Annotated in this window: 54 protein-coding genes (2 of these 54 running past the window's edge); 41 read left to right on the forward strand and 13 right to left on the reverse strand. The window is 46.6% G+C overall.

Annotated elements, in window-relative coordinates:
- The 6 genes from rlmD to queE all read left to right on the forward strand — a co-directional run.
- A protein-coding gene (gene rlmD, locus LH22_RS06755) for a 23S rRNA (uracil(1939)-C(5))-methyltransferase RlmD (protein WP_038645141.1) crosses the window boundary here: on the forward strand, window positions 1-792 show its 3' portion. It extends 525 nt beyond the left edge of the window; 792 of the gene's 1,317 nt are visible here — the last part of the coding sequence; its start codon lies beyond the left edge, outside the window; its stop codon occupies window positions 790-792.
- Between the two features lie 32 nt (window positions 793-824).
- Entirely contained in the window at window positions 825-3,059 is a 2,235-nt protein-coding gene (relA, locus tag LH22_RS06760; RefSeq protein WP_034823050.1) for a GTP diphosphokinase, read from the forward strand.
- Between the two features lie 176 nt (window positions 3,060-3,235).
- Entirely contained in the window at window positions 3,236-4,027 is a 792-nt protein-coding gene (mazG, locus tag LH22_RS06765; protein ID WP_038645144.1) for a nucleoside triphosphate pyrophosphohydrolase, read from the forward strand.
- 249 nt (window positions 4,028-4,276) lie between these two features.
- Window positions 4,277-5,914, forward strand: a complete 1,638-nt coding sequence (gene pyrG / locus LH22_RS06770; protein WP_034823046.1) for a glutamine hydrolyzing CTP synthase — start codon at window positions 4,277-4,279, stop codon at window positions 5,912-5,914.
- Window positions 5,915-5,991: 77 nt separating this feature from the next.
- On the forward strand, window positions 5,992-7,287 hold the full coding sequence (eno, locus tag LH22_RS06775) for a phosphopyruvate hydratase (protein WP_034823037.1): 1,296 nt from the start codon (window positions 5,992-5,994) through the stop codon (window positions 7,285-7,287).
- Window positions 7,288-7,436: 149 nt separating this feature from the next.
- The gene (gene queE, locus LH22_RS06780) at window positions 7,437-8,108 is read left to right on the forward strand and encodes a 7-carboxy-7-deazaguanine synthase QueE (protein WP_038645147.1); all 672 of its coding nucleotides are present in this window, start codon (window positions 7,437-7,439) and stop codon (window positions 8,106-8,108) included.
- A gap of 106 nt (window positions 8,109-8,214) precedes the next feature.
- On the opposite strand, the gene LH22_RS06785 is transcribed toward queE, so the two are convergent.
- Window positions 8,215-8,814: an inorganic diphosphatase gene (locus tag LH22_RS06785; protein WP_038645149.1), complete on the reverse strand. Its 600-nt coding sequence runs from the start codon at window positions 8,812-8,814 to the stop codon at window positions 8,215-8,217.
- A 130-nt stretch (window positions 8,815-8,944) separates the two neighbouring features.
- Window positions 8,945-9,307, reverse strand: a complete 363-nt coding sequence (queD, locus tag LH22_RS06790; protein ID WP_176505758.1) for a 6-carboxytetrahydropterin synthase QueD — start codon at window positions 9,305-9,307, stop codon at window positions 8,945-8,947.
- Between the two features lie 294 nt (window positions 9,308-9,601).
- On the opposite strand from queD, the gene cysJ reads away from it, so the two are divergent.
- The 3 genes from cysJ to LH22_RS06805 are packed head-to-tail and all read left to right on the forward strand — an operon-like array spanning window position 9,602 to window position 13,862.
- A complete protein-coding gene (cysJ, locus tag LH22_RS06795; RefSeq protein ID WP_038645151.1) occupies window positions 9,602-11,407 on the forward strand; it encodes an NADPH-dependent assimilatory sulfite reductase flavoprotein subunit in 1,806 nt (601 codons plus the stop codon).
- Window positions 11,407-13,131, forward strand: coding sequence for an assimilatory sulfite reductase (NADPH) hemoprotein subunit (gene cysI, locus LH22_RS06800; protein ID WP_034823019.1), 1,725 nt, complete (start codon window positions 11,407-11,409; stop codon window positions 13,129-13,131). Before cysJ ends, cysI begins: the two co-directional genes overlap by 1 nt.
- A complete protein-coding gene (locus LH22_RS06805) occupies window positions 13,128-13,862 on the forward strand; it encodes a phosphoadenylyl-sulfate reductase (protein WP_038645152.1) in 735 nt (244 codons plus the stop codon). Before cysI ends, LH22_RS06805 begins: the two co-directional genes overlap by 4 nt.
- A 99-nt stretch (window positions 13,863-13,961) precedes the next feature.
- On the opposite strand, the gene LH22_RS06810 is transcribed toward LH22_RS06805, so the two are convergent.
- A complete protein-coding gene (locus LH22_RS06810) occupies window positions 13,962-14,246 on the reverse strand; it encodes a YciI family protein (RefSeq protein ID WP_038645154.1) in 285 nt (94 codons plus the stop codon).
- A gap of 9 nt (window positions 14,247-14,255) precedes the next feature.
- Window positions 14,256-15,275 (reverse strand): aminopeptidase, encoded by a 1,020-nt coding sequence (locus LH22_RS06815; protein WP_038645156.1) that lies wholly within the window; start codon window positions 15,273-15,275, stop codon window positions 14,256-14,258.
- 248 nt (window positions 15,276-15,523) lie between these two features.
- On the opposite strand from LH22_RS06815, the gene cysG reads away from it, so the two are divergent.
- From cysG to rpoS, 13 genes are all read left to right on the forward strand, one after another.
- Window positions 15,524-16,939 carry a siroheme synthase CysG gene (gene cysG / locus LH22_RS06820; RefSeq protein ID WP_038645158.1) on the forward strand — a complete coding sequence of 472 codons (1,416 nt, stop codon included), beginning with the start codon at window positions 15,524-15,526 and terminating at the stop codon, window positions 16,937-16,939.
- A 9-nt stretch (window positions 16,940-16,948) separates the two neighbouring features.
- Complete coding sequence (cysD, locus tag LH22_RS06825) at window positions 16,949-17,857, forward strand: sulfate adenylyltransferase subunit CysD (RefSeq protein WP_034823008.1); 909 nt, start codon at window positions 16,949-16,951, stop codon at window positions 17,855-17,857.
- Window positions 17,858-17,867: 10 nt separating this feature from the next.
- Window positions 17,868-19,295: a sulfate adenylyltransferase subunit CysN gene (gene cysN / locus LH22_RS06830; protein ID WP_038645161.1), complete on the forward strand. Its 1,428-nt coding sequence runs from the start codon at window positions 17,868-17,870 to the stop codon at window positions 19,293-19,295.
- Window positions 19,295-19,900, forward strand: coding sequence for an adenylyl-sulfate kinase (gene cysC, locus LH22_RS06835; RefSeq protein ID WP_034823004.1), 606 nt, complete (start codon window positions 19,295-19,297; stop codon window positions 19,898-19,900). The genes cysN and cysC overlap by 1 nt, the downstream gene beginning before the upstream one ends.
- A 56-nt stretch (window positions 19,901-19,956) precedes the next feature.
- On the forward strand, window positions 19,957-20,277 hold the full coding sequence (locus LH22_RS06840) for a DUF3561 family protein (protein ID WP_038645163.1): 321 nt from the start codon (window positions 19,957-19,959) through the stop codon (window positions 20,275-20,277).
- A gap of 171 nt (window positions 20,278-20,448) precedes the next feature.
- Entirely contained in the window at window positions 20,449-20,766 is a 318-nt protein-coding gene (gene ftsB / locus LH22_RS06845; protein WP_007893240.1) for a cell division protein FtsB, read from the forward strand.
- Window positions 20,767-20,769: 3 nt separating this feature from the next.
- On the forward strand, window positions 20,770-21,486 hold the full coding sequence (ispD, locus tag LH22_RS06850; protein ID WP_038645166.1) for a 2-C-methyl-D-erythritol 4-phosphate cytidylyltransferase: 717 nt from the start codon (window positions 20,770-20,772) through the stop codon (window positions 21,484-21,486).
- Window positions 21,486-21,962, forward strand: a complete 477-nt coding sequence (ispF, locus tag LH22_RS06855; RefSeq protein ID WP_038649909.1) for a 2-C-methyl-D-erythritol 2,4-cyclodiphosphate synthase — start codon at window positions 21,486-21,488, stop codon at window positions 21,960-21,962. Before ispD ends, ispF begins: the two co-directional genes overlap by 1 nt.
- A gap of 2 nt (window positions 21,963-21,964) precedes the next feature.
- Window positions 21,965-23,008, forward strand: a complete 1,044-nt coding sequence (gene truD / locus LH22_RS06860; RefSeq protein ID WP_038645168.1) for a tRNA pseudouridine(13) synthase TruD — start codon at window positions 21,965-21,967, stop codon at window positions 23,006-23,008.
- 217 nt (window positions 23,009-23,225) lie between these two features.
- Window positions 23,226-23,987: a 5'/3'-nucleotidase SurE gene (gene surE / locus LH22_RS06865; RefSeq protein WP_038649911.1), complete on the forward strand. Its 762-nt coding sequence runs from the start codon at window positions 23,226-23,228 to the stop codon at window positions 23,985-23,987.
- Entirely contained in the window at window positions 23,981-24,607 is a 627-nt protein-coding gene (locus tag LH22_RS06870) for a protein-L-isoaspartate(D-aspartate) O-methyltransferase (protein WP_038645170.1), read from the forward strand. The genes surE and LH22_RS06870 overlap by 7 nt, the downstream gene beginning before the upstream one ends.
- Window positions 24,608-24,773: 166 nt before the next feature.
- Complete coding sequence (nlpD, locus tag LH22_RS06875; RefSeq protein WP_038645172.1) at window positions 24,774-25,913, forward strand: murein hydrolase activator NlpD; 1,140 nt, start codon at window positions 24,774-24,776, stop codon at window positions 25,911-25,913.
- 51 nt (window positions 25,914-25,964) lie between these two features.
- Entirely contained in the window at window positions 25,965-26,957 is a 993-nt protein-coding gene (rpoS, locus tag LH22_RS06880; RefSeq protein ID WP_034822992.1) for an RNA polymerase sigma factor RpoS, read from the forward strand.
- A gap of 112 nt (window positions 26,958-27,069) precedes the next feature.
- Here the strand turns inward: rpoS and mutS are convergent, their stop codons facing one another.
- Window positions 27,070-29,631: a DNA mismatch repair protein MutS gene (gene mutS / locus LH22_RS06885; protein ID WP_038645174.1), complete on the reverse strand. Its 2,562-nt coding sequence runs from the start codon at window positions 29,629-29,631 to the stop codon at window positions 27,070-27,072.
- Window positions 29,632-29,787: 156 nt separating this feature from the next.
- On the opposite strand from mutS, the gene LH22_RS06890 reads away from it, so the two are divergent.
- Together LH22_RS06890 and LH22_RS06895 are read left to right on the forward strand one after the other, a co-directional pair.
- Window positions 29,788-31,257: a tyrosine-type recombinase/integrase gene (locus LH22_RS06890; protein ID WP_038649913.1), complete on the forward strand. Its 1,470-nt coding sequence runs from the start codon at window positions 29,788-29,790 to the stop codon at window positions 31,255-31,257.
- On the forward strand, window positions 31,254-31,853 hold the full coding sequence (locus LH22_RS06895; protein ID WP_038645176.1) for a hypothetical protein: 600 nt from the start codon (window positions 31,254-31,256) through the stop codon (window positions 31,851-31,853). Before LH22_RS06890 ends, LH22_RS06895 begins: the two co-directional genes overlap by 4 nt.
- A gap of 108 nt (window positions 31,854-31,961) precedes the next feature.
- On the opposite strand, the gene LH22_RS06900 is transcribed toward LH22_RS06895, so the two are convergent.
- A complete protein-coding gene (locus LH22_RS06900; RefSeq protein WP_038645178.1) occupies window positions 31,962-32,702 on the reverse strand; it encodes a hypothetical protein in 741 nt (246 codons plus the stop codon).
- Window positions 32,703-33,177: 475 nt separating this feature from the next.
- On the opposite strand from LH22_RS06900, the gene LH22_RS06905 reads away from it, so the two are divergent.
- The 6 genes from LH22_RS06905 to LH22_RS06930 all read left to right on the forward strand — a co-directional run bounded on the left by LH22_RS06905 (window position 33,178) and on the right by LH22_RS06930 (window position 39,122).
- Window positions 33,178-34,380, forward strand: a complete 1,203-nt coding sequence (locus tag LH22_RS06905) for a tyrosine-type recombinase/integrase (protein ID WP_038645180.1) — start codon at window positions 33,178-33,180, stop codon at window positions 34,378-34,380.
- Complete coding sequence (locus tag LH22_RS06910; protein WP_052059373.1) at window positions 34,380-35,912, forward strand: site-specific integrase; 1,533 nt, start codon at window positions 34,380-34,382, stop codon at window positions 35,910-35,912. Before LH22_RS06905 ends, LH22_RS06910 begins: the two co-directional genes overlap by 1 nt.
- The gene (locus LH22_RS06915) at window positions 35,905-37,740 is read left to right on the forward strand and encodes a hypothetical protein (protein ID WP_038645182.1); all 1,836 of its coding nucleotides are present in this window, start codon (window positions 35,905-35,907) and stop codon (window positions 37,738-37,740) included. Before LH22_RS06910 ends, LH22_RS06915 begins: the two co-directional genes overlap by 8 nt.
- Complete coding sequence (locus LH22_RS06920) at window positions 37,721-38,143, forward strand: hypothetical protein (RefSeq protein WP_038645184.1); 423 nt, start codon at window positions 37,721-37,723, stop codon at window positions 38,141-38,143. Before LH22_RS06915 ends, LH22_RS06920 begins: the two co-directional genes overlap by 20 nt.
- A gap of 88 nt (window positions 38,144-38,231) precedes the next feature.
- Window positions 38,232-38,633, forward strand: a complete 402-nt coding sequence (locus LH22_RS06925; protein ID WP_038645186.1) for a hypothetical protein — start codon at window positions 38,232-38,234, stop codon at window positions 38,631-38,633.
- A gap of 165 nt (window positions 38,634-38,798) precedes the next feature.
- On the forward strand, window positions 38,799-39,122 hold the full coding sequence (locus LH22_RS06930) for a hypothetical protein (RefSeq protein WP_038645187.1): 324 nt from the start codon (window positions 38,799-38,801) through the stop codon (window positions 39,120-39,122).
- On the opposite strand, the gene LH22_RS06935 is transcribed toward LH22_RS06930, so the two are convergent.
- Window positions 39,119-39,937 carry a DUF4225 domain-containing protein gene (locus tag LH22_RS06935; RefSeq protein ID WP_038645189.1) on the reverse strand — a complete coding sequence of 273 codons (819 nt, stop codon included), beginning with the start codon at window positions 39,935-39,937 and terminating at the stop codon, window positions 39,119-39,121. The genes LH22_RS06930 and LH22_RS06935 overlap by 4 nt on opposite strands.
- Before the next feature lie 82 nt (window positions 39,938-40,019).
- On the opposite strand from LH22_RS06935, the gene LH22_RS06940 reads away from it, so the two are divergent.
- Window positions 40,020-40,502 carry an Hcp family type VI secretion system effector gene (locus LH22_RS06940; RefSeq protein ID WP_038645191.1) on the forward strand — a complete coding sequence of 161 codons (483 nt, stop codon included), beginning with the start codon at window positions 40,020-40,022 and terminating at the stop codon, window positions 40,500-40,502.
- A gap of 42 nt (window positions 40,503-40,544) precedes the next feature.
- Window positions 40,545-40,865 carry a hypothetical protein gene (locus tag LH22_RS06945; RefSeq protein WP_038645193.1) on the forward strand — a complete coding sequence of 107 codons (321 nt, stop codon included), beginning with the start codon at window positions 40,545-40,547 and terminating at the stop codon, window positions 40,863-40,865.
- A 312-nt stretch (window positions 40,866-41,177) separates the two neighbouring features.
- Here the strand turns inward: LH22_RS06945 and LH22_RS20425 are convergent, their stop codons facing one another.
- The 3 genes from LH22_RS20425 to LH22_RS06960 form a co-directional block, all read right to left on the reverse strand.
- Entirely contained in the window at window positions 41,178-41,792 is a 615-nt protein-coding gene (locus LH22_RS20425; protein WP_052059375.1) for a DUF4755 domain-containing protein, read from the reverse strand.
- A gap of 306 nt (window positions 41,793-42,098) precedes the next feature.
- On the reverse strand, window positions 42,099-43,229 hold the full coding sequence (locus LH22_RS06955; RefSeq protein WP_081946750.1) for a relaxase/mobilization nuclease domain-containing protein: 1,131 nt from the start codon (window positions 43,227-43,229) through the stop codon (window positions 42,099-42,101).
- 10 nt (window positions 43,230-43,239) lie between these two features.
- On the reverse strand, window positions 43,240-43,632 hold the full coding sequence (locus LH22_RS06960; RefSeq protein WP_038645195.1) for a hypothetical protein: 393 nt from the start codon (window positions 43,630-43,632) through the stop codon (window positions 43,240-43,242).
- 226 nt (window positions 43,633-43,858) lie between these two features.
- On the opposite strand from LH22_RS06960, the gene LH22_RS06965 reads away from it, so the two are divergent.
- The 7 genes from LH22_RS06965 to LH22_RS06990 all read left to right on the forward strand — a co-directional run bounded on the left by LH22_RS06965 (window position 43,859) and on the right by LH22_RS06990 (window position 51,914).
- Window positions 43,859-44,602 (forward strand): phosphoribosyltransferase, encoded by a 744-nt coding sequence (locus LH22_RS06965; protein ID WP_038645197.1) that lies wholly within the window; start codon window positions 43,859-43,861, stop codon window positions 44,600-44,602.
- Between the two features lie 1,303 nt (window positions 44,603-45,905).
- A complete protein-coding gene (gene hxsD / locus LH22_RS06970) occupies window positions 45,906-46,178 on the forward strand; it encodes a His-Xaa-Ser system protein HxsD (protein WP_038645199.1) in 273 nt (90 codons plus the stop codon).
- Window positions 46,175-47,569, forward strand: a complete 1,395-nt coding sequence (hxsB, locus tag LH22_RS06975) for a His-Xaa-Ser system radical SAM maturase HxsB (protein ID WP_038645201.1) — start codon at window positions 46,175-46,177, stop codon at window positions 47,567-47,569. Before hxsD ends, hxsB begins: the two co-directional genes overlap by 4 nt.
- Complete coding sequence (gene hxsC, locus LH22_RS06980; RefSeq protein ID WP_038645203.1) at window positions 47,562-48,674, forward strand: His-Xaa-Ser system radical SAM maturase HxsC; 1,113 nt, start codon at window positions 47,562-47,564, stop codon at window positions 48,672-48,674. The genes hxsB and hxsC overlap by 8 nt, the downstream gene beginning before the upstream one ends.
- Entirely contained in the window at window positions 48,671-49,309 is a 639-nt protein-coding gene (gene hxsA / locus LH22_RS20125; protein WP_071845598.1) for a His-Xaa-Ser repeat protein HxsA, read from the forward strand. Before hxsC ends, hxsA begins: the two co-directional genes overlap by 4 nt.
- Before the next feature lie 57 nt (window positions 49,310-49,366).
- Complete coding sequence (locus LH22_RS06985) at window positions 49,367-49,648, forward strand: hypothetical protein (protein ID WP_038645205.1); 282 nt, start codon at window positions 49,367-49,369, stop codon at window positions 49,646-49,648.
- 76 nt (window positions 49,649-49,724) lie between these two features.
- A complete protein-coding gene (locus LH22_RS06990; RefSeq protein WP_038645207.1) occupies window positions 49,725-51,914 on the forward strand; it encodes an AAA family ATPase in 2,190 nt (729 codons plus the stop codon).
- 321 nt (window positions 51,915-52,235) lie between these two features.
- Here the strand turns inward: LH22_RS06990 and LH22_RS06995 are convergent, their stop codons facing one another.
- The 3 genes from LH22_RS06995 to LH22_RS07005 are packed head-to-tail and all read right to left on the reverse strand — an operon-like array spanning window position 52,236 to window position 55,522.
- Window positions 52,236-53,108, reverse strand: a complete 873-nt coding sequence (locus tag LH22_RS06995) for a plasmid partitioning protein RepB C-terminal domain-containing protein (RefSeq protein WP_038645209.1) — start codon at window positions 53,106-53,108, stop codon at window positions 52,236-52,238.
- Window positions 53,109-53,116: 8 nt separating this feature from the next.
- Window positions 53,117-53,989 (reverse strand): ParB/RepB/Spo0J family partition protein, encoded by an 873-nt coding sequence (locus tag LH22_RS07000; protein ID WP_038645211.1) that lies wholly within the window; start codon window positions 53,987-53,989, stop codon window positions 53,117-53,119.
- Complete coding sequence (locus LH22_RS07005) at window positions 53,990-55,522, reverse strand: recombinase family protein (protein ID WP_038645213.1); 1,533 nt, start codon at window positions 55,520-55,522, stop codon at window positions 53,990-53,992.
- Window positions 55,523-56,247: 725 nt separating this feature from the next.
- Between LH22_RS07005 and mltB the strand changes: the two genes are divergently transcribed.
- Window positions 56,248-57,330, forward strand: a complete 1,083-nt coding sequence (gene mltB, locus LH22_RS07010) for a lytic murein transglycosylase B (protein ID WP_038645215.1) — start codon at window positions 56,248-56,250, stop codon at window positions 57,328-57,330.
- Window positions 57,331-57,416: 86 nt separating this feature from the next.
- Window positions 57,417-57,671: the 5' portion of a zinc ribbon domain-containing protein YjdM gene (locus LH22_RS07015; RefSeq protein ID WP_038645217.1), read on the forward strand. The gene runs 81 nt beyond the window's last position; only the first 255 of its 336 coding nucleotides appear in the window; its start codon is at window positions 57,417-57,419; the stop codon falls past the right edge of the window.

Consider the following 57,671-nt stretch of genomic DNA (forward strand, 5'->3'; position numbering starts at 1 on the left):
GAGGCGTTACTCCAGCCATTGCACCACTGCCTCAGCACCCTGCAGGCCGCACGGCGACTGGGCCATGTCGAGTTAGTGCTGGCGGACAATGGCCCGGTGATGGTGCTGCGTCATCTTGATGCATTGTCCGCGGGCGATCGTGCAAAACTGGAACGCTTTTCGCATGAGCATCAGCTGATGCTCTATCTGGCCGACGGCGGCGACACTTTGCAGCCGCTGGGGGATTATGCACCGTTCTACCAATCGTTTGATTTGAAACTGACTTTCAGCCCGCAGGATTTCATTCAGGTGAATGATGGCGTGAATCAGCAGATGGTGGCAAAAGCCATTGAATGGCTCGATTTACAGCCCGAAGATCGGGTGCTGGATCTGTTTTGCGGTATGGGTAATTTCACTTTGCCTGTAGGAAAGTTCGTACAAAATGCTGTGGGTGTGGAGGGTGTTGCAGCTTTAGTCCATCAGGCAGCGTATAATGCTGAGTTGAATAATCTTAAAAATGTCCGCTTTTTCCAGCACAACCTGGAAGAAGACGTTGCCCACCAGCCGTGGGCAGCGCAGGGATTTAACAAGGTGTTACTGGATCCAGCACGTGCTGGGGCCGCGGGTGTGATGTCGCATATCGTTAAACTTGCGCCACAACGCGTGGTCTATGTTTCCTGTAACCCAACAACACTTGCGCGCGACAGTCAGGCATTACTGTCGGCGGGCTACCATTTGGAAAGGGTCGCGATGCTGGATATGTTCCCTCATACCAGTCATCTCGAGTCCATGGTGCTGTTTAGCAAAGCATAAACGGCGTTTTCGTCGTTATGGCAGGAGAGGATATGGTTGCGGTTAGAAGTGCGCATTTGAATACGGAAGGGGAATTTGCCCTCGACCAGTGGATCGCCAGTTTAAATATCAATAATCCGCAATCCTGTCAGCGATTGGCGGATACCTGGCGCTACTGTGAAACCGAAACGCACAACCATCCAGATCAGGCTCTGCTGCTGTGGCGCGGTATTGAGATGGTGGAAATACTCACCATGCTCAGTATGGACAACGATAGCCTGCGTGCGGCCTTACTGTTCCCGCTGGCCAACGCGGATGTGGTCAGTGAAGAAGAGCTGGAAAAGTCGTTCGGCAAAGGCATTGTCTCGCTGGTACACGGCGTGCGCGATATGGACGCGATCCGCCAGCTGAAAGCCATCCACAATGATTCGATGGCCTCCGAGCAGGTGGATAACGTGCGCCGCATGCTGCTGGCGATGGTGGAAGATTTCCGCTGCGTGGTCATCAAGCTGGCCGAGCGTATCGCCCACCTGCGTGAAATGAAGGATGCACCTGAAGACGAACGTGTGCTCGCTGCCAAAGAGAGCACCAACATCTATGCGCCGTTAGCCAATCGTCTGGGTATCGGTCAGCTCAAATGGGAGCTGGAAGATTACTGCTTCCGCTATCTGCACCCCGATGAGTACAAACGCATCGCCAAACTGCTGCATGAGCGCCGTATTGACCGCGAAGGTTACATTGATAACTTCGTGAGTAACTTACGTGCAGAGATGCAGAAGGAGGGCGTGCGTGCTGAAGTCTATGGCCGCCCGAAACATATCTACAGCATCTGGCGCAAGATGCAGAAGAAGTCGCTGGCGTTTGATGAGCTGTTCGATGTGCGCGCGGTGCGCATCGTGGCGGAACGTTTGCAGGATTGCTATGGCGCCCTGGGCACCGTGCACACGCTGTATCGCCATCTTCCCAGCGAGTTCGACGACTACGTTGCCAATCCAAAACCCAACGGTTATCAATCCATTCACACGGTGGTGCTCGGTCCGCAGGGCAAGACGGTAGAGATCCAGATTCGTACTCGCCAGATGCATGAAGATGCGGAGTTGGGCGTGGCCGCGCACTGGAAGTACAAAGAAGGCCCGACTTCCAGCAACGCGCGCGGTGCGGCAGGGCACGAAGAACGCATTGCGTGGCTGCGTAAGCTGATTACCTGGCAGGAAGAGATGGCGGATTCCGGCGAGATGCTGGAAGAGGTGCGCAGCCAGGTCTTTGACGATCGGGTGTACGTGTTTACCCCGAAAGGCGATGTGGTCGATCTGCCATCCGGTTCAACACCGCTGGACTTCGCTTATCATATTCACAGTGATATCGGCCATCGCTGCATTGGTGCCAAGATCAGCGGCCGTATCGTGCCGTTCACCTATCAGTTGCAGATGGGCGATCAGATTGAGGTCATTACCCAGAAGCAGCCTAACCCGAGCCGCGACTGGCTGAACCCGAACCTCGGCTATATCACCACCAGCCGTGGCCGTTCGAAGATTCACGCCTGGTTCCGCAAACAGGATCGCGACAAGAACATTCTGGCCGGCCGCCAGATTCTTGAAAGCGAGTTGAGCCAGCTGGATATCAGTTTCCGCGATGCAGAAAAAATTCTGCTGCCGCGTTATAACGTCAGCTCGCAGGATGAGCTACTGGCGATGATTGGCGGCGGCGATATTCGCCTCAATCAGATGGTCAACTTCCTGCAGGCCAAGCTCAACAAGCCGAGTGCGGAAGAGGAAGATCGTGAAGCGCTGCGCCAGCTGACGCAAAAATCACATCAGCCTTCCTCTGCGCGCAGAGAGAGTGGGCGCGTGGTGGTGGAAGGTGTGGGCAATCTGCTGCACCACATTGCGCGCTGCTGCCAGCCGATTCCGGGTGACGATATTGTGGGCTTTATCACTCAGGGGCGCGGAATTTCCATTCACCGTGCCGACTGTGACCAGCTCAGCGAACTGATCTCCCATGCGCCTGAGCGTATTGTCGATGCGGTGTGGGGCGAAGATTACTCGAGCGGCTATTCGCTGGTGGTACGCGTCACCGCCAACGATCGCAGCGGGTTATTGCGCGATATCACCACCATTCTGGCGAATGAGAAGGTTAACGTGCTGGGTGTTTCCAGCCGCAGCGACACCAAAAAGCAGCTGGCAACCATTGATATGGATATCGAAATCTACAACCAGCAGGTGCTGGGTCGCGTGCTGGCGCGTCTTAACCAGGTGCCGGATATCATCGACGCACGCCGTCTGAACTGATGTGGCCAGGCCGCCATGAAAGGGCTGCCTGGCATTTACTGTACGCCCGAAATGGCACGTCTTCGTTGTTTTGGGTGCAGGGTATGGCCATCAATGACGTGTCGACCTGATTTCGGTGCGCCTCAGGGTCGCCATTTTGGCGACCTTTTCCATTTTTAACCCCTAAGGATTTCCCCATGACCGCCCTGAATCGTCTGCTCACCATCATGCAAACCTTGCGCGACCCGGAACGTGGCTGCCCGTGGGATCGTCAGCAGACCTTCGCCTCCATCGCCCCTTACACGCTGGAAGAGACCTACGAAGTGATCGACGCGATTCAGCGCGAGGACTTTGATGACCTGCGCGGTGAACTGGGCGACCTGCTGTTTCAGGTGGTGTTTTATGCGCAGATGGCCGATGAGCAGCACCGTTTCAATTTCGATGACATCTGCAACGCCATCAGCGACAAGCTGGAGCGCCGTCATCCGCATATTTTTGGTGATGTGCAGGCTGAAACCACACAGGAAGTGCTGAAAAACTGGGAAGCGATCAAACACAGCGAGCGCGCAGAGAAGTCACAGCATTCTGTGCTGGATGACATTCCAAAAGCCCTGCCTGCACTGATGCGTGCTCACAAAATCCAGAAGCGCTGTAGCACGGTGGGATTCGACTGGAACAACCTGGGGCCAGTGCTCGATAAAGTGCATGAAGAAATCGATGAAGTGATGCACGAAGCGCAGCAGGCGGTGGTCGACAATGACAAGCTGGAAGAGGAGATTGGCGATTTGCTGTTTGCCACCGTCAACCTTTCTCGTCATTTGGGCAGCAAGGCCGAAATCGCCTTACAAAAAGCCAATGATAAATTTGAGCGTCGCTTCCGTCAGGTTGAATCCATCATCAGCGGGCAGGGACTGGCGATGCAGGATGCGACCCTGGATCAAATGGAAGCCGCCTGGCAGCAGGTGAAATGCAGTGAGAACAAAGACTAAGCGGTTATTCTTTAAATCGTCGATTATTCCTGCATTGCGCATAAATTGTCCGCTTGAGCTTACTCGATTCAGCCAAGCGGCAACTTTGTGACGCACATCAACATTTCACCCTCGCCTATTCGCTATGTTATCGGCTGCAATGCGGGGGGGTGATGTGATTCATCAATTGTGGCTGAGGACGACTTCGGGTATACTATTTTCCCGTCTTGGTTATTCCACCGTCTTTAAACCTAAACTCTCAGGTTCAGCATGACAACGAATTATATTTTTGTGACCGGCGGGGTCGTATCCTCTCTGGGCAAAGGCATTGCCGCAGCCTCCCTCGCAGCCATCCTTGAAGCACGTGGTCTGAATGTGACCATCATGAAACTCGATCCGTACATTAACGTCGATCCGGGTACCATGAGCCCAACGCAGCACGGTGAAGTGTTTGTTACCGATGATGGGGCCGAAACCGATCTGGACTTGGGTCACTACGAGCGCTTCATCCGTACCAAAATGTCGCGCCGCAACAACTTTACGACCGGTCGTATCTACTCAGAAGTGCTGCGCAAAGAGCGTCGCGGTGACTATCTGGGTGCCACGATTCAGGTCATCCCACACATCACCAACGCCATCAAAGAACGCATTATTGAAGGCGGCGAAGGTCATGATGTCGTGCTGGTGGAAATCGGCGGTACCGTAGGCGATATCGAATCCCTGCCGTTCCTCGAAGCGATTCGCCAGATGGCCGTTGATGTGGGCCGTGAACACACCATGTATATGCACCTGACTTTGGTGCCGTATATGGCCGCTGCAGGCGAAGTGAAAACCAAGCCAACCCAGCATTCAGTGAAAGAGCTGCTGTCGATCGGTATCCAGCCTGATGTGCTGATCTGCCGTTCTGACCGTGCTGTGCCGGCCAACGAACGTGCGAAGATAGCCCTGTTCTGTAACGTGCCCGAGAAAGCGGTTATTTCCCTGAAAGATGTGGATTCCATCTACAAGATTCCTGGCCTGTTGAAATCACAGGGTCTGGATGACTATATCTGTAAGCGTTTCAATCTGAGCGCTCCGGAAGCGAACCTGGCCGAATGGGAACAGGTTATCTATGAAGAAGCCAATCCGGGCGGCGAAGTGACCATCGGTATGGTCGGCAAGTATGTCGAGCTGCCTGATGCTTACAAATCAGTGATTGAAGCACTGAAGCACGGTGGCCTGAAAAATCGTGTGACCGTGAACATTAAGTTGATCGACTCGCAGGATGTAGAATCACGCGGTGTCGAAATTCTGAAAGATCTGGATGCTATCCTGATCCCGGGTGGCTTCGGCTACCGTGGTGTGGAAGGCAAAATGCTCACTGCGCAATACGCGCGTGAGAACAACATCCCTTACCTCGGTATCTGCCTGGGTATGCAGGTTGCGCTGATGGAATTCGCACGCAACGTGGCCGGGATGGCAGACGCCAACTCAACGGAATTTGTGCCAGACTGTAAGTACCCAGTGGTCGCGCTGATCACTGAATGGCGTGATGAAGAAGGCAACGTTGAGCAACGTACTGAGCAGAGCGATCTGGGCGGCACCATGCGTCTGGGTAGCCAGCAGTGCCAGTTGACGCCGGAAAGTAAAGTGCGCCAGCTATACGGTTCTGACGTGATTACTGAACGTCACCGTCATCGTTATGAAGTGAACAATCTGCTGTTGAAGCCGATTGAAGCGGCGGGTCTGCATATTGCGGGCCGTTCCGGCGACGACCAGCTGGTGGAGATCATCGAACTCCCGAACCATCCGTGGTTTGTAGCTTGTCAGTTCCACCCGGAATTCACGTCGACCCCGCGTGATGGTCATCCGCTGTTCGCTGGCTTTGTTAAAGCCGCGCAGGAGCACCAGAAGCGGTTAGCGAAGTAAGAGTTTAACGAACAGCGCGCGAACTTTTCGCGCGTTGTTTGTCTTAGGATTGACTAACTTGTACTGAGGAAAATCGAATGTCCAAAATCGTAAAAGTCATCGGTCGCGAAATCATCGACTCCCGTGGCAACCCGACTGTAGAAGCAGAAGTGCATCTGGAAGGCGGTTTCGTTGGTCTGGCTGCTGCGCCATCAGGTGCTTCAACCGGTTCTCGCGAAGCACTGGAGCTGCGTGACGGTGACAAATCTCGTTTCCTGGGCAAAGGCGTGACCAAAGCGGTTGCCGCTGTTAACGGTCCTATCGCTGCTGCGGTAACCGGTAAAGATGCCAAAGACCAGGCGAACATCGATAAGATCATGATCGAGCTGGACGGTACTGAGAACAAATCCAACTTCGGCGCTAACGCCATTCTGGCGGTTTCGCTGGCTGCAGCTAAAGCGGCTGCGGCTTCTAAAGGCCTGCCACTGTACGCGCACATCGCTGAACTGAACGGCACCCCAGGCAAATTCTCTATGCCACTGCCTATGATGAACATCATCAACGGTGGTGAGCACGCGGATAACAACGTTGATATCCAGGAATTCATGATTCAGCCTGTTGGCGCGAAAAACGTGAAAGAAGCCATCCGTATGGGTTCTGAAGTTTTCCACAACCTGGCAAAAGTGCTGAAAGCTAAAGGCATGAGCACTGCGGTCGGTGACGAAGGTGGCTACGCGCCTAACCTGGGTTCTAACGCCGAAGCGCTGGCTGTTATCGCTGAAGCGGTAAAAGCAGCAGGCTACGAGTTGGGCAAAGACATCACCCTGGCGATGGACTGTGCAGCGTCTGAATTCTACAAAGACGGCAAATATGTGCTGGCTGGCGAAGGCAACAAAGCTTTCACCTCTGAAGAGTTCACTCACTTCCTGGAAGACCTGACCAAACAGTACCCAATCGTGTCTATCGAAGACGGTTTGGACGAGTCTGACTGGGCGGGCTTCGCTTACCAGACCAAAGTACTGGGCGACAAAATTCAGCTGGTAGGTGACGACCTGTTCGTGACCAACACCAAAATTCTGAAAGAAGGTATCGATAAAGGCATCGCTAACTCCATCCTGATCAAATTCAACCAGATCGGTTCTCTGACCGAAACGCTGGCTGCAATCAAGATGGCAAAAGATGCAGGTTACACCGCGGTGATTTCACACCGTTCAGGTGAAACTGAAGATGCGACCATCGCTGACCTGGCGGTCGGTACTGCAGCAGGCCAGATCAAAACCGGTTCTATGAGCCGTTCTGACCGTGTTGCTAAGTACAACCAACTGATTCGTATCGAAGAAGCGCTGGGCGACAAAGCCCCGTTCAACGGTCTGAAAGAAGTTAAAGGCCAGTAAGGGTCTGTTGATGTGGCTGGATTGGCCGCATCATCGCTGATAAAGCCCCGCCTCGTGCGGGGCTTTTGCTTTTTTGGCACGAAGCAGCTGTGAACCGGCGGTGAAAATCTGCCATAATCTGCGCCTCGAATTTTAGACGTGAGTAAAAAATGTTCTACCCGATTAACGAAATGTTCCAGACCCTGCAGGGCGAAGGATTTTACACCGGTGTTCCGGCGCTGTTCATCCGTTTACAGGGATGTCCGGTGGGCTGTAGCTGGTGTGATACCAAGCATACGTGGGAAAAACTGGCCGATCGGGAGACCTCGCTGGGCGATATTCTGGTGAAAACCGTGGAGAGTGATGCCTGGGGCAGTGCCGATGCGGCGATGCTGATTGAGACTATTCAACGTCAGGGCTGGACTGCACGCCATGTGGTGATCACCGGTGGCGAACCGGCTATTTTTGATTTGCGCCCGTTGACCGAGGCGTTGGAAGCAGCCGGTTTCGAGTGCCAGATTGAGACCAGTGGTACGCATGAAGTGCACTGTTCTGACAGCACCTGGGTGACGGTTTCACCGAAGGTGAATATGCGCGGTGGTTACGATGTGCTGCCACAGGCGTTGCAGCGTGCCGATGAAATTAAACATCCGGTGGCGCGTGAGCGTGATGTGGAAGCTTTAGATGGGCTGCTGGCAGGCTTGCACGATGACAAGAAGCGCATCGTGGCGCTACAACCGATCAGTCGTGGCGATGCCGCCACCAAACTGTGCATTGAGACCTGCATTGCGCGTAACTGGCGTCTTTCGATGCAGACACATAAGTATTTGAATATCGCCTGATGAATTCGGTGCGCTTCAATGCGCACCCGGCGAAATTTGCACCGATTCTGCAAGGTCGCCATTTGTGGCGACCTTGTTCAAGCCCATACCGGTGCAGCCGAACGTATTACTGCTTCGCTTTATACGCGTCGAACGCCTGTTTGATCTCAGCTTTGGCTTTCGCCGCATCCTCAAAGCCATTCAGCTCAACTTTTTTACGACCATCTGGCAACTGCTTATACACGCGGAAGAACGCCTGCAGACGCTCCTGCTCCATCTTCGGCAGGTCTTTCATCTCTTTGATGTCGTCATAGGTTGGGTCGATTTTGCTGGTTGGCACCGCAACAATCTTGTCGTCCACTTCGCCACCATCAATCATTTTCAGCACGCCAATCGGGCGCAGTTTGATCAGTGTGCCCGGTTGCAGTGGCGCGCGGGTGTAGAAGATCACGTCCAGCGGATCGCCATCACCGCCCAGCGACTGAGTCAATGAACCGTAGTTCGCCGGATAGGCAACCGGCATCGACTGGAAACGGTCAGCAACGATGAAACCGGTTTTCGCATCGGTTTCATATTTGATCATCCCGCCTGCAGGAATCTCAGTCACGGCATAGAACTCATCCGGGACTTTCTCTGGTTGCGGGAAATCCAGTACGTTTTGCGCCTGAACGGCAGCAGAGGCTGAAACAAGCAAAGCAATGACAGAAAGGCGTTTAACGAAGTTCATTGTTGATTCTCTTGATCTTTAATGAAGGAGACAACAACGTAGTGGGGGGAGATGACAGCGAGATGAAGTGAACGTAAAGAAGCGTATAGCAGGAAAGTCAGGCTGCACAGCGGCAGCCCGTTAACCGTGATTAACCTTTATAAGTACACCCAGCGGTACAGGTTTCTTTGATCATCACTGCACTCAGTTCTGGCAGGATCGGCTTCATCTGATCCCAAATCCATTTCGCCAGTACTTCACTGGTCGGATTTTCCAGGCCTGGAATATCATTCAGATAGTGATGATCGAGACGATCATAAATCGGCATAAACGCCGCTTTTAGTTCGGCAAAATCCATTACCCAACCGGTATGCGCATCCACTTCACCGGTGATTTCTAATCGCACCAGGAACGAATGGCCATGCAGACGCCCACATTTATGCCCTTCAGGCACATGCGGCAGGCGGTGGGCAGATTCGAACTGGAACTCTTTAAACAGCGTGGTAGACATAATGGCTCTCAGACTTAAAAACCGCCGAATTCTACCTGAATCACAGATTTTTCGCACCCGCTTACGATGAAAAGGGCATTTTGCGCACGCCCATGCCGCAACAAGTTGATTAACGTATTGAATAACCGCATCTTTATTTACCACTTTTGCCGATTAACATTACCCGAAAAACCACTTAGTCATTTTGGTTATTAATTATGTCGAAGGCGTATTTAATCGTTAATATACAGCCCGGTAACCTACCCACTCTTCCGCCATATATCGGTCCGGACTTCAGACACTGGAATTTTTAACGCGATGACGACTCAGGCACCAGGTTCAATGCTTCCGCTTAATCCGGAGCAACTCGCGCGCTTACAGGCAGCGACCACGGATTTTAACACCACTCAGATGGCCTGGCTTTCCGGCTACTTCTGGGGCATGGTCAACCAGACGCCGGGCGCCGTTGCCGCACCCGCGCCGGTGCAGGCCGAGGTGCCAACCATCACGCTGATCTCCGCATCGCAGACCGGTAACGCACGTCGCCTGGCTGAACAGCTGCGTGATGACCTGTTGGCCGCTAAGCTGAGCGTTAATCTGGTGAACGCCGGGGACTACAAGTTTAAGCAAATCGGTCAGGAGAAATTACTGGTTGTTGTCACTTCCACTCAAGGTGAAGGTGAGCCACCAGAAGAAGCCGTGGCGTTGCACAAATTCCTGCTGTCGAAAAAAGCGCCGAAATTTGCTGCTGGCGCCGCGTTTGCGGTGTTCGGCCTCGGCGATACCTCTTACGAATTCTTTAGCAAAGCCGGTAAAGATTTTGATGAGCGCCTGGCGGAACTGGGTGCAGAACGCCTGCTGGATCGTGTTGATGCCGATGTGGAATACAAAGAGCAAGCTGCGGCCTGGCGTCAACAGCTGACCGAGATTCTGAAAGCGCGCGTGCCAGGTGAGCCTTCAGTGGTGGCGGCCGTGACGGCTTCCGGTGCTGTGAATGACATTCACAGCAGCCCTTACACCAAAGAAGCGCCGCTGACCGCCAGTTTTGCCGCTAACCAAAAAATTACCGGTCGCGATTCGGATAAAGATGTTCGCCATATCGAAATCGATCTGGGCGATTCTGGTCTGCGCTATCAGCCGGGCGATGCGCTGGGCGTGTGGTTTGAGAATGACGCCGAACTGGTGCAGGAACTGCTGCAACTGGTGTGGCTGAAAGGCGACGAGCCGGTTGAGGTTAACGGTGAAAACCTGCCGCTGGCTGAAGCGCTGCAAAAGCATTATGAGTTGACGGTGAACACGCCGCAGATCGTTGAACAGTATGCTGCGCTGTCACGCAATGATGCGCTGCTGGCGCTGTCGGGTGATAAACCGAAATTACAGAGCTATGCGCAGAGCTTCCCGATTGTCGATATGGTGCGTCAGGCACCGACTGAACTCAATGCAGAACAGCTCACTGGTCTGTTGCGTCCTCTCACACCGCGCCTCTATTCGATTGCTTCATCGCAAGCGGAAACGGATACCGAAGTACATATTACTGTCGGTGCGGTGCGTTACGAGATTGATGGTCGTCAGCGCGGCGGCGGTGCTTCAACCTGGCTGGCAGATCGAATCGAAGAAGAGGGCGATATCCGCGTGTTCATCGAACACAACGACAACTTCCGCTTGCCGGCGAATCCGGAAACCCCGGTGATCATGGTCGGCCCTGGCACGGGCATCGCGCCGTTCCGTTCCTTTATGCAGCAGCGTGATAACGACGGCGCAGGCGGCAAAAACTGGCTGTTCTTTGGTAATCCGCACTTCACCGATGATTTCCTCTATCAGGTGGAATGGCAGAAGTACGTCAAAGACGGTTTGCTGACCCACATTGATTTAGCGTGGTCACGTGACCAGGCTGAGAAAATATACGTACAAGATAAAATCCGCGCCAAAGGGGCGGAAGTGTGGCGCTGGATTGAAGAAGGCGCGCACCTTTACGTCTGCGGCGACGCTAATCGCATGGCGAAAGACGTTGAGCAGGCATTACTGGATGTGGTGGTCGAACACGGCGGCATGGATCGTGAAACGGCTGACGAATTTTTAAGTGAGCTGCGCATTGAGCGCCGTTATCAGCGAGACGTTTACTAATGAGCGAAAAACATCCTGGACCGCTGGTCGTTGAAGGCAAGCTGACCGACGCAGAGCGTCTGAAAAAACAGAGTAACTACCTGCGCGGCACCATTCTCGAGGATCTCGATGATGGCCTGACCGGCGGCTTCAGTGGCGATAACTTCCTGTTGATCCGTTTCCACGGCATGTACCAGCAGGACGACCGCGATATTCGTGCGGAGCGTGCGGCGCAGAAACTTGAGCCGCGCCACGCGATGATGCTGCGTTGCCGCCTGCCGGGCGGGATTATCACGCCAACGCAATGGCTGGCGATTGATAAGTTCGCCACCGATAAAACCATTTATGGCAGCATCCGTCTGACTAACCGTCAGACCTTCCAGTTTCACGGCATTCTGAAAAAGAACGTGAAGCCAACGCACCAGATGCTGCACGAAGTTGGCCTCGATGCATTGGCAACGGCGAATGACGTCAACCGTAACGTGCTCTGTACCTCGAATCCGGTCGAGTCGGAACTGCACCAGGAAGCCTACGAGTGGGCGAAAAAGCTCTCTGAGCACCTGCTGCCGCAAACCCGCGCATACGCTGAGATTTGGTGGGATAAAGAAAAAGTTGCCACGACGGATAAAGAGCCGATTCTGGGCGAAACCTATCTGCCGCGTAAGTTCAAAACGACCGTGGTGGTGCCACCGCATAACGATGTCGATCTGCATGCGAATGACCTGAACTTCATCGCCATTGCTGAGAACGGCAAGCTGATTGGCTTTAACCTCTTGGTTGGCGGTGGGTTGTCGATCGATCACGGTAATAAAGCGACTTATGCGCGTACTGCGAGTGAGTTTGGCTTCCTGCCGGTAGAGAAGATCCTTGATGTGGCGGCTGCGGTAGTGACCACGCAGCGCGACTGGGGTAACCGTACCGATCGTAAAAATGCCAAAACCAAGTACACGTTGGAACGTGTCGGTGTCGAAACCTTCAAAGCGGAAGTTGAAAAGCGTGCTGGCCTGACGTTTGAACCGATTCGTCCTTACGCGTTTACCACGCGTGGCGACCGCGTTGGCTGGGTGAAAGGCATTGATAAGAAATGGCACCTGACGCTGTTTATTGAAAACGGTCGTCTGCTGGATTATCCAGGCCGTCCGCTGAAACGCGGCATCGCCGAAATTGCCAAAATTCACCAAGGCGATTTCCGCCTGACTGCTAACCAGAATCTGATTGTGGCCGGTGTGCCGGAGAAGCAAAAAGCGCAGATCGAAGCTATTGCCCGTGAACACGGTTTGATGGAAGCGGTGACGCCACAGCGTGAAAACTCAATGGCTTGTGTGGCTTTCCCAACCTGCCCATTAGCGATGGCCGAAGCCGAACGCTTCCTGCCTTCGTTTGTGACCAAGGTGGAAGAGATCATGCATAAGCATGGCGTCGGTGAAGAGCACATAGTGCTACGCGTTACCGGTTGCCCGAACGGCTGTGGCCGGGCTTTGCTGGCTGAGTTAGGTCTGGTGGGCAAAGCACCTGGCCGCTACAACTTACACATTGGCGGCAATCGCATGGGTACACGCATTCCACGCATGTACCGCGAGAACATCAACGAAGGCGAAATTCTGGCCAGCATCGACGAATTAGTGGCGCGCTGGGCAACCGAGCGTCAGGCCGATGAAGGCTTCGGTGACTTCGTGATTCGCGCTGGCATCATCAAAGCCGTGGTGGATCCCGCCCGTGATTTTTGGGACTCGGAGGCAGTATGACGGTACTTGATCTCGCAGCACTGAATAGTGGCAGCAAAGTCGATCGCATCATGGCATTGGCCGAAAGCAACGTGCAGCTGGAGAAACTCTCCGCTGAGCAGCGCGTGAGCTGGGCGCTGGAGAATATGCCGGGCGCGTTTGTGCTGTCCTCCAGCTTTGGTATTCAGGCGGCGGTTCTGCTGCATATGGTGACGCAGCAGAAACCGGATACGCCGGTGATCCTGACCGATACCGGCTATCTGTTCCCGGAAACTTACCGCTTTATTGATGAGTTGACTGAGAAGCTCAATCTCAATCTGCAAATCTTCCGTGCTGAGACTTCTCCAGCATGGCAGGAAGCGCGCTACGGCAAACTGTGGGAGCAGGGCGTCGAGGGGATTGAGCAGTACAACCAGATCAACAAGGTCGAACCGATGAATCGCGCGCTGGAAACGCTGGGTGCGCAGACCTGGTTTGCGGGTCTGCGCCGTGACCAGTCAGGCAGCCGCGCCAGTTTGCCGGTACTGGCGGTGCAGCGCGGTGTGTTCAAGATTCTGCCGATCATTGACTGGGATAACCGTCAGGTGCACCAGTACCTGAAACAACATGGCCTCAAGTATCATCCGCTGTGGGATGAAGGCTATTTGTCAGTGGGCGATACGCACACCACTAAGAAGTGGGAACCGGGCATGGCAGAAGAAGAAACTCGCTTCTTTGGCCTGAAGCGCGAGTGCGGATTGCACGAAGGTTGATGCATCAATAAAAGGGTAGCGGCGTGATTTATCGCGCCTCCCTGCAGCGCCTCTAACGCTGACAGGTACACGCTAAATCGTGCCGCTACTATGTCGTCCTTAAATCCCTTTTAACCCTTCAAACGCCTCCGCTGCACGCGTCACGTTTACTTTGGTCACGTCATAATGCGCCACCGCGACAAAAGGATCTTCCGCGAGGATAGTATCCAAACGGGCGCGATCCATCTCCTTCACCAGCACCATGCCGCCGGTGCGCGGATCTTTACGGCCTGCTGCAATAAAGTCACCGCTGTCAAAGTAACGATCCAGCCACTCAATGTGTGGCGCCAGCAGTGCATCGGCTTCTTCTGCCGGACGGAAATAGTTGAGATACACCACGTACATAGCAAATCCTTAAGTTGTTGGGTTAGCCAGCTCGGTGACCAGCGGCAGTAAGATCTTTACGCTATCACGCGTGCGTTGCGTAATCCGGCCCGGTAGCCAGCGATCCAGATAATTGAGGTTATCACGGTCGGTTTGGTGGCGTACGTTGCCCTCCGGGAAGTGGCTGCTGTGCGCCCGCTGCTGCTGTCCGTCTTTATTACCCAGCGCCCAGTTGGCGGCGGTGACATCCAGCAGCGGCATGCCGGCTTTATCAAAGGGATTCACGCCCGGATAGTCGCGTGCCGTCAGCGTGTGGCTGGCGGCGGAAATACCGTAGCGATGTGCGAGTTGCACGGCGCGCGCGCTGGTCTGCTTGCGTACCGCTGAGGGCGTATTGGCACCACTGTTAAAATAGAGGTGATCGCCGACGATCAGGCTGTTGAGATCAATCACCAGCAGCGTGTTCTTTTTCTCCTGCGCGCTCATGCGCGACAGGTAGTCATCCATCCCGTGCAGCCCGGCTTCACCAGCGCTAAGCGCGACAAAGCGCACGCCGTAGTGCAGTGGCGTTTTACTCAGCTGTTGCGCCAGTTCCAGCATCACACCCAGACCGGATGCATTGTCGTCCACACCTTGTAAACGCAGGCCGCCCAGATTGCTATCCGCCTCATGGCGGCTGAGTGGCGTCCAGGTGTCGAGATGCGTGACGATCAGGATTTCTTGCGGCACCGCACCGCTGCGCGCGGCGATCACCGACGTGGCGGAGACTTTACGTGCGCGGGTTTCGCCCTTGCGCTCTAACCAGTTGTAGCTGGTATTGAACTGGCGGGTATTACTCTTATAGCCAAGCTCGGTGAATTGCTGCTGCAAATAGTCGGCCGTCATCAGCTCAGCAGGGCTGCCGCTCATACGGCCAGGGAAGTAGGTGGCGATGTGGCGCAGCTGCTGTTCGGCAAAATGCCCTGGCGCGTAGCTTGCAGCATGGGCAAAGAGAGGCAAACCGCCCGCGATCAGTGCAGCCAGCACGGTGCGGCGGAGAGTGGCAAACATAGTAATTGTCCTTTTATGTCATCCCGTGATGCTAAAAAAATTCCGGGTTAGTATGAAACTGTGACCGCGATTGCACAATTTGAATTGCTCCGAAACACCAGCAATATCATCTGTTAAGCACAAATTGTTATCAGCAATCCTGGGGCGTTATTCCATTCGGTAACTACTAATGCCAATTCGTAATTTCATCTGCCAGAAGGTGGGAAAGTATAGTCGCGTTAACTTATTGTAAAACTAACAAGGTTAACGTGGATTATCTGCCTCTCTTTGCCGATCTCAAAAACCGTCCAGTGCTGGTTGTTGGCGGTGGTGAAATCGCGGCGCGTAAAATCGAACTGCTGCGACGTGCCGGTGCGCGTGTGCTGATAGCAGCGCGCGACCTCGGCCATGAGTTGCAGGCGCTGCTGGAAATCGATGCCATTGAGTGGATTGCACATCACTTCGATCCAGTTCAGCTGGATGGCGTCTTCTTAGTCATCGCTGCCACTGATGATAACGCGCTCAATGCGCAGGTTTTTGACGCCGCCAATGCCCGCCACAAGCTGGTCAACGTCGTCGACGATCAGCCCAAGTGCAGTTTTATCTTCCCTTCAATTGTCGATCGCTCCCCGTTGGTGGTGGCGATCTCCTCTAGCGGTACCGCGCCGGTGTTGGCTCGTTTACTGCGTGAAAAAATTGAGTCGTTGTTACCTGCCAATCTCGGTCAGATGGCTGAAGTGGCGGGGCAGTGGCGTGACAAGGTTAAACAGCGCTATCACAGCATGTCGGAACGTCGTCGTTTTTGGGAGCGGGCATTTAACGGTTTGTTCGCCAGCCAGATGTCAGCCGGTAACGTCAATGAAGCCCGCCGCACGCTGGATCGCGAGTTAGAGAACAGCAGCGACAATCAGGGTGAAATCACGCTGGTGGGTGCCGGTCCAGGTGACAGCGGTTTACTGACGTTACGTGGCCTGCAGGTGATGCAACTGGCGGATGTGGTGCTGTATGACCATCTGGTGAGCGACGAAGTGTTGGAACTGGTGCGCCGTGATGCCGACCGCATCTGCGTTGGTAAACGCGCTGGAGCACACTCCGTATCTCAGGAAGAGACCAATGCGATGCTGGTCGAGCTGGCGCAGCAGGGCAAACGTGTGGTGCGTCTGAAAGGTGGCGATCCCTTTATCTTTGGTCGCGGCGGCGAAGAGTTGCAGGCGGCGAAGGCAGCGGGCATTCCGTTCCAGGTGGTGCCGGGCATTACCGCAGCGGCGGGTGCCACCGCCTATGCCGGAATTCCGTTAACCCATCGCGATCACGCGCAGAGCGTGCTGTTTGTCACCGGCCACTTACGCAGTGATAGCGAAGGCATCGACTGGCCAACTCTGGCGCGTGCGCGTCAGACCTTAGCGATTTATATGGGCACGTTGAAAGCGGCAGAAATCGCGGCGGGCCTTATCGAACATGGACGCGCGGCTTCCACGCCAGTGGCAGTAATTGGCTGTGGCACGCGACAGGATCAGCAAGTGCTGACCGGAACATTAGATCAACTTGAGGCGCTGGCAGTGGCCGCGCCCACGCCAGCACTCATCGTGATTGGCGAAGTGGTGAATTTACACGGGCAATTAGCCTGGTTCCAACATTCGGCACAGCAGGGGGCTCGCGAGTCCGCCGTTGTCAATTTGGCTTGAGGAAAAATTATGGACCAAAATCGTCTTACTCATCTGCGCCAACTGGAAGCAGAGAGTATCCATATCATCCGCGAGGTGGCGGCCGAGTTCAGCAATCCGGTGATGATGTACTCCATCGGTAAAGACTCCTCGGTGATGCTGCATCTGGCGCGTAAGGCCTTCTATCCTGGCACGCTGCCATTTCCGCTGCTGCACGTTGATACCGGCTGGAAATTCCGTGAAATGTACGAGTTTCGCGATCGCACCGTGAAAAACATGGGCGCGGAACTGCTGGTTCACCGTAACCCGGAAGGCGTGGCGATGGGCATCAACCCGTTCGTCCACGGTAGCGCCAAGCACACCGACATCATGAAAACCGAAGGCCTGAAGCAGGCGCTGAATAAGTACGGTTTTGATGCTGCCTTTGGTGGTGCACGTCGTGACGAAGAGAAGTCACGTGCCAAAGAGCGTATCTACTCGTTCCGCGACCGTTTCCATCGTTGGGATCCGAAAAATCAGCGTCCAGAGCTGTGGCATAACTACAACGGCCAGATCAACAAAGGCGAGAGCATTCGCGTGTTCCCACTCTCCAACTGGACTGAGCTGGATATCTGGCAGTACATCTTCCTGGAAAACATCGAAATCGTGCCGTTGTACCTTGCGGCGCCGCGTCCGGTGTTGGAGCGCGATGGCATGCTGATGATGATTGATGACGATCGCATTGATCTGCAGCCTGGCGAAGTGATCAAACAGCGTATGGTGCGTTTCCGTACCCTCGGCTGCTGGCCGCTGACCGGTGCTGTCGAATCCGAAGCGCAAACGCTGCCGGAAATTATTGAAGAGATGCTGGTCTCCACCACCAGTGAACGCCAGGGACGCGTGATTGACCGCGACCAGGCCGGTTCGATGGAAATGAAGAAACGTCAGGGTTATTTCTAAGGAGACGCAGATGAATACCGTAATTGCACAACAGATTGCCGATCAGGGCGGAGTCGAAGCCTGGCTGACCGCGCAACAACACAAAAGCCTGCTGCGTTTCCTGACCTGCGGTAGCGTCGACGACGGCAAAAGTACGCTGATTGGTCGCCTGCTGCACGATACCCGTCAGATTTATGAAGATCAGCTCTCTTCGCTGCACAACGACAGCAAGCGTCACGGCACCCAGGGCGAGAAACTCGATCTGGCGCTGCTGGTGGATGGCCTGCAGGCTGAGCGTGAGCAGGGCATCACCATCGACGTGGCGTATCGCTACTTCTCCACCGAGAAACGCAAATTCATCATCGCGGATACGCCGGGACATGAGCAGTACACCCGTAACATGGCGACCGGCGCATCCACTTGTGATCTGGCGATTCTGCTGATCGATGCGCGCAAAGGCGTGCTGGATCAGACTCGTCGTCACAGCTTTATCTCGACGCTGCTGGGTATCAAGCATTTGGTCGTCGCCATCAACAAGATGGATTTGGTGGATTACAAGCAAGAGACTTTTGAACAGATCAAACAGTCTTACCTCGATTTTGCTGGTCAGCTGCCGGAAGATCTCGATATTCGCTTTGTGCCGATGTCTGCGCTGGAAGGCGATAACGTGGCGACGCCAAGTGTGACCATGCCATGGTACAGCGGCCCGACGCTGCTCGACGTGCTGGAAACCGTGGAACTGAACCGCGTGGTGGATCATCAGCCGATGCGCTTCCCGGTGCAGTATGTGAACCGTCCAAACCTCGATTTCCGTGGTTATGCCGGTACGCTGGCATCAGGCACGGTGCAGGTGGGACAGCGCGTGAAAGTGCTGCCATCCGGCGTTGAGTCAACGATTTCGCGCATTGTGACCTTTGATGGTGATTTGCAGGAGGCGGCAGCGGGTGAAGCCATTACGCTGGTGCTGAAAGATGAGATCGACATCAGCCGTGGCGATCTGCTGGTCGATGCCGCTGCTGAGTTGCAAGCGGTGCAATCTGCCACGGTTGATGTGGTATGGATGGCAGAACAGCCGCTACAGCCGGGTCAAAGCTATGAAGTGAAAATTGCCGGTAAAAAAGCGCGCGGCCGCGTGGAAAAGATCATTCACCAGATGGAGATCAACACGCTGGAAAAACGTGCGGTGGAAAGCCTGCCGCTGAACGGTATCGGCCTGGTCGAAATCACGTTTGATGAGCCGATGGTACTGGATGCGTATCGCCAGAACCCGGTCACGGGCGGCATGATCTTTATCGATCGCCTGAGCAATGTCACGGTCGGTGCGGGGATGATCAATCAACCGCTGACTGATGTGCGTGGGCAAGCCGGTCAATACAGTGAATTTGAGCTTGAGTTGAATGCACTGGTGCGTCGTCATTTCCCACACTGGAATGCGCGCGACCTGCTGGGTGGCAAGTAATGGCCCAACACGACGAAAACGTGGTGTGGCATGACCATCCGGTCACCCGAGAAGAGCGGGAACAGCAGCACGGCCATCAAGGCGTGGTGCTGTGGTTTACCGGGTTATCAGGCTCGGGAAAATCCACGGTGGCCGGTGCGCTGGAGCAGGCGCTGCATCGTGCTGGCGTCAGCACCTATCTGCTGGATGGCGATAACGTGCGTCACGGCCTGTGCCGTGACCTCGGCTTCAGTGATGACGATCGTAAAGAGAACATCCGGCGCGTAGGAGAAGTGGCGAAACTGATGGTGGATGCCGGTTTAGTGGTATTAACCGCCTTTATTTCGCCGCATCGCGCGGAGCGTCAGATGGTGCGTGACTTGCTTGGTACCGGGCAGTTTATCGAGGTGTTTGTCGATACGCCGCTGGCCGTGTGTGAAGCGCGCGATCCCAAAGGTTTGTACAAAAAAGCCCGAGCCGGTGAGCTGCGTAATTTTACCGGTATCGACAGTGTTTATGAGGCGCCAGACGCGCCGGAAATCCATCTTGATGGCGAACAATTGGTTACAAAACTGAGTGCCCAATTGTTAGACCTCCTGCGTCACCGCGATATCATCAGATCCTGAACCGACAGCGGCAAATCTCATCAGGTTTGCCGCGTTTAAGCGTCAACAGGATCTCTATGCAGAACGTTACCCCCATGCTGGCACGTAAAGATGAACGCACCCCGGATGAGTCTCGCTCATCATTACCGGGCGGCGTGATTGGCTTTCTCTCGTACTGGTGCGCGCTGGCGATTCCGTTCATGCTCTACGGCTCCAATACGCTGTTCTTCTTTCTCTACACCTGGCCTTTCTTCCTCGCGCTGTTACCGGTTTCGGTGCTGATTGGCATCGTGCTGAGCTTAATGATTCGTGGGCGCTTGGTCTGGAGTGGGGTGATCACCGCGATTGTTGTTGTCTGCCTGTTTTGGCTGCTGTTCTCATTTCTCTCGGGTTGGTAGTCCGATCCTGATGTGCAAACGCATCGGCAGGTTACAAAACTTTACCTGCCGTCCCGCTTTTAGCCTTGCCGTTTTTTGTACAGACAATCGTCTGCTGCTGGCATTTTCACTGTCACTGTGGAGTCCTGTGCGAAGTTATGGGATGATTGGGCCGTTTTTCAGGGGGCGGGGATGGGAAAACTGACGTTACTGTTGCTCGTGCTGCTGGGATGGCTCCAATATTCCTTGTGGCTGGGTAAGAACGGTATTCATGACTATACGCGCGTCAATGAAGACGTCGCGTCGCAACAGGCGAATAACGCCAAACTCAAAGCACGTAACGATCAGTTGTTTGCCGAAATTGATGACCTCAATGGCGGTTCAGAAGCAATTGAGGAACGTGCACGTAATGAACTGGGTATGATTAAGCCCGGTGAGACTTTCTATCGTCTGGTGCCAGACCAGAATAAACGTAACGCGCAACAAGCTGCGCAAAATCAACAACGATAAACCATGAACAAGCTCTCTTCCCTTGCGGATGTGATTGCCGTGGTGCCTGCCGCAGGCGTGGGCAGCCGTATGCAGGCTGCCTGCCCAAAACAGTATCTGACCATTGGTCAATTTACCCTTCTTGAACACAGCGTTGCGCGCTTGCTGGCTCATCCAGCCGTTAAACAAGTGATCGTGCCCATCAGTCCTGATGATGGCTGGTTTGATTCGCTACCACTGGCGCAGGATTCACGCGTACTGCGTGTGACCGGTGGCGACACGCGTGCGGAGTCGGTGCTGGCAGGTTTGCAGGCAATTAAACATAGCGAATGGGTACTGGTGCACGATGCCGCGCGGCCATGCTTACACCCTGATGACCTGGCACGCCTGCTGGCGGTTCGTGAGCACAGCAAAGTCGGGGCGATTCTGGCGGCACCGGTGCGTGACACCATGAAGCGTGCTGAACCCGGTAAAGCGGCGATTGCGCATACCGTTGAACGCGAAGATCTCTGGCACGCACTCACGCCACAATTTTTCCCGCATCAGCTGCTGACGGCGTGTTTAACGCGTGCACTTCATGAAGGCGCTACTATTACCGATGAAGCGTCGGCGCTGGAATATTGCGGCTATCATCCAGAGCTCGTCAGCGGACGCAGCGACAACATTAAGGTGACGCGGCCAGAAGACCTGGCGCTGGCGGCCTTCTATCTAACCCAGATTCAGTTAAAGGAGAGCGCATGATGCGTATCGGTCACGGTTTTGACGTTCACGCTTTTGGCGGCGAAGGTCCGTTAGTGATTGGTGGGGTGCGTATTCCCTTCGAACACGGTTTTGTTGCCCATTCAGATGGCGATGTGGCCCTGCATGCACTAACGGATGCGCTGCTCGGCGCGGTGGCGATGGGCGATATCGGCAAGCTATTCCCGGACACCGATCCCGCCTTCAAGGGGGCGGACAGCCGTGGCTTGCTGCGTGAAGCCTGGCGTCGCATCCAGCAGAAAGGTTATCGCATTGGTAACGTCGATGTGACCATCATCGCGCAAGCGCCGAAAATGCTGCCGCATGTGCCGCAGATGCGCGTCAACATCGCCGAAGATCTGGGCTGCCATATGGATGATGTCAACGTCAAAGCGACCACGACCGAGAAGCTCGGCTTTACCGGCCGTGGCGAAGGCATTGCCTGTGAAGCCGTGGCGCTGCTGGTGAAGGCCGATTAAGTATGAGTGAACTGCTTTACCTGCACGGCGTTCCAAGCGCCACCGGCGTGATCAAGGCCAATCCCGAAGATTTCTTGGTGATTGAAGACCTCGGCTATCCCTATGATGGCGAAGGCGAGCAGGTGCTAGTGCGCATCCGCAAGATCGGTTGCAATACGCGCTTTGTCGCTGAAGCAATCGCGAAATTCCTCGGTGTGCATCAACGTGATATGAGCTATGCCGGGATGAAAGACCGCCATGCGGTGACCGAGCAGACGCTGTGTTTCCGCGTGCCGGGTAACGCGATGCCGAATTTGGCCGGTTTCCAGCTGGAAGGTGTGGAAATTCTGCAGGTGATCCGCCATAAGCGCAAATTGCGCACTGGCGCGCTAGCAGGTAATGCGTTCCGCTTGGTTGTGCGTCAGATTTCGGATCGCGCTGAAGTGGAAGCGCGCTTGCAGCATATCCAGCAAAGCGGCGTGCCTAACTACTTTGGTGAACAACGCTTTGGCCGCGGCGGCAATAACCTGACGCAGGCAAAATTGTGGGCAGAAGATAAGTTCCGCCCGCGCGATCGCAGCATGAAAGGTATTTTGCTGTCCGCTGCGCGCAGCCAGCTATTTAATCAGGTCACCAGTGCGCGTTTGCAGCGTGATGGCGTGTTGGATCAAGTGCAGGAGGGCGATGCGCTGCAGCTGGCCGGACGCGGCAGCTGGTTTGTGGCGCAGGCAGAAGAGTTGGCGGAATTGCAGCAGCGTGTGAATCATCATGAACTGCGCATCACCGCGCCGCTCGCCGGGCGAGGTGAGCTGGGCCCCCAGGGAGACGCGCTGGCCTTTGAGCAGGCTAATCTCGCACCTGCTGCGGATTTGCTGGCGCTGCTGGAGCGTGAACGCGTTGACGCGGCACGCCGCGCCATGCTGGTGGTGCCGAAAGATCTGCGCTGGAACTGGTGGGATGACGTGACGCTGGAGATGCAGTTTTGGCTGCCAGCCGGGAGTTTTGCCACCAGCGTGGTGCGCGAACTGCTGAGTAACGGTGCCGCTGCGCCTATCAGCGAGGAATAACCCCACTTTAACCGGCCTTAACGCCGGGTAAATCTTTACTCCGGCTGCGTAATGTTGCGGCAAACGCCGGAAGTTCCGTGATTTACGCCTACCACTTCCCGCGCCTCACCGCTAGAATGCAAACATCTTCGTCTCGCCAGATCTTCTTTATCCGGCACCCTAATAGCGGATGCCAGGCGAGTTGAGGGCCAGTTGAATGAACAAAGGTCAGGAACAGATGCGGATATTGCTCAGCAACGACGATGGAATTCATGCCCCCGGCATTCAGACGCTGGCTCGCGCACTGCGTGAGTTTGCGGAGGTGCAGGTTGTCGCGCCCGATCGCAATCGAAGTGGCGCATCAAATTCCCTGACGTTAGAAACCCCGCTGCGTACTTTTACCCATGAGAATGGTGACATCGCCGTACAGATGGGTACGCCGACGGATTGTGTGTTTCTCGGGGTTAACAAACTGATGCAGCCACGTCCGGACATTGTGGTTTCAGGGATCAACGCCGGCCCCAATCTGGGTGATGACGTGATTTACTCTGGCACCGTGGCCGCCGCAATGGAAGGGCGCCATCTCGGACTGCCCGCGCTGGCGGTTTCACTCAATGGCCATCAACACTATGCCACCGCAGCGGCGGTGACCTGCACACTGCTGCGGGCGCTGTCCCGTGCACCGCTGCGCACCGGGCGTATCCTGAATATCAACGTGCCTGATCTACCGCTATCGGAAATCAAAGGTTTTCGTGTGACACGCTGTGGCAGCCGTCATCCTGCCGATCAGGTGATTTGCACGGAAGATCCGCGCGGCCATACGCTGTACTGGATTGGTCCACCGGGGGATCAACTGGATGCGGGCCCCGATACCGATTTCGCGGCGGTGGATGCAGGTTATGTGTCGCTAACGGCACTGCATGTCGATCTCACTGCACATGCGGCACAAGAAGTATTACGCGACTGGTTAATCGAGGCTGAGGTAAATCTGGCATGGTGAACCGCCGCATCGAAACGCTGTTAGAGCAGCTGCGTGCCCAGGGAATTCACGATGAGCACCTGCTTAAAGCCATCGCCGATGTCCCGCGTGAACGCTTTATCGATGAGGCGTTTGAACATAAAGCCTGGGAAAACGTTGCGCTGCCGATTGGCAGTGGGCAGACGATTTCACAGCCCTACATGGTGGCGCGGATGACCGCGTTACTTGAACTGAACCCGGAATCTCGCGTGCTGGAAATTGGCACTGGTTCGGGGTATCAGACCGCTATTCTGGCCCATCTTGTTAATCACGTTTATTCCGTGGAACGCATCAAAGGGTTGCAGTGGCAGGCCAAGCGCCGCCTGAAACAACTCGACCTGCACAATATTTCGACGCGCCATGGAGACGGCTGGCAAGGCTGGGCAGCGCGTGGCCCGTTTGATGCCATCATTGTCACCGCCGCACCCCCTGAAATTCCGACTGCGCTGATAGCGCAATTAGGTGAGGGTGGCAAAATGGTGCTGCCAGTAGGCGAAGATCAGCAGGTCTTAAAGCGTTTACATCGCCAGGGTGATGAATTAATTGAAGAAATCATCGAACCCGTCCGCTTTGTGCCGTTAGTTCAGGGCGATCTAGCCTGAGCCATTGCTACGTAAATCTTCACAACTGTTACATGGCATGGCGCAGTTGATATTGTTACTATCCTTGTTAATCAATGTGAAAGACCGTATTTCGCCTGTTGCGCAGTGAATAATGCGGTCACATCCACGACACAGTTACATCCAGGTTTGCCATAACGGGGGATCAATGAGCACGGGAAGCACAGTATTTCAATTACGCCGTTTGGCGGCACTTTCACTGGTAGGTTTTTGGCTGGCGGGCTGTAGCTCAGGCGACAACACGCAGGCTCCGATAAGCCAGATTGGCGGCGGCGGGGACAGCGGTATGATGTCCTCAGGCGGCGGCATGACGTCTGCACCCAGCAGCGGTGGCATGCTCTCATCGCAGAACAGTACCGTACCCGCCATGCCACACGGCGGAATGTTAAGCGGCGGTACACCATCGGCTGCACCCTCCGGTGGAATGGTTAGTGGCAATAATAATGTTGTCACGCAAAATGGTCGTATCGTGTACAACCGTAATTATGGGAATATTCCTAAAGGTAGTTACGGTGGTGAGACCTATACCGTCAAACGTGGCGATACCCTGTTTTATATTGCCTGGATTACCGGCAATGACTTCCGCGATCTGGCGCAACGCAACAATGTCGCGGCCCCGTATGGCCTGGAAGCCGGGCAAGTGCTGCAGGTTGGCAACGGTAATGGCCAGACCATCACCGGTGGCAATGCGATAACCGCAGCGGACGCCACGCAGGGCGGGGTGCCGGTTGCATCCAACCAGACGCAAATTAAATCTGCCCCTGTTGCACAGCAACCTGTTATTACGTATTCTGATGATTCGGGTTCGACAGGCGGTAAAATGCTGCCGTCGAAAGGAGCAAATAATGTGGCAACGACCACAGCTCCGGTTACCGCACCGCCTACAGTCAGCAGCACGACTAACAGCACAACCCCAGTGGGAAGCTGGCGTTGGCCGACTGATGGGAAGATCATCGATAACTTCTCCGCTGCGGAAGGCGGAAACAAAGGGATCGATATCGCCGGTTCGCGTGGACAACCTGTTGTCGCCACTGCTTCAGGAAGGGTGGTATACGCAGGCAACGCGCTCCGTGGGTACGGTAATTTAATCATCATCAAACACAATGATGATTATCTGAGTGCTTACGCCCATAACGATTCCATGCTGGTCCGGGAACAACAGGAAGTTAAGGCGGGGCAAAAAATCGCTACCATGGGTAGTACCGGAACCAGTTCGGTTAGATTACATTTTGAAATTCGTTACAAGGGGAAATCCGTAAACCCGTTGCGTTATTTACCGCAGCGATAATCCGGCAGAACCTTAGGTGTTCTGCCCTTGGATCACGGGTAGGAGCCGCTTATGAACCAGAATACGCTGAAAGTTAACGAGTTACATGAAGATGCGGAATTCGAGGAGAACGGAGCTGAGGTTTTTGATGAGAAGGCTCTCGTTGAGAACGAACCTGGTGATAACGAAGTAGCTGAAGAAGAGCTGTTGTCACAGGGTGCGACGCAACGCGTTTTGGATGCGACGCAGCTTTACCTTGGTGAGATCGGTTACTCTCCACTACTGACGGCGGAAGAAGAAGTGTTCTTCGCTCGTCGTGCACTACGTGGTGACATTCCTTCTCGCCGCCGCATGATTGAAAGTAATTTACGCCTGGTGGTGAAAATTGCCCGTCGTTATAGCAATCGTGGTCTCGCACTGCTGGATCTGATTGAAGAGGGTAATCTCGGCCTGATTCGTGCCGTGGAGAAGTTTGACCCAGAACGTGGGTTCCGTTTCTCAACATACGCCACCTGGTGGATACGTCAGACTATTGAACGGGCGATCATGAATCAAACCCGTACTATTCGTCTGCCGATCCACATCGTTAAAGAGTTGAATGTTTATCTGCGTACCGCGCGAGAACTTTCGCACAAGCTTGACCATGAGCCGAGTGCTGAAGAGATTGCCGAGCAGTTAGACAAGCCGGTTGATGATGTAAGCCGTATGCTGCGTCTCAACGAGCGTATTACCTCGGTTGACACACCGCTGGGTGGAGATTCCGAAAAAGCGCTGCTGGATATCCTGGCCGATGAAAAAGACAACGGCCCGGAAGACACCACGCAGGACGATGATATGAAACAAAGCATCGTTAAGTGGTTGTTTGAATTGAATGCCAAGCAGCGTGAAGTGCTAGCGCGTCGTTTCGGCCTGTTAGGCTATGAAGCGGCAACGTTGGAAGATGTGGGCCGTGAGATCGGGTTGACCCGTGAGCGCGTCCGTCAGATTCAGGTTGAAGGTCTGCGTCGTCTGCGTGAAATCCTGCAGACTCAGGGCCTCAACATTGAAGCACTGTTTCGCGAATAAGCTGTAACCGGCAATAAAAAACGGTGACCCCTGGGTCACCGTTTTTTTATGTGCGTTATCAGGCCGTTACGCTAATGAGCGGCGTCATTACCCGCCGATCATCAGAAGCGAACTAAACCAACGTTTTAAGGCGGTAAATCCACTCCAGCGCCTGTTTTGGCGTGAGGCTGTCCGGGTCCAATGCTTCCAGCGCGTCTACGGCTGGCGATGTTTCTGCCACCAGCAGCTGCATTTGCGACCCTTCTACAGTGGATGCCGCTGAACTGCCGGAGAGCGCTTCCAGCTCTTTCAGCTTGTTGCGCGCACGTTTGATCACGTCTTTCGGCACGCCCGCTAACGCAGCAACGGCTAAACCATAACTTTTGCTGGCTGCGCCATCTTGTACGCTGTGCATAAATGCAATGGTATCGCCATGCTCCATGGCATCAAGATGCACATTCACTACGCCTTCCATTTTTTCCGGCAGGGTCGTCAGTTCGAAGTAGTGGGTGGCAAACAGCGTCATTGCTTTGATGCGGTTTGCCAGACTCTCCGCACAAGCCCATGCCAGCGACAGCCCATCGTAGGTCGATGTGCCGCGACCGATTTCATCCATCAACACCAGGCTGTTCTCAGTGGCGTTGTGCAGGATGTTGGCCGTTTCCGTCATCTCAACCATAAAGGTTGACCGTCCAGACGCCAGGTCATCAGCCGCACCGACGCGAGTAAAGATGCGATCGATGGGACCCATTATGGTTTCTTCGGCTGGCACATAGCTGCCAATCCACGCCATCAGCGCAATCAATGCAGTCTGACGCATGTAAGTACTTTTACCGCCCATATTGGGGCCGGTGATGATCAGCATGCGTCGTTGATTTGACAACGATAGCGGGTTAGCAATAAACGGCTCTTTCAGGACCTGTTCCACGACCGGATGGCGGCCTGCGGTGATGCGAATGCCCGCTTTTTCCTGCAACACCGGGCGGCAGTAATTCAGTGTCCAGGCACGCTCTGCCAGGTTAGCCAGCACATCCAGTTCAGCCAGTGCCGCCGCACTGATCTGCAGTGCTTCAAGGTGTGGCAGAAGACGGTCGAGCAACGCCTCGTACAGTCCTTTTTCCAGCGCCAGCGCTTTCCCTTTCGAGGTCAGTACTTTGTCTTCGTACTCTTTCAATTCAGGAATGATGTAGCGCTCGGCGTTCTTCAGCGTCTGGCGGCGTACATAGTGAATCGGCACCAGGTGACTTTGGCCGCGGCTGACCTGAATGTAGTAACCATGAATTGCGTTAAAACCTACCTTTAAAGTATCCAGCCCTAGCTTCTCTCGTTCGCGAATTTCCAGGCGGTCGAGATAATCAGTGGCACCGTCTGCCAGCGCACGCCATTCATCTAATTCAGCGTTATAACCGGGCGCAATCACACCACCGTCACGCACCAGCACGGGAGGGGATTCAATGACGGCTTGTTCCAGCAGCTCGCGCAATTCAGTAAACTCACCCATCTGCGAACGCAAATTGACCAGTTGAATCGCCTCGACATCTTCCAGCTGCTGGTTTAATTCCGGCAGTTGCTGGAATGCATGTCGCATGCGAGCTAAATCACGCGGGCGCGCGGTGCGCAGTGCCAGACGCGCCAGGATGCGTTCCAAATCGCCCACCTGGCGCAGTACCGGCTGCAGTGCTTCACTCAGGGATTGCAGTTCGGCAATCGATTCCTGGCGACGACTGATGGTGGTGACGTCGCGCAGTGGCATATGCAGCCAGCGCTTCAGCATACGGCTGCCCATCGGAGTCACGGTTTTATCCAACACTGCTGCCAGGGTATTTTCGGTACCGCCGGCCAGATTTTGCGTGATTTCCAGGTTGCGGCGAGTGGCTGCATCCATGATTACGCTGTCCTGCTGGCGCTCCATACTTAACGAGCGAATATGTGGCAGGGAGGTGCGTTGGGTATCCTTGACATATTGAAGCAGACAACCTGCAGCGCGTAGCGCCAGATGAGCCTGTTCAACACCAAAGCCGCTGAGATCACGCGTGCCAAATTGCAGGTTTAATTGCTGGCGTGCGGTGTCGATTTCATATTCCCATAGCGGACGACGGCGCAGACCACGGCGCTGATCGATCAGCGCCATGGCCTGGAAATCTTCGGGATAGAGCAGTTCGGCAGGATTAGTGCGCTGGAGTTCTGCCGCCATGGTCTCCTGATCGACCGGTTCGCTCAGGCGAAAACGCCCCGAACTGATATCGAGGGTGGCATAGCCAAACCCGCGCTGGCTCTGGAAGATTGCCGCCAGTAAGTTGTCCTGACGCTCCTGCAGCAGCGCTTCATCACTGATGGTGCCGGGCGTCACAATGCGCACGACTTTACGCTCAACCGGTCCTTTGCTCAGTGCCGGGTCGCCAATCTGCTCACAGATCGCCACGGATTCACCGAGCTGGACCAGTTTTGCCAGATAACCTTCAACAGCATGATAGGGCACGCCCGCCATCGGGATGGGTTCACCCGCTGACGCGCCGCGTTTCGTGAGTGAAATCTCCAGCAGTTGTGATGCTCGCCTGGCGTCGTCGTAGAACAGCTCGTAAAAATCGCCCATGCGATAAAACAGCAGGATTTCGGGATGGTCAGCCTTCAGGCGCAGGTATTGCTGCATCATCGGAGTATGGGTGGAAAAGTCCTTGTCTACAGACTCTTTCATATTGAATTTACTCATTTTTATGGTTTTAGAAGTACTCAAGTGGCCCCATGTGAAACCATGATAAACTCATCTAAATCCGAAAATTTGTATGCCAGATGTATTCTAGATACTATCCAGAATACAACATGTCACTTTGGTATACATGAGGCGAAAATCGTGAAGATGATTCTGAGTCAATCCATAGTAATCAACAAGTTGTCTATAGAGACAAAACCCGAGTTTGATTCAGATGGACGAATTATGTATGTGCCTAATGTATCTGGTAAGCCGTATCTTATCACTGACAGCCACCGTGATTCACCCGTTGGCTTTGGTGTAAAGATCAGTGCCACAAAGAAGACCTATATCATTCAACGAAGGGTTTCAGGTGAGAGGAGAAGCCCTTCAGAGGGAAAGTCACCTTCGCAGGTCATCAGAGCAACAATAGGTAATGTATCGGATTTCGCTTCGATTGATCAGGCTCGTGAGGTTGCGAGAACCTATGCACAATCGATGAAATCCACTAAAAGAAATCCAAATGCAGTTAAGCGAGAGGCTGATATCGCTGAACTGACCCTAAGTGAGATTTTTGCCCAATACCGAAAGCATCTTCTTGGACGAAGCAAACCAGCAAAACCAAATTCAATCCGGGTGCTGGATAAAGCGGAACAAAAGCTCCAAGAATGGGAAAGGTATCGTGTTCGTGACCTTACTGGAAACATCATTTTGAAGAAGTTTGATGAGATGGCTTCAAAGACCAGGACAACAGCCGAGCAAACATTCCGATGGGCCAATGTGGCTGTACAACATGCTATTGATGTTGAAGCAATGGATGCTCAGAGTCAGCAACGATTACCCGTTCTCACCTATAACCCCTTTACAGTCCTCAGGGTGCAAAAGAAATACCGTAGTCGCTCTGAACTGGAAGAAAGCTATCAGTCAAAAGGTGTGAGAAATCCGCTTTCCTCAAAAGATACCTTGGGGAAGTTTCTTGATGCCCTATACAACAAAAGAAGCTTCAACCGCCTTGGTTGCGATTATCTCCTGCTAACGGTCCTGCTTGGAGCAAGAAAGGAAGAGACGGCTTCGCTCTGCTGGAGAGATGAGCTATCTGTAGAAGAAGCAAAGTCTACGAGCTATGTCGATTTGGCTAATAGGAAAATATTCTTCTTTGATACCAAGAACAGGACTAACCATGAACTTCCCATCTGTGATGCAGCAAAATGCTTGTTGGAGAACAGAAGGGATATCGTTTTTGAGAAGGAATTAAAAGCGAGTAGAAGGAAATGGGTCTTTCCAGCACGTTCTCCACGAAGCCAAGCTGGTCACTACAGCGACAGTAAAAGTCTAAGGGAATATCTTTGTGAAGAGGCAGGAATCGTTAAACTTGGAACTCATGACCTAAGAAGGACATTCGGTCGTATCGCAGAAGAGCTTGTTTCCTATGCAGTAGTGAAGAAGCTTTTAAACCACCGCAATACTACCGATCCAACAGAAAGGTATGCGGAACCAGACAATAATCGTGTATATGAAGCACTTCAACGGATTGAGTTACACATATTGATGACGGCTCCTCGATTATATAATAGTTTATTGGCATCAGCTAAATACCCTCCAATACCTGAAAATGTCGGGAAGGATGCATGAGCACTATCGAAACTTTGAGAGCAATGTCAGAAGTGTGGAGTTTGTTTAGTGACATGCCAGATGATGCCACTGTAGGAGTGGATTTAGCGGCACTTTACTTAGGAGTAAGTGTTAAAACACTTGCTCGTTACCGTCAGAATGGTGATGGTCCGCCCTATGTTCAGTATCAATCCTCAGATAGCAAAGCACGAAATCAACGAGTAAATTATCTGCTTGGTGATCTGAGGAGTTGGCGAAATGGTCATAGAGTTAATAACACTATGCAGGCGGCTCAGGTTAGAAGGTTAACCTTTTCTACTTTATCTGACTTAACAAAACCACAGCCATTCTGGATTTTCAAATCACAGATAGTGATAGGTCATGCTTTATGTATTGAAGACTACATTTTCAAAAGTTTTCTTATCAGCAACGACTATCAGGTCATTTGGATATGTGTTAACGATGTATTATTAGAAAAATGGTCTTTTTCCACGGAAAGAAAGAAATGGCATTCTGTTTTGGTTTATGTTTTGAACCGAAGAATATTAAACTCAGTAGCTCAACAAGAAAAAAATGAATTGTATGAGGCTCTCATGAATACTAATAAAATTCCATAACTCGATATAAAACTTGTTTTTTTAATTTAATATATTATGTGAGTCTTCATAACTTGTATAATAAATTGTAGCTAAAACAGGCAGCGAACCCAGTTGCCTGTTTTAAAATCATTTACTATCAATAAGTTGTGATAATACTATCGAAAGTGAGTATACAAATAGTACAACCAGCAATGCTAACAGCCCAAAGAATAAAACAATATTATCTTGAATTGCACTTATTATCTGCCCAGTTTTCCCATAATAAGTCTGACCTAACGATATGTTGGCAACCTGATCAGTAGTTCCAATCTTTATGTCATTGACATCAAATTTATCATTCTTCGTCCAAACCCATATTAAATACTTACCTCCTTGTCTTATTGAGGGGATTTTTAGGCTTGATACAAGGGAGTCTTCATTTGAGTAGTTATCATTATCATCTTTTGTGCTTAATAGCACTTTTTCAGGATAGTCTACATAGACATCTTTAGCAACCACACCTCCAGTATTAGTAATATCAATAAAATATTGCTTCTTATATTCAAAGATGCTTTTTTCGAATGGGGGTGAAAACTGGCTTGACATTAAACCAATTACTTTCTGAGTTAATCTATCTTTTTCAAGAGGGGTTCCAGTAATTACAATCTCATCAATTAAATCATGAATTTTATCATAATTAATTGAATTGTAGAATTTCACGGTTTTTTCAAAGTATTGTGTAGGGATGTTAAAAGCATTTTCATCAATCTCAACATTTAAATTAGGTGACGGTTTATTTAGGTCACGAACGAAACCTCCAAATGTTGCAAGTCCTGACAGAATTGCCACAATAAAACCTATTTTGGGAAGCATAGTGCGGAAGCTCATATAACCTCAAATTGATGAAAGTAAAAAATAATAATACTAAAATTATAACCATCCTGTAAACTATTTTATTAATATGTTGTTAATTTTATCTGGATAGATATTGACAATAATATCAAAAGAGTTACAACGACTAATATGTTTTAATTGGAAAAAGAAAATGCAAGATTTAGAGGGGTTTCTAATAAGTATATTGCAAAATACTTTACAGAATTATTAGTGATATCAGATATATCAAGGGGGAGAGAAATGAAAAGTCAGTATAAGGTAAATAGAAAGATCCTTCTATCTACCTTATATATAAATGCAATAATAATTTTAGATCTACTTGATATTACTGATTTTATTAAGTAAAAGACAATAATTTCTTTGCAAGATACTTATAGGTCATTTTCTATTTAGGTTATACATATACCTATTTTGCAAGATTTTTAAAAAAGATTGGAACTAAAATAATGTAAATAAAATAAGGAGAGATATGGATAGAATAGTAACTAATACAATAAAAATGGATACAGGAGAGAGGTGTTGTCTCATAACTGATAAAGTTTCAAAAATGCCACTTTATTATCCATGTTTATATATTTCATCAGAATTAAGAAAGAGGAACGAATCAATTTCAACTATTGAGCTACATTCAGCGAGTATAGCTTTGTTTTATCGATTTTTGAATTTTAAGAAAATTGACTTAGAAGAAAGGATCAAAACAGCAGAGTTTCTTCGTCTTCAAGAGATTGATGCATTGAAAGAATTCATAACTAAGAGAATGAAAAAAGAGAAGGTTGTAAACCTTGACAGCGGGTGCAGGGTTAGTAGCAATACGCAATACTTCAGATTAACAGCCATTACAAAATATCTTGAATGGCTATGTGACTTCTTCACGGTAAGTTATAAAAGAGATCATATACTTATTGATAAATTCATTGCGAAAATGAAAAGTCATAGACCTAAAATTAGATTAAGAAATCAAAATTTAATAAATGATAAAAACCTCAGTAATAATCAACTAAATATTTTGTTTGATGTTTTAAAAATAGGTTCAGAAATAAATCCATTTAAAGCTGATGTGCAAAGGCGAAATAGGCTAATGATATTAATTCTTTATCATTTAGGATTAAGGGCAGGAGAATTACTAAACATCAAGGTTACAGATATTGATATAGGCTCTCAGACAATTTCAATTAACAGGAGAGCTGATGATCCTAATGACTCAAGGATAAAACAACCGCTTGTTAAAACCTTAGAAAGGAAGCTGTCTATATCAAATGATCTATGCAATGAAATTTGTGATTATATAAAAATTGAAAGACGTAAGCATAGAATGAAAAAAGATAATGGGTATTTATTTATCTGCCATAAAAAAGGAAATACTTTCGGTGAACCCTTATCTATTCAAGCATATCATAAAATTATTAATGCTTTAAAGAATTCTTGCCCAGAACTTTCCAGAATGACAGGGCATAAGTTAAGGCATACCTGGAACTATGAGTTTTCTTCAAAGATGGATCAAATGGAAAATCCGCCTAACCAATATGAGCAAGAACAAATGAGGTCTTTACTGATGGGTTGGAAAGAGGGTTCGGGAACTGCTTCAACTTATAACAGAAGATTCATCGAAAAGAAAGCCGGAGAGATAGCTTTAAATATGCAAAAAGAGATTATCAACAGAGGAGGTGTTTGATGTTAAGAGTAAATATTAATGGTGACGATAATGAGAGCACTTATGAAGCTAAAACGAAAGGTTATTACTTTTCCCTAAGTGATGAGACATGGAGGCTAAGCCGAAATGCGACAGTTAATATTAAATCGGTAAAAGATGCCATAAACAAAGAATTGTTGGGAGGATATTTAAAAACACTAAAGCACTTAGCTTGTGAATTAAGTCCTGCTTCAGTTAAATTAATAAATAATAATTTTAGAAGGTTTATTGTAAATGTGAAGCCTGAGAGAATTGATGAATTTTCCCTTGTGAGGTTTAGAGGATCTGATGGTAAGAACAATAATATTATGTCATCGGTAAGGATACTCATAAAAAAATGGTATGAATTGGGCTATTCTGGAATAGATGAAGGTGCATATGTTTTTTTGTGCAAACTAATAATCCCTGATAACAAAAAAGGAGAAGTTGTAAGAAGAAGAGATCAAGTTAAAGGCCCATTTACCGATATCGAATTACAATCTTTTCTTGAAGCTTGCTATAGAGCATATGACAAGGAAAAAATAGATATTACTCAATTAGCAATGACTTTGCTGATAAGCGCAACTGGAAGAAGGCCACTACAGATTTCGCAGATGAAGGTATCGGATATAAGAAGGTTAAAAGTAAATGAGAATAACTATTCTTATGTCATTAGTATCCCGAGGATAAAGCAAGGCTTGGGGTTCAGGGAAGTTTGCAGAAGTTATCAAGTGACAAAAGACCTGTATGATTTACTCTGTAAACAGTGTGATTTAAGTGTCAAAGAAATCTCTAGTGCATTGGGCAGAGAACTGAATGATAGAGAAGTAGGAAGTACACCTCTTTTTATATCAATGCTAAAATTAAGAATGTTCAAAAAAAATAACGAACTTAGCAAGGTTTTTGTGTCTGATAAAGCTCACGAATATTCTGTGAAGATTAATAAAACACTTAGGTTTATCGCTGAAACAGAAAATGTTTTCTCTGAGAGAACTAATGAAAGATTAAATGTAAGCTCCCGAAGGTTTCGTTACACCGTTGGCACAAGAGCTGCGAGAGAATGTGCCAGCGAATTGGTCATTGCAGAACTGTTAGACCACTCTACAACTCAATATACAGGGATATATGTGGAATTTAATGCTGATCATGTTGCAAGAATTGACCAGGCAGTGGGGAATCATATGCAGAAGTATTCCAGTTTTTTCCAAGGTGAAATCCAGGTGGATAATTTAGTAAAGAAAAACGAATTGGCAGTAAGAAACTTAGCAGGTGAAGTAACTGGAGCATGTGATGGTTGTAAATCTTGTCAGGCGAATGTTCCTGTTCCTTGTTATACCTGCCACCACTTTCGTCCATTTGTTGATGCACCACATATGGAATTACGAAATCATTTATTGAAACAAAGAGAAAGAGTTATGACTAATACTCAAGATACAACTATCAGTAAAACCTTAGACAGAACAATAATGGCTGTAGAAGAAGTAGTAAAAAAATGTGAGACTTTAAAATTACAAAGGAGTAAAAGACATGAATGAAAGTAAAATAGTTGATTTTAGGAGTAAAACGGAAATCTTAGCAGAGAAAAACCTTAAAGAATTTATCCTAAATTGCAAAGGCCAGTTGAGTGGAAATCTACTTGATAATGATTGGGATAGTAATCATTGGAGGAAAATATTTAAATTTTCTAAATTTAAGATTAAGAATGTAAAATTGAAATCGTTCAGTAAAGCGGAAGATCTTGATCCCAGTTACCTTGAGTTTTGCAAGTCATATGTGGCTTATGTTTTTTGCTCTAATTCGAGAGGATTTGATAGATTAACTTTTCCTATTGTGCTTAGAGTGATCGAAAAAAATCTTTTAGAATACACTGATTCTGGTGATATAAAATTACTAAATCCAGTCATTCTCGATGAGTGCTTATCTGACATTAATGATAACTACACTAAAGCAGTGGCATACAAATGTGGTAAATTCATGGAGAAATTAATCACCTTCCTGAACGAGAAAGAACTTCTTAATTGTGGCTTAATCAAATGGAGTAGTTACATTAGACCGCCTGAGTCAAGATTGTCGATTTCTGATAATGCAGACAAAGCCAGATTAGCTAAACTGCCTAACGAAAAGGCTTTACAAGCAATTGGAGAGATCTTCTCAATGCAGGACCATGATCTTCATGAAAGAGACCTTTTTGTTACTTCTGTGTTCGCTCTGCTTATGTGTGCACCAAGCCGTATAACTGAAATATTATCTTTACGAGCTGACTGCGAAGTGATCGAAAAGAATAGGGAAGGAAAGGAATGCTACGGCTTGAGATTTTATTCATTGAAAGGTTTCGGAGCAAATATAAAGTGGATACCTGAAATCATGGTTCCTACGGCTAAACTTGCCATCAAAAGGCTATTGAAATTATCTGAAAAGCCAAGGGAAAGAAGTAAGGTTCTTGAGCATAAGATGAAAGATAAATCAGCAAGAATAATTTGGTTCGATAAGGAAAAGGATGTTCGATTCAGTAATGCGCTTTGTGCCCTCTTCGTTAACCAGCTCAGTATGAAACTACAAACTGGTAGTGAACTGTTTAAAATATCAAATGTCTTTTTCTCAAAGGAATTAGGTAGTTCAAAAATCAATAAACATAAGAATATTTTCGAAAGGCATGGATACTATGATGAACATAATAATGCTTTGTTTCTGAGGACTCATCAAGCCAGACATCTACTTAACACCATCGCTCAAAGAGGAGGTCTCGGAGAGCTGGACATAGCAAAATGGTCGGGTAGGGTGTCTGTTACCCAGAATAGAGTTTACAACCACATCACAGAAGCTGAGATGATTGAAAAGGTCAAAGCTCTGGGGATTAATCAAAATAACATAATCCCCTGCGATAGTGATGTGATTGAGAACTTCGAAATCTCCACTCTTCATGACTTAAAAATTAAATTAGAGCACGGTGCTGTCCATATAACAGAATATGGATATTGTGTGCATGACTACATTTTAGCTCCCTGTAGCAAATACTTTGATTGTATCAACTGTAGTGAGCAAGTTTGTGTCAAAGGGGAAAAGCAGAATCTTGATAGGCTCAAGTCCTTACTTGATACGACAGAAGGCCTCGTTGTTAAGGCTAATAAGGCTATTCGTGAGGACGAACTCGGAGCTGATAAGTGGTATCAGCATCAAACCAAGACACTTGAAAGACTGAAAGGGATTATTGCATTGATGGAAAATCCCGAATTACCTGATGGTTCGCTTATAAGAACACATTGTGACGATTTTTCACATCTGTCTCGTATTTTAGAAATAAACAAAGATTGCAATGCTGTATTAAATAACAAGGAGAAAAATAATGGCCAAATATCTAACTAACAAAGATCTACAAACAATTATAAATTGTATAGCAGGTTGGCAGAGTTCAAAACAGGGTAAGTTTACCTGGGAAAATCTTTGTGATTCTGTTGCCGAGCTTCTTGTTAAGAGACCAACAAGACAGTCCCTCAGTCAGCATAAAGAGATAGCGAGAGCTTTTGAACTTCAAAAGAAAAACATAAAATCTGGAGCATCTGAAGTTAAAAGACCTGCAAACCTGAACATTGCTTCACAGCAGATAAAAAATTTGCAGTTGAAAAATGAGTCCCTTAAAGAAGAAGTCAGGGTTTTGAAACAGCAGTTTGTAATATGGCAATATAATGCTCACAAATATGGAATTAAAGAACATCAACTCAATGCACCCTTAATTCCAATTGATAGAGAAAAAACTTATAAAGAATAATGATGTTTTTTTCGGTAAAATTTGATTTTCTATCAGGATGCGTTATAAATATTATGTCAAGGATGACGAATTAGCAAGGATGCTTATTATGAATGGATTACAAAGGTATTTGCCTGACCAAAGGTTTTTGATTTTACTCAACAGATTTATTATTAGGTATGATGAATCAGGCTGTAATAAGGAAAAGATTGTCAAAGATGCTTATTTATTTTGTGTGGGATACTTCCTGAAATATCAATCTGAATATGAAAATCAGCATTTGGCTGGTCCAAGTAATATTTTGGCTGTTTTGACTTCCTCTTTACTCAGCCCTAATTACCTTACAATACCCTCAACAATAAATCTTGAACGGGTTATTTATTTCTACAAGTTCATTGTTGAATATATCATTTGGAATGAATATGAAGCTGAGAAAACCTTCAGAAGCCAAAAGAAAAATTTCGAGTATAGACCCGAATTTAGGCATCAAGGGAGAAAGCTGAAGAAATAACACTAATTTTGTTTTTTTCTGCTTGAAAAATAAAGTATAATTCTTGAGCCACATGATCTGTTCACTTCAACTAAATGGTGAGTGTTCTGCAAACAGATCATGTGGCATAGGCCCTTTCAGTCATGTTATATTTATTGTATAAGAATTTAGCTCGGGATTTTTGAAATGAACGATTACGAACAAAAGCTTCTTGAGAATGGTTTTTCTACAAAAGATATTGGCAAACTCAAAAGTATAATTAAGAGAGACGAGTCTCAGACGGACTCGCTTAAGAGCCTTGTTTTAGATTTAAGTAAGCGATTCTGGGGAGGGATTATTTGCATTGCCATCATTGCTTCTGTCTTTGCATACGGCCTTTACAAGGGGCACGATGAGAGCTTAGTATCCTATGGTATCGTTCTTATCATAGGATTGTTAATTGTTTACTTCGTCACACCACTGAATCTTGCCTGGAAAGCTCACTGTTTTATTAGAAAGAACAGAAATTAGTTACCTTCTTTTTTGTCATTCATTTGTTGAAGATTTAGCCCTATTCCTGCCCCTTTGACCGCTGCTCCGGCTCCTTTGAGGGCGAGAGCAGGCTTACTCATCACCTGTACTTTGCGATAGTAATCAGTTGGAAGAAATTTGAATAACCGCCACGATTCTGGCTTTAGGGTCAGCTTAAAAATCCCATAGTAAGAAGTGGTCAGGTCAACAACTTGATATGCAAGTAAACCAAGACGAGAGTCAAAGCCAAAGAACTCCGCAGTATCTTCGTATGCCTCTTTTACTGGATTTGACGGATTAGGTATACCCCTTAGTTTATCAATGCTTTCAATCGTAGAGCCTGCCCCGTTTGCGACCAAGGCTGACCCCGCCAACATACCTACTACGTTTCCTGTCGCTAATGAACCTGCAACAATCCCGACACCAGCGACAATCTGAAGTGTCCCTAGCACGACTCCTATAGCATCTATCACATAACCAATAATTTTTTCGTTATCATGATAAAACTTAACTGATGCTGAAATGGTGGCTTGTCCTGAACGAAGCATCCTGTCTTGCAGGGTGAGGTTATGAGATTCTTGCTTCAAATTTTGTATGCATTCCTGACATTGCTCATCACTGGTAGAAGAACGAATGGTAGTAAGTTGGAGATTCGCAAAGTCCCTCACTTCATCATGAAAACGCATCCTGAGCATTCCATCTTTCAGGTGAATGAGTGAGAGATTGTTAGCCAGGCTTACTAGTTGATTTGCCTGAAGATTACCCATCGTGAGGAAGTAATCCGAAAATCTGTTCTTATTCCAGTAGTTGTCCATAACATTATCTTTATGTAAACATAGCTTTCAGTTAAGAGTGCTAATCAGATCCTAAAATAACTGGAGTTGGAAAGGAAGACAAATGAGTATTGATCTTTTTCTCAAAATTGAAGGCATTACAGGCGAATCTCAAGACTCAAACCACAAGGGATGGATTAATGTCGATTCCTTCACTTGGGGAGCAATTCAACCTGGTAACATGAGTGTTGGCGGAGGTGGTGGTGCAGGTAAAGTGCATTATCGTGATCTCACAGTTCAAACCCATATCGACAAGGCTACTCCAGCAGTAATGAAGTATGTCTCAAATGGCAATCACATCAGCAAGGTGGAACTCTCCGCTTGCAAGGCAGGTGGTAGTCAAACCGAGTATTGCAGGATCACATTGGAGGATGTGCTTGCTACTAATGTCCTTTTCAATGGAGCGATTAACTCAGAAATCCTGAGTATGTCATATCAATTTCAGGCATCTAAGGTCAAAATTCAGTATTGGGAACAGACTTCATCGGGCGGGAAAGGTGCTGAATCTCAATCGGGTTGGGACATTAAGGGCAATAAAGAAGCTTAATAAAACTTTAAGTTAATGGGACTCAACTTAGGAAACTTTCATATGAAATGTAACATAACAAATTGGATTTGTTTTGGAGCTTTTTTTTTGGTGTTTTTCTCAATCAGGTTCATTTCTCTTAGCCATGATCTTCATGTTTCTGGGTTTGTTTTCTTAGCAGCATTCGTTTATGGGCTTTATACATATATTGTAGTGTTGGATAAAGTTAATAGTCTCAAAGATGATAATAAAATTGTTAAAGCTTTACATGCAGGCAAACTCATATCGAATCTAAAAAAAGGGAATGAAATTGGTTTTTTAGGACGAAATGTTTTCTTTTTTACTGGTTTTACTATCGGTATGTTGTTGATTAGATATACTTAAAGTCTTAATTTTCTTTATGTAATATCTTCGATTTAATAAAGCGGTTAGAATACCAATGCTAACCGCTAAAAACCATACTTCAAAAAATGACATATACATAGTTACCTCCTAATTATAATTTAATATACAAATAGCAGTAGTATATATATTGTCAATGTTTATAAAAATATTTTTTATTTTTTACTTGAGATGTTGATTTTTATTTCATGCTGAATAACCTTAACGTATCGAACTAAACAGAGCAGGTTTTTGTAAAAAATTCATCTATGCTTCATCTTGTAAATAGTTTCCTTCACTGTATTATAAAAATGCTCAAACCTTAACATGCTTATTTGAAGTCGATTCTGTCCCGTTCACCACTTTTTCGAAAATATGCATCCATCTCTTTAATTGTAGTTCTGTATCTCTAATACCTTCCTGCGAGTTAAAGTCACCTTTTTGAGGAAAGAACATTACTCTCCACTCAGGATACTGAACATCATCTAAAGCGATATAAAAACCTGATTCTCTGAAGTCGTGTGTGCGGTCGAGTTCTCTATCCAAGCCTGTTCTTTGTCGTGTAGTTGAAAGGTTGTATCGCCATTCTTTTACAGCAGAGAAGGGGTAGGTCTTTTGTTTATTCTCTTCCTTGAGATGGATCAGTTCTCGGTGCTGGTCGAGTTTCATTGAAGTTGGACCAAATTCATGACTCCACATCCCGTCTTGCTCGCCAAAATGATCCTTGGTGCTGGCATTCCACTTCTTGATGCGGAATTTTTTATAAGCAAACATCAAGAGCATGATGCTGGCGAAAATCCAAATGACAGCAAGTTCCACTAAACCTTTCATGCCTAAAAAATAGAAAATGACAATTGGGAGGGCAATTGCCATCCACACTCTTTTCATCATCAAGAAGTTTGGTTGCTTGACTTCGGTCATTACTGTCATAGGTTCATCCGGTATTGTTTCGTTGAATGCACAGCACACTTATCCTTCAGCTTATTTTGCTGATAAATCAGTGAGCTATATCGCTTTGATTGAAGTTACATTACGACTCAAAATGACTGTCTAGCAAATCATTTGTACCGATCGATCAGATCTTATTGATAGTCCAAGGCTATCATGATTCAAAAATTGATCTGTAAAAACGATCGATCGATATTTCCTATCAATATGATTAATAATGAGAATGGTATGCCAATTTGTCTTAAGTGTTGGCTTTAACCATCTGATAACTAGAGGGTTTAAACCAGATTAAATAGAGGGTTTTTTGTTGCCAATGTCGATTTTAGTATGGTCAGTAAGCGGATCTGTTTCGCCACTGTTTTGGTTGTGAGAAACGAAGTGGAAGGGCTTCATTTTGATTGATGGTTTAAGAAGGTTCAAACCAGTTGCTTTTAAGGCTTGGATAATTTGCTTCAGATAGGGAACCCAAAGTAGCCAACGAACCTTGTCGTTTTGTTCTGTATCCATCTCCTCCGTATATGGGATAGCAGGGGGATGGGTTGTAGGCTGGTAGTGGATGTTCACCAAGCTTTCCATTGCTTCTAATTCCTCATCTGGCAACCCTGCATCATCAATCACATGAGGCTCGACAGTAGCGGTGAGAGTAACCTTCTGGCTCAGAATCGACCAAGAATAGGCTTTACCCAACTGAGATGCTTTGAAGGCGATTCCTGCATACTCAAATGAGAAACCATTCATTTTACCCGTGGAAGCAATGTTCGCTTTGGCTGTAATGTTCAGCTTACCGAGTTCATAGACAAATTCGTCAATGGTGATGGTGCCATAGAAACTGAGCACCGCCTCAATTGCTTCCTGGATGATTTTCTTTGGAGCTTTTATGCCTGACCTTGCTTCCATCATTTCTTCATTCCTGCCAGTTTTCCTGACTTTAGGTGGGGAAGAAGGAGATGGGCCTTTGGTTCGTGTGAGCAAATGATCCCGCTCAAGCTCTTGAATGATTCTGGTGCTGATGAGGTTCTCATTTCTGCCAAGGTAGAGCTGGCCATCGGGTATACGGATGCGAGATGCAATTATATGTATGTGCTGGCCGGCCTCGTCGTCATGTAGGACATAGCAACGAAGATGGGTATCATCGAATCCCATTCGCCTCATATAGTCGTCAGCAATGAGTTTCCATTGCTCATTAGTGAGTAAATCTCCCATAGGCAGGCGAAGGGAATTGTGCCATACCGGTTTCTGCACATCTGGGCGGAGCTTCTGTGTTTGCATGAACTCAGCAGTCACCTCATCCACGGAGGAACCGATCATATTACCGCCTATTATTACTGGCACTGTTTTGTGATGAGGAGCTGGAGCAAGTGCATAAGAGATGACACCTTTGAAGCACTTACCCCTGCGGATTTTTTGCATTCCTTTCACGAGCTGAAAATCACTTATCGAGTGAGAGCAGGGCATCTCTCACATGAGATAGCTTCAGCCTGAGAGTATCGACCTCATTACTCAAAGGCTGAGCATTCGATCCGCGACGAATAAGAAATGAAGTGAGGTCATTCAACTTTTGCAGGGAAGCCGTCAGTTGATGCCAGGCTTCTTTGTTCACCTCTGGAACTAAGGGAGGCAACTGCTTTAGAGCTGAAGATCTCAGCCAACAGCTCCTGCTTAGCTGTCCTCTGGACTGGTTTACTTTACTCAGCTCAACTTCATTTAATCTGACAGTTACTGAGTATCTGCGAAGACGGTTGGGAGGTAATTTCTTTGCGACAGGATTATTGGTAAACGAAGAAGGAAACTCATCATCGAAAATAATATTTATTTTTTCCATATCAACTCCTTTTGATATTTAGGTTTAATAGCAAGTCCGTATGCTATATGTAAAAAATACCATAAAGATCAATAGTGTCAATGGGTTGGCATTTGATTGTGGGGTGGCTTTGTTCTTTCTTTTTCAACCGAAGGGCAGAAAAAGCAAGGCAACTGAGCATCGCTCAGTTAGCCCTTGCTAAAAGAATAATTTAATTGTAAGTTATAAGAAAAATTAGAGGTTGGATATGGGGATTGATGTTGTAAAAGGTGTTGTTACATTTAACCCTGCTCATGAAGGAGCAGTTTCAACATCAATAGTATCCAATCCGAAGTTTAAAAAAATATATATGAAAGGCTATGGGGATGGTGTTTTTGTTTATTCCATTTTTGCTCGGATGAGAACAAAACATAAAGGTGATGGTAATCCATTAATCTATGCTTTAAAAAAAATGAAGGGATTCACCATTTCTTTTAAAGAAATCATCAAGTTTAAGGCTAATTCAAAGAAGATCCTTGCGAAAATTTCTAGTCATAAAAATTTCGCTTGTGATATTATTTTAGTAATGCCCTCATCATCGAATGTAGCGGGAATTTTCGCTAGGTTTGTAGGGTTCGTTTTGAAAAAGGAAGTTGTTTATGATTATTTTGAAAAATGCACTATCGATGAAGTTTTAATGAGTTTTAATTTTAATGTTGTAACCAAGAAAGATGAAGAAGATGTCACTGGTGTGCTTTATACCTTGCATAAAATGGATGGAACAAAGATCTTTGATTTAAAGGAGATTAATACATCCATAAGACATTACTTTCAGCCTCTTAAAATAAATAAAAAGAGTGTAGGCAGATATGTCTTTGATGATAAAGATATACTCTTTATTGATGATGTTTTATCATCTGGAACAACATTATTAAATGCCCATAAATTAATATCAAGTTTGCCAAAGAAGATTATAGCAATAACTTTTCTTAGTGACTTGTATAACTATTGACATTTTACTCGAAGTAAAGTACTATATTGAAAGCTACAAGACCATATATCGGCCCTATGGTCTATAAAGATGAGGCAACCTTTGAGTTGCGGGTTCGCGCAGGCGCCATTCCGGGCCGTCACATAAGGTGGGAATACGGTAAAATAATCCAGGAAGCGACTGGATAGAAGAAATTTTTGAGGAGGCTTGGCCTCCTCTTTTTCTTTGGAAATAAATACACCCCCTCCCGCTGCATAATATCTCTTCTTTCTTTCAAAGTCGTATTATTAATATCTTCCTATTAGGTCTTATCTTCAGCATAAATCTTGTTGTGAAATATCCGTAATAAAAAGAATCAGGAAATACTTATTTCAATATCAATCTTTTAAAGTCAAATAATTAACTATCATACATTTCTGTTTTTGAGGAAGGTTAAAATTTTTCTTAATATATTCTAAAAGTCTTTCGAACTCACATAATCATTCAGTGATGAACCTCACTCATCGGAGTGGTTTCTTTGTTAAAGAGCATTTCCGGGGGCATGTCATAAATTAAAATGAAAAAAAATACATATAGAACAGGAAGCTAGCTAGAAGATTTGAATGCTTTAAGGGATACCAAAAATTACCTATTTTTGTATCTACGATAAAAAGTGTTTTATGGGGCTTGATTTTAAAACGACGCGAATGTCTTCAATTATTTTGAATTTATCTATAGTGCTCATGGAAGAATCTATATTAAATAACGACTAACAATTGAAAGCTAATTTAGGTTTTATCCCATCATTTAATCTACACCCTTGACACCATGACTGGACGATGAATCTACCATCACCCATATTTCTCATACCAAAATCATCATATTTGTAGAAAACATGTGTGCCTTCATTGCTGGAGCATGAAGGGCAACTTTTGAACACCTCGCCATCTTTCTCGATGATCACGGATTCATGTAGTGGCTGCTGACATGTGGAACATACATCTTCCGCTGGTATCTCAGACATTAGGTTGATCCTCCATCAGTATATTTAAATCAATGACTTAGAATATGGGGCTTATAGCCCAAAATTTAATCAAATCATAAATTCATGTAATCATATTCGCATGTGTCATAAAACTTTTCAAAACAAATTTACATTCTGATCCGCGATGATTATCATTGAGGAATAAGAATATTCTGTAACCCACAAAAGTAAAGTTGTTGAAAAACATTAAGTTATATAGAGTTTCCGTTTTTTTTATATTTTTTCGCGATTCATCGCCTTCTTTGAAAGGTAATTTTAATTTTTTAATTTCTGCTTTGATACTTTCTGGATGGTAATGTTATGAAAAAAAACATATCAAAAACAATGTATTCAGAATGGGTGCTTCGAAACAGCCTCTATTGGATGAGTGCTGTTACCCGCTGGAAGCTTGATGAAAACGATCAGAACTGGCTCGTTTCATTCGAACTATGGAATGACGAGGTTGAGTTCGAGTTCGAACGACTGCTGAATGATTACAAGCTCAGGGAGAAGGTTCAGGCACATACCGGCCAGGTCAGGTCTTCTATCATCGACAATGTTCTGAGGAGCATCGATTCGAGACTTGCCGAATGACTACGATGCCATTCAACTTTGATCGCCTGAGCAATGGCAAAGTCTTCATCAGCAACCTTGCTGGCTTTCACAGCTTCGTCAATGACGAAGAGCTACATCTTCTTGCCGATAACAAATTCCCTCTAGAACAAACAACCTCCCGGCTACTTGAAAGCAGATTGTTCATTGCAGACGATGCGAATCAGGCAGTCTCAAAAGCCTCACTGAGTTCGGCCTTTGCCAAGCGACTGATGAACGAACTGGCCGTCAGACCAATCTTCATGATTGTGCCGACTCTCAGGTGCGATCACACATGCAAGTATTGTCAGGTCAGTAGAGCATCGGTTACCGCTGACGGCTATGACCTGAACCCTGAACTAATACCGCAAATCGTCAGCACCATCAAAAAGCTGGGCACTCCACCTTACAAGATTGAAGTGCAGGGAGGAGAACCGCTTCTCAGGTTCGATCTCGTTCAGGCAATTTATGAGGAATGCGAGAGTTCATTAGGTAGTGATGCTTTCGAAATGGTTATTGCTACCAGTCTCTCAATATTGGATGAGAGCATCCTCTCATGGGTTAAAAAGCGAAATATCACCTTCTCCGTCTCTCTTGATGGTAATGAAGCCATCCACAATAAAAACCGTATCCTTACCGACTCTCAGGCTCACAACAAAGCCGTCACAGGCATTAGAAAAATCACAGAAGAGCTGGGAGCAAACCGTGTAGCTACGGTAACTACAGTAACTAAGGAGCTGACAAAAGATCCAGCTTCCATAGTGGATGCTCATCTGGCCCTTGGCCTCACTGACATGTTTATCCGGCCTGTGAGTCCCTATGGGTTTGCTCAGAAGCAGAGCTTCACTTTTTCAATGTCGGAATATTTCGATTTTTATAAAGAGCTGATGAAGGAAGTGTTGCTTCAGAATCAGAAAGGCATACCTGTCGTTGAGCATTCGGCTTCAATCCATCTAAAGCGAATTTTCAATCCGGGCTTCAGTGGTTATGCAGATCTGAAATCACCAAGCGGAGTCGTGCTGAACTGCATCCTGTTTAACTATGACGGCAAGGTCTACGGCAGCGACGAAAGCCGTATGCTCCAAAAAGTAAATCCCGAAGCAGATTTCAGTGCAGGAGAGTTTGCTTCACTCTCATTCAGTAGCAACAAATACTACCGTTCCGCCCTCTCATCATCATTCAACTTTGCCATGCCAGGTTGTAACACCTGCGCATATCAGCCTTTCTGTGGAGCAGATCCTTGTCAGAACATCAGTGTTCATGGCGAGCCTGTTGGTGACAAGAGTCGTTCAACCTTCTGCCAGTATCACAAAGGGATGTTCCGCTTCCTGCTGAATGAAATCTCTCAGGATGGACCAATGGCTGAGATGCTCAAAAGGTGGGCTTATGTCTGAGGTGCTGAGAAACGATATTTTCCGGTTTTCATCGGACTTGCCAGTTCAGCAAGGCTTCTATCGCCTATGCAAAACCAAGCCTGAAAATCCTCAATTCTATTTGCCAAATTTGCTTGTCACTACAACACAACTCGATTCCAGACTGCCTGCATATTTTTCAAATTCGATTGTGAGCCACGAACTTTTCGATTCCATAGAAGATGGTGACATTGGGATCGTCAACAACGGCAACATGCTCCGGGTGATACTGTCCCGTAGAGCAAACCACAACACTGTTATGGTCACCGAAAGGTGTAATAACAGTTGCCTGTTTTGTTCTCAGCCTCCTAAAGCAGGAAATGATGACTGGCTTCTAAACCAGTCAGCTCTCGCTATCGCTTCTTTCTCACTGCATGGAGTAGTAGGAGTGAGCGGGGGAGAGCCTTTGCTCTATGGCGGAGACTTCCTGCATTTTCTGGACTTCATCATCGAAAATTCACCTGAAACAGCACTGCATGTTTTAACCAATGGACGGAAGTTTGCGGATGTCAGCTTTACCCAGCAGATAAAAGAACGAAGCGAAAAGATCAAAATCACTTTTGGCATTCCTCTTTATTCTTCAAGAGCAACAGTTCATGACTATCTGGTAGGAAGCGAAGGAGCATTTGATGAGACGGTTAGAGGACTGATCAATGCCGGTAACTCAGGTATCAACATCGAATTGCGAGTCATCCCTACTCAAGCTAACTATACAGAGCTTGATGATATCGTAGAGTTTGCTGGCCGTGTGTTCTCTAACATTAACCAGATCTCCCTTATGGGGCTGGAATCGATTGGATGGGCCCGTAAGAACTGGTCATCGATCTTCATTGAGCACGACAACTATAGCGAACAAATCCTTTCGGCTGTAGACACTGCACACAGGTCAGGTATCCCTCTTACCATCTTCAATTATCCTCTATGCCACCTTCCTGAAAGGGCATGGGATTTTGCAACTCAGTCGATCTCTGACTGGAAAAATTACTATCCCAAAGAATGTGATGAATGCACTCAGAAGTCTTCCTGTGCTGGTTATTTCAGTTCATCAAAAGGCCGTTTTCATCAACCTCCGAGACCAATAATATGAAAAAGTTTAATTTCGCTGCTCTACTTCCGGGATTTTTGGCACTTAACAATTCAGTCTGGGCAAGTGATTCATCTACTGGTGCCAGTGACTTACCTGGTATGACCCTGAATGAGCATGATTTGGTGATAGCCCCTCTCAATACCGAAGTGCCGTTCTACATTGCCGGACACAGAAGTCACAGTTCTCACCGTAGCCACAGCTCACACCGTTCTTCATCAGGTGGAGGTTACTATGGTGGAAGCACACCTTATTATCCCAAGACATACAGCACACCAAGCACCTCAGAATCATCCAGTTCAGGAACTCGTTCGTCGTCGTCTTCCTCCTCCTCTGTCCGTTCACTTCGCTCTAATGACACAGATAGCACAACCACAACAAACTCAGCAGGAACCACAGGTGCTAATCGAGCAAGTAGTAGGCTGACTTCTGATACAGAAAAACGTAAGCGGTTGATCATGAGGGTGCAGTTCGCCTTACTCGATAAAGGTTTTTACAGCGGTAATATTGACGGGAGCATGGGACCTGCAACACGAACTGCCATCAGGAATTATAGAGTTGCAAATGGACTACCTACACCGGTAAGGGAAACCTTGGATACACAGTTGTTAAACTCATTAAGTATTTTAGCTCGTTAAAAGGAAGCAATTAGTGTTGGAATCGAGAAGATCCTCAATTATATTTTGGAGGTTGTTATGGCTTTAATAAATAAATCAGATTTAAAATATACGTATAGTTGGACTGCTATAGGTGATGACGATCCTAAAAGAACAGGTAAGCCTGATAGCACATTGCTCAACAGGAACGAAGGATATGAAGTTCTTCCGTTCTTAAATAGGTTTGCAGAAAAGCATTCTTTTAAAAGTAAGGAATCAGCACTCAAGGCTGAGAAGATGATAAAAGAATACTTGCCTGGTGATATCAGAAGCCACAAGAATGTCACTTCGTGGCTGGAGGATAACTGGAGTAAATATTGACGATCATATACAAATGGCTCATTTATGAGCCATTTTAAATGTTTTTTGTGTCTTGTAGAATAAAAGGAATATATCAATGGCACAGTTAGTGATTAAAAATGTAAAAAGCTATTCTAAAGAGCGAAGCATTAATATAGATTTGAGCAAAAAAATAAATCTTATATATGGTCAAAATGGAAGCGGTAAATCTACCATATCAGGATATTTTTATAGCCCATCCAATTCATCATACAGGGAGTGTTCTTTTAGTCAAAAAGATGATTATCAGTATGTCGTATATAACAATCAGTTTGTAGAAGACTCGTTTTATCATAAGTCTGAACAACCTGGTGTTTTTACATTGAGTCAAACAAATAAAGAAGTTATGGAGGATATTAAACAGTCAGATAAAAAAATGGCTAGTTTAAAAGTTAGTCTGACACGGCTTGAAAATGGGATAAAAGAAAAAGATGAAATGCTTACAAAGCTTGAGAATAGCTGTAAAGATGCTGTATGGAAAAAAACAGCACATATCAGAGCAACCGAGCTTACTGAGTTAATGACTGGGAGTTTAAGAAAAGATAGCCTATATAATAAAATATGCACACAAGTTAGAAAAGATGAAGCTAGTTCAGATGATGTTTTAAATGAATATAAAAAATTAAAAAATAATAAAAGTTCTTCTTTCAATTCAATCAACCTCCCATCAATGCCTATCTTGAATAAACTACAGGAAGAATTGCTTCTAACACCATTAATCCCATCGTCTAATAGTTACCTTTCAAATGTTATTAATGAGTTAGGGAATGCAGATTGGGTCAAGTTGGGATTAGGATATGTTAATGACACGAAGTGTCCATTCTGCCAAGGAGATACAATCAATAATGATTTTTTAAAAGCCATAAAAGATGTCTTTGACGAAACATATGAACTAAGATTAGAAGATCTTAGATCTTTTCATAATGATTACTCCAAAGCTTGTGACGAATTTACAAGAGAATTAGAGCATTCTCTAAATGGCTCGGGTTACATTTCTGATGACGATAGTATCTGGAGTCTCAACACACAGATCGGGCAAGCACTTGAACTAAATAAAAACGCTATCAAAGAAAAGATTGAAAAACCTTCGGCTGTAATATCAGTCACTGATTTATCAATAAATCACGATGAATTGAAAACAAAAATTAAAAGTTTGAATGGTGAAATAAAAGAAATTAATGACAGGTTGAATATTTATGAAGCGAGCATTTCCAATGTTACTAATAAGCTTTGGATGGTATTGAGAAATTTATGCGGTGATGTGATTGATAATAATAACAGTAATATGGATGAGTTGAAAAAGGAAAGGAATACAATAATAAAAAGGAAGGAGATTCTTGAAGATGAAATACAGCAGGAAAAAAATAATCTTTCACAGCTCAGAAAACAAGTTTCTAACATGGACGAAACTATAGATAAAATAAATGCATCTCTCAGAAATCTTGGGCTAAATAGTTTAGAGATAAAAAAAGCACATGAAAGAAATTTTTTTCAAATACACAGAGGGAACGATAATGTTGAAGTTTACAAATCATTAAGTGAAGGTGAAAAAACGATAATCACCTTCTTGTATTTTTTGGAGTGTTGCGAAGGTCAACTCGAAGAAGGAGAGGTTAAAGATAAGTTAATTGTAATTGATGATCCTATATCAAGTCTATCTCATGACTATATTTATGAAATATCTTCATTGATACATTATCGAATCATTGAAGGTATGGCACCAGAAGCTAAAGTTCTGATACTTACCCATAACTTGTTCTTTTTCCAAGAGCTTTTAAAACTAGCACCTCCTAAAATAAAAACCTTCGATAAGCAATATAATTTATTGAGAGTAGTAAAGAATGAATTTAGCGATGTTATTTCCATGTCTAAAGGTGATATCAAAAATGAGTATGAATCCTATTGGATGGTATTAAAAAATGTGAAAGATGGTATTGTGAATCCGGTTGTTCTTCCAAATGTAATGCGAAATATTCTTGAATATTATTTTTCATTTTCATGTAAGTTGGAAAGCCTTAAAGTAGTATTAGAAAAACTTGCAGAGTCGGAAAGTGATATTACCTATAAGTCCTTCTGTCGCTATATGCATAGAGGGTCACACTCAGATTCTTCGAATATAAATAATTTAGGTAGGGGGGCAACTGAAAAATATTTTGAAATCTTCAAAGATGTCTTTGATAAAACGGATGATCTTCCACATTATAATCGAATGTTTGGATGTGAAATTGATAAGGAAATGACAGAATAAGAAGGGTTACCACTGAGGCATCTCTGAATCGAATCAACGACGTGGCAGGGAGCGAGTGTGCTGGCACACCGTTTCCCACTGCCCGTTTCGGAAACGATCATACTGGCGAACCAGCACAACTTTTTCAAAAGTCATGGCATTAACTCCATCTTTTCTCAGTTTGCAACTGATAGCCTTCACACCCCATGTGCAAAGCAAGCATACTATGGGATTTGGCAGGAAAGAGTGCCTCAGTGGTAAATTAATATTTTAGTTAAACGAGATATTAATGCAAGCATTTTTTATTCTAAAACTGATTAAAGTAAAATTCACAAAGATTCACTAAGTAAGTTTATCTATGTCTGAGATCTTTGTTAGTTCATTCAGGTAATCGTTCTTATTCCTTAAAAGCCAATGAAACACTTTTGGATTTTCCAGCAGTTTCTTGATATGAGAAATGATAATTGTCAGTTTTAAGCTATTGGATCCGTAGGTTTCTTTAATTTTTTGAGTATCAAAATGGACTTGAGCCATTTCTTTTTCAAGTCTTTCTATCGCTTTTCTATTTGCAAGTCTGGAGTCTGATTTATTTTTAGGTTGCTGGATTAAACACTCCGGGGAAGAGCTATGATATAGAGAATCTGAAAAAAGTGTTGAAAAATTTTCAAATTTAACCATCAAGTTCGCACATTCTATTTGTCTCAATGGAACCATTTTCTTTAAAGTCCTAAAGGTATTTATAGGAATATCTCTATCATTAAACAACTCAATCACTTCCGGGCATATACCTTTTAAAACAGATAGATTAGATTTTAGAGCCTCAACACTTATATTCAATGCGGTGCAAAGCATTTCAGCAGGAACTCCTACTCTTACAGCTTCTTTTAGCATTCTTTGTGTTTGAATAATTGTTATCCGGTTAACTTTTTTATTAGGTGTGTAGGTGTCGTATGTCGTCGAAATAAGACAATTTACATTATCTTCTCCTAAGTCTTTAAGAGCCTCAATCCGAAGATGACCATCTAGAACTTTCACAGAGTTATCCTTTTGATCAATGAAAACAAGTATTGGTTCTATTAACCCAATGGCTAAAATAGTACTTTTTATTTGTGCGTATTTTTTACTGATTTGAAAATTTGTAGGAAGCTTTTTTGTGTAAGTCAGATCAGCGATTTTGAAGCTTACTGATTTGTCATTGAAGCAATATTTGATCATTTCACACCTCAATTAGCAGCGTTTTTAACTATGACTTTCACAACATCTTGTAAACTCTCTTCACTTACTATTTTAGAAAAATTCTCATTGCTGGTAAGTTCTTTGAATATTTGACTTGCAACGAGTAGCTTTATCTCTACATATTCAGCTTTATACTTGATTTTTTTATGTTGGGAAATGTTGTCCTGATAAAGTTGTTGCAACTCATCAGTGGTCATTTTTCTCTTCTTCTTGGCGACCCCAAAATTATTATTTATAAAACCCTTTAGTCCTTCATCCCGCGAGTCGAGAATTTCTCGAATTTTACCAACATCTTTATGCTTTATCAGACCTTCATCAAAAGCTTTTATCAATAGTTCCTGACCACCCTCGAAGTCCACTCTTGCAATCTCTACAGCAAAAGATATAGGTATGCATCCTGATTCAACCGCTGATAAAAGTTTGTTCTCACCTTTGTTAATAAGCATGGTTAAACTTGTAATCCAGTGCAAAGATAGCCCGGTAGAGTTCGATATCTCTTTATTAGTTAATCCTTGCTCAGTCATTTCTTTTATTCGTTGGAATTGTTCTCCCGCTCTTGGGATTACTCGGGCCATATTTTCGACTAAACTCATTATGTAAGCTTGGTTTTCGTCTATATCCAATATAAATGCGGGAACTAATTCCTCTCCCAGGGCTGTCAATGATTCAAGTCTGCCTTGACCGCAAATAAGTGCGAAATCGTATTTTTTATCAACAATTCTTCTAATGGTTATTGGTTTCCTAAGCCCACTTGAATCTATGCTTTCTGTTATTTCTGCATGTCGAAATTTGTTCCTTGACCGAGGAATTACTACCTTAATAGAAGATATTTTGACCATGTGAACATTTTGATCTTGCATTTATATTACATCCTTATCATCAGTTGATAGCATATTAAAGAATGGCTTGATATCATCGAAACGATACATTTCGAATAATAGGGTATTGTTGTCTTTAATTTTCAACTCATGTTCCAGAAATTCTATTGACGGTAAGATGTAATAATCAACAGGCTCAGTATTGAGACTATTCATTCTTGCAATGATGCTAATTTCTGGATTTAAACTCCTGTCCAATCGCACTACCCATCTATGTTTGTTTAAACCTGTTTTTTTACATCGTGAAAGCACAATAGAGAAGCTTAAGGCTTTATTAACTGAAATTAGTTTATTTTCAAGTATCTTTACTTCACTGCTTGTAATTTCATTTTTTATTTTGTTTACAATATCACTGTGCTTTTTTCTTAGGAAAGAGTTTATTTCTAAGTATCGATAATCTCGCTCAGGAGTATAGTCGATTAATTTATAGGCATTGAGAAGACCTCCAAAGCGGTTTGCAATTACACTGCTTGATGGACTACTATTCTCTTCATCTATAATAAATCCTGATATTTTTCCATGCTTGGAAAGAATTTTCCTCAAACAATCCAGGATCTTCTCATCGCTCATTTTTATAGAACGGTTATCGATAATTTCTTTGGCTAATCTGAATTTTTCTTCTGAAATAATAGGCTTAAAAAAAGATTTATATTCAACCCAATCTTCTTCAGGGTTTTTAATCCTTTTTGTCTTTAATTTTTGTGAGGTCCGGTTGTATAAGTATCTGCCAGTATATCTGCTATTGATAAGAACTGAGTGAATTCTGCCTCGTGTCCATTCTGTTTTGTCGCTGAATCTATACCCCTCCTGATTGAGTCTTGAGGCTATAAGATACTCATTTAATCCATCAAAAATGAACATATTAAAGATCTTTTTTATTAGCTCGATTTCTTTCTTGGTTCCAGGAACGAGGACTATTCTGTCTGTTTGAAGGCTCTTTCTTTCACCATGAGCGAGTAGCATCTTCGGTTTGTTATTATTATCAAGTAACCTTCTTTTTAGCCCATATCCCGGTGTGCCACCTTGGTAATAGCCTCTCTTAACAAGATTCACATGTCCTGCAAAAACTTTTATTGAAAGATTTTTACTAAATGCACCCGCTGCATACATAAGTGAAGAAAGTATGAATGTTTCAGTTTCACTGTTTTCTGGTAGATTTTCGGCACAATAAATAACATCCACATTGTTCATTTTTAATAGATATTTATAATAAATGCCTTCTTGAGGATCCTTGAAACGACCGAAGCGACTGACATCGTATACAAGGACGGCATCGATATTTATTTCTTTCGTAAGAACATCGTTAACGAGTTTGTTAAAATCATGCCTTCCACTTGTGGATACGCCGCTTTTACCTGCATCATCATAAGTATGTAAGATTTCCATATTATGCTCATCAGCATATTTTTTAATGAATTGAGCTTGGTTATCTAACGAAAACTCCTGAAGATTAGTAGACATTCGTAGATACTGGGCAACCCTAACCTTATGTATCTTAGTTGTTTTATCAATCATTTTAGTGCCTTGATGAAACTACTTAAGAAAAGAATTGGTTAAAAATTGATCAATTTTCAATCGCTTGCAACCTTTTTTTTGTTTCTGCAAGGCTGATTTGGAGAGTTGCAACCAGCATTTCCTCTGAAAGAACAAACGATGAGAGGTTTGAGGGAGTTGAAGATAGAGGAAAGTTAGATTGTCTCTTTGTGATGGGAGTTACCCTGAACTTTTAAGTTATGTCTTAGAAATTTTTCTTAATAAAGTATTTTATATGTAGCCTATAAAAAATATTTTTATTTTATTTTCATATAAAACAGCCTGTTAATTTATATTTATAGGTACTGCTGCATCATGGGCGTGTGGCCAGTAAAGTCCATTTGCGCTGCTCCTTTCATCTCGTTTTCGCTCAAAATTCACTCGTTCAATCATGGCTGCCCGATATGAGCAGGCCAGTATGGTGCGTTATCTCACAGACGGATAACCAAGGCGCAGATATTAGCATTTTGCCCTGCGCGCATCATCCGCCCGCAATGGATTCTGGCTGCCGACCTTAACAAATTGCGATAAGCAGTAAAAAGTAAAATCGGGGGATAAAGGTAAAGTGTGGAGCTGTCCCGCAAATTTTCGCTGCAACCCACTGAAACCAGGGAAAAGCGGCGTAAATTTAAGATATTGCTCTGTATCCCGCTTTGATGAACGATTACCATGTTGGCTTCCGGTTTCATCTGGCTTATGGATATCTAATGCGTTTTAAGGTTGCTTTTCTTCCACTTATCGCCTTGCTTGCTGCCTGCAGCAGTAAGCCTGCAACCCAGCAGCAAACCGCCGTTGTGCCTGCACCAAAAGGTGGTTTCTTACTGGAGCCTTCACACGCCGTTCAGCCGATGTTTGGTGATTTCGCGGGGAATCCGGCGGCTGAGCAGTTTATTGATCAAATGGTGGCAAAACACGGTTTTAACCGTGATCAACTGCATGCGGTGATCGGCCAGGCGAAGCGTCTCGATTACGTGCTGCGTCTGATGGACCAACAAGCGCCAAGCTACACGCCGCCGACGGGGCCGAACGGTGCCTGGATCCGCTATCGCAATAAATTCATCACGCCAGATAATGTACAAAATGGCGTGGCATTCTGGGATCAATATCAGGACGCTCTGCAACGCGCTCAGCAGGTTTATGGCGTGCCGCCGGAGATCATCGTCGGAATCATTGGCGTGGAAACACGTTGGGGTCGGGTGATGGGCAAAACGCGTCTGCTGGATGCGCTGGCCACCTTATCCTTTAGCTATCCTCGTCGCGCGGCCTACTTCAGCAGCGAACTGGAAACCTTCCTGCTGATGGCGCGCACTGAACAGGATGATCCGCTGGATCTGCGCGGTTCCTTTGCGGGTGCAATGGGGTACGGCCAGTTTATGCCGTCTTCCTATAAAGAGTATGCGGTCGACTTCAATGGTGATGGCCACATTAACTTGTGGGATCCTGTGGATGCGATTGGCAGCGTAGCAAATTACTTTAAAGAGCACGGCTGGCGGGCAGGGCAGAATGTTGCCGTACCGGCAAGCGGGCAGGCTCCTGCGCTGGAAAATGGCTTTAAAACGCTTTATCCGGTGAATACGCTGATGGCGAGCGGCCTGACGCCACAAGGATCGCTGGACGGTAATGACCAGGCGAGTCTGCTGCGCCTTGATCTTGGCACCAGTTATCAATATTGGTATGGCCTGCCTAACTTCTATGTCATCACGCGTTATAACCACAGCACACACTATGCCATGGCGGTATGGCAGTTGGGTCAGGCAGTGGCGAAAGCGCGTCAGGGCAACATGCTTTAATGCTGTCCTTATAAAGAGTGAGGGTATAAGATGGCGCCCCTTTTGCGGTGCCATCTTCACCGCCTTTCGACTTCTGAGGAGTGCTCATGACAACATTACCTGCTTGCCCTGTGTGTCAGGCTGATTATACCTGGCAGGATGGTGAGAACCTGAACTGCCCATCTTGTGGCCATATCTGGTCACCGAGTGCTGATGCAGCATCGGAGGGTTTGGTGGTGCGGGATGCCAATGGCAATCTGCTGGCCGATGGTGACAGCGTTACCGTGGTCAAGGATCTCAAGGTGAAAGGCAGTTCTTCAACCCTGAAGATTGGCACCAAAGTGAAAAGCATTCGTCTGGTT

This window comes from Pantoea rwandensis, from assembly GCF_000759475.1.
Taxonomy (GTDB): Bacteria; Pseudomonadota; Gammaproteobacteria; order Enterobacterales; family Enterobacteriaceae; genus Pantoea; species Pantoea rwandensis_B.

Excerpts from the sequence above, each read along its gene's own strand:
- relA (WP_034823050.1), top strand. The coding sequence starts at position 825 with ATGGTTGCGGTTAGAAGTGCGCATTTGAATACGGAAGGGGAATTTGCC.
- mazG (WP_038645144.1), top strand. The coding sequence starts at position 3,236 with ATGACCGCCCTGAATCGTCTGCTCACCATCATGCAAACCTTGCGCGAC.
- pyrG (WP_034823046.1), top strand. The coding sequence starts at position 4,277 with ATGACAACGAATTATATTTTTGTGACCGGCGGGGTCGTATCCTCTCTG.
- eno (WP_034823037.1), top strand. The coding sequence starts at position 5,992 with ATGTCCAAAATCGTAAAAGTCATCGGTCGCGAAATCATCGACTCCCGT.
- queE (WP_038645147.1), top strand. The coding sequence starts at position 7,437 with ATGTTCTACCCGATTAACGAAATGTTCCAGACCCTGCAGGGCGAAGGA.
- LH22_RS06785 (WP_038645149.1), bottom strand. The coding sequence starts at position 8,814 with ATGAACTTCGTTAAACGCCTTTCTGTCATTGCTTTGCTTGTTTCAGCC.
- cysJ (WP_038645151.1), top strand. The coding sequence starts at position 9,602 with ATGACGACTCAGGCACCAGGTTCAATGCTTCCGCTTAATCCGGAGCAA.
- cysI (WP_034823019.1), top strand. The coding sequence starts at position 11,407 with ATGAGCGAAAAACATCCTGGACCGCTGGTCGTTGAAGGCAAGCTGACC.
- LH22_RS06805 (WP_038645152.1), top strand. The coding sequence starts at position 13,128 with ATGACGGTACTTGATCTCGCAGCACTGAATAGTGGCAGCAAAGTCGAT.
- LH22_RS06810 (WP_038645154.1), bottom strand. The coding sequence starts at position 14,246 with ATGTACGTGGTGTATCTCAACTATTTCCGTCCGGCAGAAGAAGCCGAT.
- LH22_RS06815 (WP_038645156.1), bottom strand. The coding sequence starts at position 15,275 with ATGTTTGCCACTCTCCGCCGCACCGTGCTGGCTGCACTGATCGCGGGC.
- cysD (WP_034823008.1), top strand. The coding sequence starts at position 16,949 with ATGGACCAAAATCGTCTTACTCATCTGCGCCAACTGGAAGCAGAGAGT.
- cysN (WP_038645161.1), top strand. The coding sequence starts at position 17,868 with ATGAATACCGTAATTGCACAACAGATTGCCGATCAGGGCGGAGTCGAA.
- cysC (WP_034823004.1), top strand. The coding sequence starts at position 19,295 with ATGGCCCAACACGACGAAAACGTGGTGTGGCATGACCATCCGGTCACC.
- LH22_RS06840 (WP_038645163.1), top strand. The coding sequence starts at position 19,957 with ATGCAGAACGTTACCCCCATGCTGGCACGTAAAGATGAACGCACCCCG.
- ftsB (WP_007893240.1), top strand. The coding sequence starts at position 20,449 with ATGGGAAAACTGACGTTACTGTTGCTCGTGCTGCTGGGATGGCTCCAA.
- ispD (WP_038645166.1), top strand. The coding sequence starts at position 20,770 with ATGAACAAGCTCTCTTCCCTTGCGGATGTGATTGCCGTGGTGCCTGCC.
- ispF (WP_038649909.1), top strand. The coding sequence starts at position 21,486 with ATGCGTATCGGTCACGGTTTTGACGTTCACGCTTTTGGCGGCGAAGGT.
- truD (WP_038645168.1), top strand. The coding sequence starts at position 21,965 with ATGAGTGAACTGCTTTACCTGCACGGCGTTCCAAGCGCCACCGGCGTG.
- surE (WP_038649911.1), top strand. The coding sequence starts at position 23,226 with ATGCGGATATTGCTCAGCAACGACGATGGAATTCATGCCCCCGGCATT.
- LH22_RS06870 (WP_038645170.1), top strand. The coding sequence starts at position 23,981 with ATGGTGAACCGCCGCATCGAAACGCTGTTAGAGCAGCTGCGTGCCCAG.
- nlpD (WP_038645172.1), top strand. The coding sequence starts at position 24,774 with ATGAGCACGGGAAGCACAGTATTTCAATTACGCCGTTTGGCGGCACTT.
- rpoS (WP_034822992.1), top strand. The coding sequence starts at position 25,965 with ATGAACCAGAATACGCTGAAAGTTAACGAGTTACATGAAGATGCGGAA.
- mutS (WP_038645174.1), bottom strand. The coding sequence starts at position 29,631 with ATGAAAGAGTCTGTAGACAAGGACTTTTCCACCCATACTCCGATGATG.
- LH22_RS06895 (WP_038645176.1), top strand. The coding sequence starts at position 31,254 with ATGAGCACTATCGAAACTTTGAGAGCAATGTCAGAAGTGTGGAGTTTG.
- LH22_RS06900 (WP_038645178.1), bottom strand. The coding sequence starts at position 32,702 with ATGAGCTTCCGCACTATGCTTCCCAAAATAGGTTTTATTGTGGCAATT.
- LH22_RS06905 (WP_038645180.1), top strand. The coding sequence starts at position 33,178 with ATGGATAGAATAGTAACTAATACAATAAAAATGGATACAGGAGAGAGG.
- LH22_RS06910 (WP_052059373.1), top strand. The coding sequence starts at position 34,380 with ATGTTAAGAGTAAATATTAATGGTGACGATAATGAGAGCACTTATGAA.
- LH22_RS06915 (WP_038645182.1), top strand. The coding sequence starts at position 35,905 with ATGAATGAAAGTAAAATAGTTGATTTTAGGAGTAAAACGGAAATCTTA.
- LH22_RS06920 (WP_038645184.1), top strand. The coding sequence starts at position 37,721 with ATGGCCAAATATCTAACTAACAAAGATCTACAAACAATTATAAATTGT.
- LH22_RS06925 (WP_038645186.1), top strand. The coding sequence starts at position 38,232 with ATGAATGGATTACAAAGGTATTTGCCTGACCAAAGGTTTTTGATTTTA.
- LH22_RS06930 (WP_038645187.1), top strand. The coding sequence starts at position 38,799 with ATGAACGATTACGAACAAAAGCTTCTTGAGAATGGTTTTTCTACAAAA.
- LH22_RS06935 (WP_038645189.1), bottom strand. The coding sequence starts at position 39,937 with ATGGACAACTACTGGAATAAGAACAGATTTTCGGATTACTTCCTCACG.
- LH22_RS06940 (WP_038645191.1), top strand. The coding sequence starts at position 40,020 with ATGAGTATTGATCTTTTTCTCAAAATTGAAGGCATTACAGGCGAATCT.
- LH22_RS06945 (WP_038645193.1), top strand. The coding sequence starts at position 40,545 with ATGAAATGTAACATAACAAATTGGATTTGTTTTGGAGCTTTTTTTTTG.
- LH22_RS20425 (WP_052059375.1), bottom strand. The coding sequence starts at position 41,792 with ATGACAGTAATGACCGAAGTCAAGCAACCAAACTTCTTGATGATGAAA.
- LH22_RS06960 (WP_038645195.1), bottom strand. The coding sequence starts at position 43,632 with ATGGAAAAAATAAATATTATTTTCGATGATGAGTTTCCTTCTTCGTTT.
- LH22_RS06965 (WP_038645197.1), top strand. The coding sequence starts at position 43,859 with ATGGGGATTGATGTTGTAAAAGGTGTTGTTACATTTAACCCTGCTCAT.
- hxsD (WP_038645199.1), top strand. The coding sequence starts at position 45,906 with ATGAAAAAAAACATATCAAAAACAATGTATTCAGAATGGGTGCTTCGA.
- hxsB (WP_038645201.1), top strand. The coding sequence starts at position 46,175 with ATGACTACGATGCCATTCAACTTTGATCGCCTGAGCAATGGCAAAGTC.
- hxsC (WP_038645203.1), top strand. The coding sequence starts at position 47,562 with ATGTCTGAGGTGCTGAGAAACGATATTTTCCGGTTTTCATCGGACTTG.
- hxsA (WP_071845598.1), top strand. The coding sequence starts at position 48,671 with ATGAAAAAGTTTAATTTCGCTGCTCTACTTCCGGGATTTTTGGCACTT.
- LH22_RS06985 (WP_038645205.1), top strand. The coding sequence starts at position 49,367 with ATGGCTTTAATAAATAAATCAGATTTAAAATATACGTATAGTTGGACT.
- LH22_RS06990 (WP_038645207.1), top strand. The coding sequence starts at position 49,725 with ATGGCACAGTTAGTGATTAAAAATGTAAAAAGCTATTCTAAAGAGCGA.
- LH22_RS06995 (WP_038645209.1), bottom strand. The coding sequence starts at position 53,108 with ATGATCAAATATTGCTTCAATGACAAATCAGTAAGCTTCAAAATCGCT.
- LH22_RS07000 (WP_038645211.1), bottom strand. The coding sequence starts at position 53,989 with ATGCAAGATCAAAATGTTCACATGGTCAAAATATCTTCTATTAAGGTA.
- LH22_RS07005 (WP_038645213.1), bottom strand. The coding sequence starts at position 55,522 with ATGATTGATAAAACAACTAAGATACATAAGGTTAGGGTTGCCCAGTAT.
- mltB (WP_038645215.1), top strand. The coding sequence starts at position 56,248 with ATGCGTTTTAAGGTTGCTTTTCTTCCACTTATCGCCTTGCTTGCTGCC.